Source organism: Rossellomorea aquimaris (assembly GCF_000935355.1).
Taxonomy (GTDB): Bacteria; Bacillota; Bacilli; order Bacillales; family Bacillaceae_B; genus Rossellomorea; species Rossellomorea aquimaris_B.
Window position 1 is genome coordinate 1 of the sequence record NZ_JXZC01000015.1, and the last position, 56347, is coordinate 56347.

The 56347-nt window shown below is 44.6% G+C and carries 51 protein-coding genes and 1 riboswitch; of the genes, 7 read left to right on the forward strand and 44 right to left on the reverse strand.

Annotation, left to right across the window (positions count from 1 at the left end; genetic code table 11):
- Positions 1 to 252: 252 nt before the first annotated feature.
- The 20 genes from glyA to TV75_RS20110 form a co-directional block, all read right to left on the reverse strand.
- Positions 253 to 1494: a serine hydroxymethyltransferase gene (glyA, locus tag TV75_RS20015; protein ID WP_044340550.1), complete on the reverse strand. Its 1242-nt coding sequence runs from the start codon at positions 1492 to 1494 to the stop codon at positions 253 to 255.
- Positions 1495 to 1911: 417 nt separating this feature from the next.
- Positions 1912 to 2454 (reverse strand): TIGR01440 family protein, encoded by a 543-nt coding sequence (locus tag TV75_RS20020; protein WP_044340551.1) that lies wholly within the window; start codon positions 2452 to 2454, stop codon positions 1912 to 1914.
- 12 nt (positions 2455 to 2466) lie between these two features.
- Complete coding sequence (rpiB, locus tag TV75_RS20025; protein WP_044340552.1) at positions 2467 to 2910, reverse strand: ribose 5-phosphate isomerase B; 444 nt, start codon at positions 2908 to 2910, stop codon at positions 2467 to 2469.
- Positions 2911 to 3067: 157 nt separating this feature from the next.
- Entirely contained in the window at positions 3068 to 4357 is a 1290-nt protein-coding gene (locus TV75_RS20030) for a methyl-accepting chemotaxis protein (RefSeq protein ID WP_044340553.1), read from the reverse strand.
- 24 nt (positions 4358 to 4381) lie between these two features.
- Positions 4382 to 4819 (reverse strand): low molecular weight protein arginine phosphatase, encoded by a 438-nt coding sequence (locus tag TV75_RS20035; RefSeq protein ID WP_044340554.1) that lies wholly within the window; start codon positions 4817 to 4819, stop codon positions 4382 to 4384.
- Positions 4820 to 5136: 317 nt separating this feature from the next.
- On the reverse strand, positions 5137 to 5691 hold the full coding sequence (locus tag TV75_RS20040) for a manganese efflux pump MntP (protein WP_044340555.1): 555 nt from the start codon (positions 5689 to 5691) through the stop codon (positions 5137 to 5139).
- Positions 5692 to 5863: 172 nt separating this feature from the next.
- Complete coding sequence (locus TV75_RS20045) at positions 5864 to 6904, reverse strand: L-threonylcarbamoyladenylate synthase (protein WP_437176725.1); 1041 nt, start codon at positions 6902 to 6904, stop codon at positions 5864 to 5866.
- Positions 6905 to 7257: 353 nt separating this feature from the next.
- Complete coding sequence (locus TV75_RS20050) at positions 7258 to 7701, reverse strand: GNAT family N-acetyltransferase (protein ID WP_044340556.1); 444 nt, start codon at positions 7699 to 7701, stop codon at positions 7258 to 7260.
- A 132-nt stretch (positions 7702 to 7833) separates the two neighbouring features.
- Positions 7834 to 8667, reverse strand: coding sequence for a stage II sporulation protein R (spoIIR, locus tag TV75_RS20055; protein ID WP_044340557.1), 834 nt, complete (start codon positions 8665 to 8667; stop codon positions 7834 to 7836).
- A 378-nt stretch (positions 8668 to 9045) separates the two neighbouring features.
- Entirely contained in the window at positions 9046 to 9918 is an 873-nt protein-coding gene (prmC, locus tag TV75_RS20060; RefSeq protein ID WP_044340558.1) for a peptide chain release factor N(5)-glutamine methyltransferase, read from the reverse strand.
- Entirely contained in the window at positions 9918 to 10988 is a 1071-nt protein-coding gene (gene prfA, locus TV75_RS20065) for a peptide chain release factor 1 (protein ID WP_044340559.1), read from the reverse strand. The genes prmC and prfA overlap by 1 nt, the downstream gene beginning before the upstream one ends.
- A gap of 151 nt (positions 10989 to 11139) precedes the next feature.
- Positions 11140 to 11589: a hypothetical protein gene (locus TV75_RS21275; protein WP_052504631.1), complete on the reverse strand. Its 450-nt coding sequence runs from the start codon at positions 11587 to 11589 to the stop codon at positions 11140 to 11142.
- A 203-nt stretch (positions 11590 to 11792) separates the two neighbouring features.
- Positions 11793 to 12404: a thymidine kinase gene (locus tag TV75_RS20075; protein ID WP_044340560.1), complete on the reverse strand. Its 612-nt coding sequence runs from the start codon at positions 12402 to 12404 to the stop codon at positions 11793 to 11795.
- Between the two features lie 312 nt (positions 12405 to 12716).
- On the reverse strand, positions 12717 to 12929 hold the full coding sequence (gene rpmE / locus TV75_RS20080; RefSeq protein ID WP_034765123.1) for a 50S ribosomal protein L31: 213 nt from the start codon (positions 12927 to 12929) through the stop codon (positions 12717 to 12719).
- A 222-nt stretch (positions 12930 to 13151) separates the two neighbouring features.
- Positions 13152 to 14414 (reverse strand): transcription termination factor Rho, encoded by a 1263-nt coding sequence (gene rho / locus TV75_RS20085; protein ID WP_044340561.1) that lies wholly within the window; start codon positions 14412 to 14414, stop codon positions 13152 to 13154.
- A gap of 332 nt (positions 14415 to 14746) precedes the next feature.
- Positions 14747 to 15709, reverse strand: coding sequence for a class II fructose-bisphosphatase (gene glpX / locus TV75_RS20090; protein ID WP_044340562.1), 963 nt, complete (start codon positions 15707 to 15709; stop codon positions 14747 to 14749).
- 517 nt (positions 15710 to 16226) lie between these two features.
- On the reverse strand, positions 16227 to 17510 hold the full coding sequence (locus TV75_RS20095; protein WP_044340563.1) for a UDP-N-acetylglucosamine 1-carboxyvinyltransferase: 1284 nt from the start codon (positions 17508 to 17510) through the stop codon (positions 16227 to 16229).
- 191 nt (positions 17511 to 17701) lie between these two features.
- Entirely contained in the window at positions 17702 to 18343 is a 642-nt protein-coding gene (gene fsa / locus TV75_RS20100; protein WP_044340564.1) for a fructose-6-phosphate aldolase, read from the reverse strand.
- A gap of 179 nt (positions 18344 to 18522) precedes the next feature.
- Entirely contained in the window at positions 18523 to 19380 is an 858-nt protein-coding gene (fdaB, locus tag TV75_RS20105) for a class IIb fructose-bisphosphate aldolase FdaB (RefSeq protein WP_044340565.1), read from the reverse strand.
- Between the two features lie 180 nt (positions 19381 to 19560).
- Positions 19561 to 19923: a response regulator gene (locus tag TV75_RS20110; protein WP_044340566.1), complete on the reverse strand. Its 363-nt coding sequence runs from the start codon at positions 19921 to 19923 to the stop codon at positions 19561 to 19563.
- 204 nt (positions 19924 to 20127) lie between these two features.
- Between TV75_RS20110 and TV75_RS20115 the strand changes: the two genes are divergently transcribed.
- Positions 20128 to 20652 carry a DUF2529 domain-containing protein gene (locus tag TV75_RS20115; RefSeq protein WP_044340567.1) on the forward strand — a complete coding sequence of 175 codons (525 nt, stop codon included), beginning with the start codon at positions 20128 to 20130 and terminating at the stop codon, positions 20650 to 20652.
- Between the two features lie 53 nt (positions 20653 to 20705).
- On the opposite strand, the gene TV75_RS20120 is transcribed toward TV75_RS20115, so the two are convergent.
- The 13 genes from TV75_RS20120 to TV75_RS20180 form a co-directional block, all read right to left on the reverse strand.
- On the reverse strand, positions 20706 to 21692 hold the full coding sequence (locus TV75_RS20120; RefSeq protein ID WP_044340568.1) for an ABC transporter permease: 987 nt from the start codon (positions 21690 to 21692) through the stop codon (positions 20706 to 20708).
- Complete coding sequence (locus TV75_RS20125; RefSeq protein WP_044340569.1) at positions 21661 to 23196, reverse strand: sugar ABC transporter ATP-binding protein; 1536 nt, start codon at positions 23194 to 23196, stop codon at positions 21661 to 21663. The genes TV75_RS20120 and TV75_RS20125 overlap by 32 nt, the downstream gene beginning before the upstream one ends.
- A 16-nt stretch (positions 23197 to 23212) precedes the next feature.
- The gene (locus tag TV75_RS20130) at positions 23213 to 24298 is read right to left on the reverse strand and encodes a sugar ABC transporter substrate-binding protein (protein WP_044340570.1); all 1086 of its coding nucleotides are present in this window, start codon (positions 24296 to 24298) and stop codon (positions 23213 to 23215) included.
- Positions 24299 to 24393: 95 nt separating this feature from the next.
- Positions 24394 to 24500: riboswitch (SAM riboswitch) on the reverse strand.
- A 311-nt stretch (positions 24501 to 24811) separates the two neighbouring features.
- Complete coding sequence (locus TV75_RS20135; protein WP_044340571.1) at positions 24812 to 26416, reverse strand: CTP synthase; 1605 nt, start codon at positions 26414 to 26416, stop codon at positions 24812 to 24814.
- A gap of 459 nt (positions 26417 to 26875) precedes the next feature.
- Positions 26876 to 27442, reverse strand: a complete 567-nt coding sequence (gene rpoE / locus TV75_RS20140) for a DNA-directed RNA polymerase subunit delta (protein ID WP_044340572.1) — start codon at positions 27440 to 27442, stop codon at positions 26876 to 26878.
- Positions 27443 to 27602: 160 nt separating this feature from the next.
- A complete protein-coding gene (locus tag TV75_RS20145; protein WP_044340573.1) occupies positions 27603 to 27785 on the reverse strand; it encodes a hypothetical protein in 183 nt (60 codons plus the stop codon).
- Positions 27786 to 28042: 257 nt separating this feature from the next.
- Complete coding sequence (gene icmF, locus TV75_RS20150) at positions 28043 to 31309, reverse strand: fused isobutyryl-CoA mutase/GTPase IcmF (protein WP_044340574.1); 3267 nt, start codon at positions 31307 to 31309, stop codon at positions 28043 to 28045.
- Positions 31306 to 31959 (reverse strand): TetR/AcrR family transcriptional regulator, encoded by a 654-nt coding sequence (locus tag TV75_RS20155; protein ID WP_044340575.1) that lies wholly within the window; start codon positions 31957 to 31959, stop codon positions 31306 to 31308. Before TV75_RS20155 ends, icmF begins: the two co-directional genes overlap by 4 nt.
- Positions 31960 to 32212: 253 nt before the next feature.
- On the reverse strand, positions 32213 to 33352 hold the full coding sequence (locus TV75_RS20160; RefSeq protein ID WP_044340576.1) for an acyl-CoA dehydrogenase: 1140 nt from the start codon (positions 33350 to 33352) through the stop codon (positions 32213 to 32215).
- A 174-nt stretch (positions 33353 to 33526) separates the two neighbouring features.
- Entirely contained in the window at positions 33527 to 34663 is a 1137-nt protein-coding gene (locus TV75_RS20165) for an acyl-CoA dehydrogenase (RefSeq protein WP_044340577.1), read from the reverse strand.
- Between the two features lie 29 nt (positions 34664 to 34692).
- Positions 34693 to 35544: a 3-hydroxybutyryl-CoA dehydrogenase gene (locus TV75_RS20170; RefSeq protein ID WP_044340578.1), complete on the reverse strand. Its 852-nt coding sequence runs from the start codon at positions 35542 to 35544 to the stop codon at positions 34693 to 34695.
- Positions 35545 to 35748: 204 nt separating this feature from the next.
- Positions 35749 to 36936: an acetyl-CoA C-acetyltransferase gene (locus TV75_RS20175; RefSeq protein WP_044340579.1), complete on the reverse strand. Its 1188-nt coding sequence runs from the start codon at positions 36934 to 36936 to the stop codon at positions 35749 to 35751.
- Positions 36937 to 37282: 346 nt separating this feature from the next.
- Positions 37283 to 39400, reverse strand: a complete 2118-nt coding sequence (locus TV75_RS20180; protein ID WP_044340580.1) for a 4Fe-4S dicluster domain-containing protein — start codon at positions 39398 to 39400, stop codon at positions 37283 to 37285.
- A gap of 323 nt (positions 39401 to 39723) precedes the next feature.
- On the opposite strand from TV75_RS20180, the gene cls reads away from it, so the two are divergent.
- On the forward strand, positions 39724 to 40929 hold the full coding sequence (gene cls, locus TV75_RS20185) for a cardiolipin synthase (RefSeq protein ID WP_044340581.1): 1206 nt from the start codon (positions 39724 to 39726) through the stop codon (positions 40927 to 40929).
- Between the two features lie 12 nt (positions 40930 to 40941).
- The gene (uvsE, locus tag TV75_RS20190; RefSeq protein ID WP_044340582.1) at positions 40942 to 41895 is read left to right on the forward strand and encodes a UV DNA damage repair endonuclease UvsE; all 954 of its coding nucleotides are present in this window, start codon (positions 40942 to 40944) and stop codon (positions 41893 to 41895) included.
- Positions 41896 to 42007: 112 nt separating this feature from the next.
- On the opposite strand, the gene TV75_RS20195 is transcribed toward uvsE, so the two are convergent.
- From TV75_RS20195 to speE, 6 genes are all read right to left on the reverse strand, one after another.
- A complete protein-coding gene (locus TV75_RS20195) occupies positions 42008 to 42187 on the reverse strand; it encodes a XapX domain-containing protein (RefSeq protein ID WP_044340595.1) in 180 nt (59 codons plus the stop codon).
- A 104-nt stretch (positions 42188 to 42291) separates the two neighbouring features.
- Entirely contained in the window at positions 42292 to 43962 is a 1671-nt protein-coding gene (gene argS / locus TV75_RS20200; protein WP_044340583.1) for an arginine--tRNA ligase, read from the reverse strand.
- 4 nt (positions 43963 to 43966) lie between these two features.
- Positions 43967 to 44404 (reverse strand): DUF1934 domain-containing protein, encoded by a 438-nt coding sequence (locus TV75_RS20205; RefSeq protein WP_044340584.1) that lies wholly within the window; start codon positions 44402 to 44404, stop codon positions 43967 to 43969.
- 337 nt (positions 44405 to 44741) lie between these two features.
- Positions 44742 to 45782, reverse strand: coding sequence for an SDR family oxidoreductase (locus TV75_RS20210; RefSeq protein WP_044340585.1), 1041 nt, complete (start codon positions 45780 to 45782; stop codon positions 44742 to 44744).
- A 133-nt stretch (positions 45783 to 45915) separates the two neighbouring features.
- A complete protein-coding gene (gene speB, locus TV75_RS20215) occupies positions 45916 to 46788 on the reverse strand; it encodes an agmatinase (RefSeq protein WP_044340586.1) in 873 nt (290 codons plus the stop codon).
- 118 nt (positions 46789 to 46906) lie between these two features.
- Positions 46907 to 47737 (reverse strand): spermidine synthase, encoded by an 831-nt coding sequence (gene speE, locus TV75_RS20220; protein ID WP_044340587.1) that lies wholly within the window; start codon positions 47735 to 47737, stop codon positions 46907 to 46909.
- Between the two features lie 436 nt (positions 47738 to 48173).
- Here speE and TV75_RS20225 point away from each other — a divergent pair, with 436 nt between their 5' ends.
- Both TV75_RS20225 and TV75_RS22005 read left to right on the forward strand, forming a co-directional pair.
- Positions 48174 to 50240 (forward strand): transglycosylase domain-containing protein, encoded by a 2067-nt coding sequence (locus tag TV75_RS20225; RefSeq protein WP_044340588.1) that lies wholly within the window; start codon positions 48174 to 48176, stop codon positions 50238 to 50240.
- A gap of 300 nt (positions 50241 to 50540) precedes the next feature.
- Positions 50541 to 50699, forward strand: a complete 159-nt coding sequence (locus TV75_RS22005; RefSeq protein WP_156142555.1) for a hypothetical protein — start codon at positions 50541 to 50543, stop codon at positions 50697 to 50699.
- 226 nt (positions 50700 to 50925) lie between these two features.
- Here TV75_RS22005 and TV75_RS20230 read toward each other — a convergent pair whose 3' ends face one another.
- Positions 50926 to 51429, reverse strand: coding sequence for a YwhD family protein (locus TV75_RS20230; protein ID WP_044340589.1), 504 nt, complete (start codon positions 51427 to 51429; stop codon positions 50926 to 50928).
- Positions 51430 to 51458: 29 nt separating this feature from the next.
- Positions 51459 to 52064 carry a site-2 protease family protein gene (locus tag TV75_RS20235; RefSeq protein ID WP_044340596.1) on the reverse strand — a complete coding sequence of 202 codons (606 nt, stop codon included), beginning with the start codon at positions 52062 to 52064 and terminating at the stop codon, positions 51459 to 51461.
- Positions 52065 to 52356: 292 nt separating this feature from the next.
- Here TV75_RS20235 and TV75_RS20240 point away from each other — a divergent pair, with 292 nt between their 5' ends.
- A complete protein-coding gene (locus tag TV75_RS20240; protein ID WP_034765056.1) occupies positions 52357 to 52542 on the forward strand; it encodes a 2-hydroxymuconate tautomerase in 186 nt (61 codons plus the stop codon).
- Positions 52543 to 52645: 103 nt separating this feature from the next.
- On the opposite strand, the gene TV75_RS20245 is transcribed toward TV75_RS20240, so the two are convergent.
- The 3 genes from TV75_RS20245 to TV75_RS20255 form a co-directional block, all read right to left on the reverse strand.
- Complete coding sequence (locus tag TV75_RS20245) at positions 52646 to 53155, reverse strand: YwgA family protein (RefSeq protein ID WP_044340590.1); 510 nt, start codon at positions 53153 to 53155, stop codon at positions 52646 to 52648.
- 58 nt (positions 53156 to 53213) lie between these two features.
- Positions 53214 to 54515 carry an HD domain-containing protein gene (locus TV75_RS20250; RefSeq protein WP_044340591.1) on the reverse strand — a complete coding sequence of 434 codons (1302 nt, stop codon included), beginning with the start codon at positions 54513 to 54515 and terminating at the stop codon, positions 53214 to 53216.
- 269 nt (positions 54516 to 54784) lie between these two features.
- Positions 54785 to 55009, reverse strand: coding sequence for a DUF1450 domain-containing protein (locus TV75_RS20255; protein ID WP_044340592.1), 225 nt, complete (start codon positions 55007 to 55009; stop codon positions 54785 to 54787).
- A 246-nt stretch (positions 55010 to 55255) separates the two neighbouring features.
- Between TV75_RS20255 and TV75_RS20260 the strand changes: the two genes are divergently transcribed.
- Complete coding sequence (locus TV75_RS20260; RefSeq protein ID WP_044340597.1) at positions 55256 to 56065, forward strand: RsfA family transcriptional regulator; 810 nt, start codon at positions 55256 to 55258, stop codon at positions 56063 to 56065.
- Positions 56066 to 56347: the final 282 nt, after the last annotated feature.

Below are 56347 nucleotides of genomic sequence, written 5' to 3' on the forward strand. Positions count from 1 at the left end.
TACACAATTATATGGACTTAATCGATTATTGCCAAAAACGGCTGGATTTTTATGAAAAGCCGCTGGATTACCATTAAAATCGGCCGGATTTTAACGTAAAACGGCTGGATTATCGCGAATAACGGCCGGATTACCATTTAAGTCGGCCCTCAGCCCAGTATTTAGAGCCTAATACCAATAGATTTATCTACTTTTCTATTAAAAAACCTCTCCACCAGGGAGGTCCGTCCCTAATGAAGAGGTCATCATCTATTATCTTTCTGGATATAATTCAAATTTGCTTGTCAGGTCGATGACGCGTTTGCGTGCTTCTTCTAGTTTCGCTTCATCTTCATGGTTTTTAAGAGTCAATGCCATGATGGAAGCAATTTCGTCCATGTCTTCGAGCCCGAAGCCTCTTGATGTAACAGCTGCCGTACCGATACGGACACCGCTTGTTACGAATGGGCTTTCTGGATCGAATGGAATCGTGTTTTTGTTTACTGTGATACCAATTTCATCAAGCACTTTTTCTGCGATTTTTCCAGTCAGTCCTAGTGAACGCAGGTCGATAAGTAATAGATGATTATCTGATCCACCTGATACAAGATTGATTCCTTCTTTAACAAGACCTTCACCTAAACGGTTTGCATTGTCGATGATGTTCTTTGCATAGTCTTTGAAGGAATCCTGAAGCGCTTCACCGAAAGCAACAGCTTTAGCTGAGATCACGTGCATAAGTGGCCCGCCTTGAATTCCAGGGAAAATAGACTTGTCTATCTTCTTAGCAAACTCTTCTTTACATAGAATCATTCCGCCACGAGGTCCACGTAACGTTTTGTGAGTCGTTGTTGTCACGAAGTCTGCATAAGGAACCGGGTTCTGATGAAGACCAGCTGCTACAAGACCGGCGATGTGAGCCATATCCACCATTAAGTAGGCTCCCACTTCGTCTGCGATTTCACGGAATTTAGCGAAATCGATCGCTCTTGGATATGCACTTGCTCCAGCTACGATCAGCTTAGGCTTGTGCTCTAATGCTTTTTGTCTAACATCTTCATAATTGATAAGATGCTTTTCTTCATCCACACCATACTCTACGAAATTATATTGAACACCACTGAAGTTGACTGCACTTCCGTGAGTCAGATGTCCACCATGAGATAAGTTCATTCCAAGAACCGTGTCACCTTGTTCGAGGATCGTGAAGTAGACTGCCATATTGGCTTGTGCTCCTGAGTGAGGCTGAACGTTTACATGCTCAGCTCCAAAAAGTTCCTTTGCACGATCGCGAGCTAAATTCTCAGCTACATCGACATGCTCACAGCCACCATAATAGCGACGACCTGGGTACCCCTCTGCATACTTGTTTGTCAGAACGGAGCCTTGTGCTTCCATAACCGCTTCACTGACAAAGTTTTCAGATGCAATTAACTCGATTTTCGTTCGTTGACGCTCTAATTCATCTTGAATCGCTGCATAAATTTCCGGATCTTGCTTGGCAATCTTACTCATACATATCCCCCTTTAATTCATAGGCCCAACTGCTCTAGGTGCCTCATTGATTCATTCAATCTCATTCTAACACGATTCAGCAAAACGCGAAATAAAAACCTCTAGTCAAAACGTAATGTTCGTGTTTAGAGGGACGGACCTCATGTGATATGGTTCACAAGTAGACCGATCTATTACATGCCTGCTCCCCCACGAGTAGCATTATGCCTATATTTGTCGAATGATTGTGAAATTTTCATGATCGTTAGTGATATCACTGCCATGGTTGAAAATCTCCCATTTCACCCATTTATCATAATCATAATCCCCTAATTCCCTTTATAGTTCGGGATTCAAAATAGGTTTAAGGTCTAATACCAGAGACACTACAATAAAGGTCCGTCCCTCGACGATGAGAAACGGACCTTCAAGTGTGTATTATTCGTATACGGCTCTGACTCCGCCGATGAGTTTGGGTCTGGTTTTGGCGAGTGTGACGTGGGCTTCGCCGAGGCTTTTCTGTGATACCCGGATGGGGACGGCCACGTGTTTCAGGTGCATGCCGATAAAGGTATCCCCAATGTCGATGCCGGCGTCGCCTTTTATATGCTCTACCATGACGGGATCTTCAAAGGAGTGATACGCTTTGGTCGCCATCGCTCCGCCTGCTTTTCGCACAGGAATGACCGTTACCTCATCCAAGCCTCTACTTTCTGCAGCGTCTCTCTCCAAAACGAGTGCCCGATTCAGGTGCTCGCAGCATTGAAAAGCGAGTGAAACACCAATGGAATCAGCCCAACCCTTCAGCTCTTCAAAAATCATTTCCGCTACTTCTATGGTTCCTGATGTGCCGATCCTCTCCCCCATCACTTCTGATGTGGAGCAGCCTACAACAAACACTTGTCCTTTTTTCATCGGAACCTGTTCGCTGAAATCTCGGAGGATCGTTTGCAGTTCTTCTTTTAATTGAGCGATTTCCATGAAATCAACTCCCTACTGTTTGTCTTCGTATGCCGTGATTTTCCCAATACGATTGGCATGGCGGCCACCCTCGAATTCCGCACCGAGCCATGTTTTGGCGATTTCACGCGCAAGACCCGGACCAATGACGCGTTCACCCATGGCCAGCATATTGCTGTCATTGTGCTCGCGGGTCGCTTTTGCACTGAATACATCATGTACAAGAGCACAGCGGATCCCCTTGACCTTATTAGCTGAAATGCTCATACCAATTCCTGTACCACAAATCAGAATGCCGCGATCGAACTCACCACTCGCCACTTTTTCTGCAACAGGAACGGCATAGTCCGGATAGTCAACGGACGTTCCACACTCACAGCCGAAATCCTCATATTCAAGGCCCAGCTCTTCTAATAATGATTTGATTTCTTCGCGGATATTTACCCCGCCGTGATCGGATGCAATTGCAATTTTCATCGTAATCCCACTCCCCATATGACTAGACTTTGTTAGGTTTTATTTTGCCACATACTCTTCATTATATAAAGTTTTTGAGATCATTTTTAAAAGAAGGAGCCGAAAGTCACTCCTCAAAAAAAACGAACATGAGGTCCGTCCCTCATGTCCGTCTATCTTACAAATGAAACCGAGTAATCGTACTCTTCAGTGATTCCGCTTGTTCTTTGAGGTTCAATGCCAATTCCTGTACGTCACTCATTACAACCGCTTGTTCTCTAGTAGATTCCGACACTTCCTCCGCCCCCGCGGAGGTTTCTTCTGCAATGGCCGCTACCTCCTGGGATTGCTGGGAAGTCAGTTGGATGCTTTCCATCTGTTGATCTACAAGGATTGAAATGTTCTGAACGGCTTCTGCCACTTCATGGATCGTCTTCGTCATCGTTTCGATTATTTCATTTGTCTGTGTTCCTTTTTTCGCTTCAGAATTTGCAGAGTCAACTTGAGCAGTGATCTGTCCGACGACATTTCCAACCTCAGCCTGAATGTTCTTGATGAGTTCGGAAATGCCTTGGACTGCCCTGCCGCTTTCGTCTGCCAGTTTTCGGACTTCCTCGGCAACCACGGCAAATCCTTTACCGTGCTCTCCTGCCCGTGCCGCTTCAATGGAGGCATTCAAGGCGAGAAGATTGGTTTGGTTTGCAATATCCCCGACCAACTGAATGATCTTCTCCACCTTTTTCGCATTGTCTTCCAATCGGTGCACGGCGTCCAATGAATCTTCATTACCTTTTGCAAGCCGGTTGATACCTTCTACCAGGGAATGAATTACCTCCTTGCTCCCTTGAAGCTCCGTCACCATATTCTTGGACAATTGCTCAGATGATTTGGAGTGATTCTGTACTTCCTGTGCGATTCGAATCACGTCCTCAACAGATTCAGCCGTCGTTTGAATGGCCAAGGCCGAGCTCTCGGCACCCGCTGAAATTTCGCTGATCGTTTTGGAAATGGAATCCGCTTGAGTAGAAGCTGCTTTCGATGCTCTCGACAGCTCAATCACATTCGAATTTGTTTTAGTGAAATTCTCGTCAATACTCGATACCATGTCCCGGAGATTATGGAGCATGCGATTGAAGGCCAATGCGAGTGATCGGATTTCATCATCCGACTTCGGCACCACGACTTCCACTGCAATGTCCCCTTGTGCTGCTTTCAACGCCGCCTGCTCCAAACGCTGAAGTGGTTTGACGATGAATCCCGCTGCAAAAAAGGCAAGCACACCTGACCAGAAAACACCCATCCCCAGTGTCATGCTCGTAAATAAAAGCTCGTTCATATCAGGTGCAAAAATAGGTTTGATAAAATAAATAAAAAGTGCACTCGTTGAATACGTCACCACTGCAAGAAGCGTGATAAAGAAGACTAATTTCTTTCTAAGACCCGATTTATAGCTTCTCTCTTTCCCCATCCTTTTTCTCTCCCTGTCTCGACCTTAATCCAGCTTTTTGATTAACTCCCCAATCAGTGAATCCAACTCTCTGTATGTATGTCTATAGATGTCCACACTTCCCCCATACGGATCCGATACGTCCAAATCAGCAGGATTTTCAAGGACAAACTCCTTTAATGTGAAAATTTTGTCCGCCACATGTGGATACTGATCCACTATCGCCCGCTTATGATTCGATGTCATTGTAAAAATATAGGAAGCCCAGTCCAGGTTCTCCCTCGAGAGCGAACTCGATTGGTGTCTATGTATTATATCGTTCTCTTTCAGCACTTCTTTAGTCTGAAATGAAGCATCACTTCCGTCCATGGCAAAAACCCCTGCAGACTTCACATCAAACTTCTCCACACCCTTATGCTTCAAAACCGCCTCCGCCATAGGACTTCGGCATGTATTTCCCGTACAAACAAATAAAATATTCATCACGTCATCCTCCTTACAGCCTATTATAAAATATTTTCCAATCTCCCCATAGCCCATTCACAATATATACAAAAGAAATGCGCAGGGGGCTTGCCCTGGGGCGACAAGCATAAGACGAGTCGGCCGGAAAGGCGCTCTTTGCCTTTTTGGTCGGCTTGACTTATGACCTCGAGCCCCAAGCCCCCGGAGCTGGACAAATAGAAAAGCGAAGGGGGCTTGCTCAGGCACGACAAGCATAAGATAAACCACAAAAAAAGCCCACCCAAGAGGGACGGACCTTCGTCTATAAAACTCCCAATCTACCATCACCAGCTTTATTACAACGGCAGCAAAAGCTTAATCCCAAACGCAAACAAAATGCTTCCACCCAGAGCCTCACTATATGTACCGAGTACCCCCTGGAATTTCCGCCCTATCAATAAACCGGCCCATGTCAAAACCGTCGCCGCTATTCCGAAACAGAAAAGGGCGACCGCGGTTCTCGCACCGAAAATCCCCAGGGTCAGTCCAACGGAAAAGCTGTCCAAGCTTACACTCAAGGCAAAGAGCACCAATCCAAACCCCACTGGAGAAATGAGTGTCGATTCCTCTTCCTTGAAGCTTGACATGAACATTTGAATTCCCAATACAATCAAAAGCAGCCCGCCTGCGTACCCTGCAAATGCACCGAACGTTTCTGATAAAAACTTCCCCGTCATCATCCCGAAGAGGGGCATCCACACATGAAAGATCCCGACGACCAATCCTATATATAAGATTTGCTTTAGTCTCAGCTGAAACATACCCATCCCGATCCCGATCGAAAAGGCATCCATCCCAAGGGCAAATGCCATTAACATCAGCGTAATCAATTCTCCAATAATCGTTGTCATCTTTGTTTTTCCCCCTCCGGACATGCCTACAGAACAAATTTATGCACGTCCAAGGGAAAATAGAATGAGAAATGGACAGGAGTCTGGGTATTATTGTAAAACATTACTACTACAGTGAATATCGGCGCTACAAAAAACCCCTTTGGTCCCATCAAACCATAGGGTCAAAACATCATCCTTTAACCACCCGATACCCGGCGGCTTTCTGAAGTCGGTTCATAATCGCCAGTCCTACTCCTTCTTCGGGAAACATTTCGGCAAAAATGATATCTACATCGCTTTTATTAAAAGCACGGAGCGTATCGTAGAGACTCCGAGCGACTGTTGTCAGGTCCTCTCTTCGTCCAACCGAGAGAATGACATCTGCCTCGAAGTCATCCATGAATTCTTCCGTTGTCAACACACCCACTTTGAGACCTTCTGCTTTTTTGTTATCTACCAATTTCTGAAGGTCCTCCCTCGTACCATCCACTAAATACACAGGAGCATCAGGGGCGTAGTGTGTATATTTCATGCCAGGGGATTTTGGAGCCCCCTTTCCTTCTTTTAAAGAAGGGTCCACTTCCACTAAACCGACCACTTCTTCCAGCTGTTCGATCGTGACTCCTCCGGGACGTAAAACAATCGGGCTTGTTCCGGTGCAATCCACTACAGTTGATTCCACACCTATTCCCGTTTCGCCTCCGTCGACCACTCCTGCAATTAGATCCTCCAGATCATCGATGACATGCTGAGCCGTTGTCGGACTTGGTTTTCCCGAGCGGTTTGCACTTGGGGCCGCAATCGGGAGTCCCGATGCTTCAATGATGGCCAGGGCTACCGGGTGATCAGGCATCCGGATCCCCACGCTCGGTAATCCCGCTGTTACCTTTTCAGAAAGTACGTTTTCCTTATTTTTAAAAATTATCGTCAATGGACCCGGCCAAAAAGCATCGATGAGGTTCGCTGCATCACCAGAAACATCCTCCACCAGTTCTTCCAGCTGATCTATATTTGATATGTGGACAATCAGTGGATTATCCGATGGTCTTCCCTTCGCTTTGAAGATTTTCCCCACAGCGGTATCCGATTTCGCATTGGCCCCCAGACCATAAACCGTCTCTGTCGGGAACGCAATCACCTCATTTTGTTGAAGAATCTTCGCTGCATCCACAATATGTGGATAACTTTCACTGTTATCCACATCTCTTTCCACAATCCAATGTTTCATCATTTCCGTCATCCACCTTTTTATTTCAACAATCAAACTCTGTATATAAATACTGAATTAACAAGCGTTCAACTATCGTACTCTTTTGAAAGTATAAAAGAAATCCCACAAATTCTCAAGTCTTGTCCACAAAACGTGAATAAAACTCAACAGACTGTGGATAAACCTGTGGATGGTGTGAATAATTCTGAAAAAAGAGATATTTACGTTAGCGAATGGCACTTCACGTATTTTGTCGAATTATACACATAAAAAAACTGAATCATTTTTCTATAAAAATGATTCAGTCTACAAGCAGACTACTATCGAACAATAATATCTTTTAGTGGAAATTTGTCGAAACCTCTCATTTCACCCTAAAGTTCCAGCTTCATCGTAATGCAGTTATCCACTGTGGATAACTTTTTGGCGTGAACGAAATTCTTCAGTTCATCCACAAAAGGCTCTTTTTCCTGTTGAAAACCTAACAAATCAAAGAAATTCAGCGATGCTTTTCGATTAGAGATTAAGTAAAGGCTCGTAAGTTCTTTTTCTTTCGCCAATTTTAAAATCTCTTGAAAAAGAGCAAATAATTCTTCACTTTCAAAAGAAGAAGTCACAACGAGTGAGCGCAGAAGGCCTATTTTCTCCTGAACTTCAATCCCAAGCGTCCCGATTAACTGCTTCTCTGAGTCTTCCACTACTAAAAAACAATCAACACTATTTTTAATGCCTTCTGTACTTAAACCCGCTTTCATTAAGAAGGCTACAACTTCATGGATATCTTCCTGTGTTGCCTGGCGAATCACTTTTAACATCATTTCTTCCTCCCTTTTCTATCATCCCCTAGTGTAAATGTATGAGGAGAAAGAGAGAATAGAACAAGTTGTTGGGAAAAGTAATAGAAAGATAGACATAAAAAAGCTCCATCTCTGGGGGATGAAGCTCTCGTTTTACTTATTGAATAATCCTTTGAAAAGATCTACCACGAAGAAGCGCACCTTTACTTCTTCCTCTTCTCCTTCTTCAACGAAGACTGGTTCTGCTTTCACACTGTTTTCTTTTACTAGAAGCTCTTCCTTGTTTTCTTCTGCAGCCACCATTTCTGCTTCCACTGCTTCCAGCTCGACTTCTTTATAAGCTACCACATCTTCCATTTCGGTTTCAGGAGCTTTCATTCCTTCTGCATCTGAGTCCAATTCATCTGCCTGATCTTCGGGATCCACTTCGGTGATTTCATTTCCACTGGCCTCCACTGTCGTTTCAAATCCAGGACTTCTTACCGCATTTCCAGTCGAGAAATCAAGGAAGCATAGAGGTGGATAAAGGACACACCACCAGTTCGCTCCTTCCCCTGCACCGAGAGTAATCAACACTGCTTCATACTCACCTGCCGGATATAAATATTGACCGTATAATTTAGTAGGAAACTCGACTTTTCCAAAATCAACTTTCACCGATTGATCTAAGCCTTGCTCCGCGACAACCTCTTCTGCAATTTTCTGCAGCTCCGGTAATCCCGCTTGAATCACTGATTTTGCCTCGTCTTGTGATGTAAGAGTCGATACCCAATTTGTTATCTCCTTATTTACTTCATCACGTACGAGTCTTTTCACGTTCTGGTCCTGCTCCATATCACTGTTTGCGAGAATCCGGAGTCGAATCGCTTCTTCCGGAATCACCATCGTCTCCTGAGCCGCCATTTCCTGCTTTGGTATATATAAACTTAGAATCGTTCCTAATGATAGAATCAAGATATACAATAAAACCGTATGTTTTGTTTTCATTTCCTCTCCCCCTCAGTAAAACAGTCTAGTCAAAAAGGGGAAATCTTAAACTAGTAAAATAACATTTTTGTTTGGGAAATCTGCTGAATTTTATTTTTGAAAATAAAATCCTATTTTTGAAAATAAATGGGCTAGAATTGAAAATAAAATCCTACTTTTGAAAACAAATGCGCGAAAGTTGATAATAAAAGTGTCCAAGTCGATAATATCCGATTAAAAATCGATAATATAACATGAATATAAAGGATTTCACCCTTACATTTCCATTCAATCCACTCTTCGACACCCAAACGCTCACTTATTCGGATAAAAACTCACGAGTTCATCCCGCACACCACACAAAAACCCCCCGATCATACGAATCGAGGGTCAACATCCTTATTTTCTCAGACAAAACACCATTCGATCTTTCCCGTTGATGTCATGTACTACTTCTACATGGGCAGCTGGAAACGCATCTTGCAGCAGGTCTGCAACCGTCTCGCCCTGTCCGACTCCGACTTCAAAGCCGATCAGACATTTTTCCTTCATCACCAATGGCAGTTCATCCATAAATCTCTTGTACAGATCATATCCATCTTCCCCGCCAAACAAAGCGAGTTCAGGTTCATGTTCAATGACGACATCTGATAAAGTTTCACGATCCGTCAATGGAATATATGGAGGATTCGATAAAAGGATATCGAGCTTCACACCTTCTTTGATCAAAGGCTGCAATAAATCTCCTTCAAAAAAGCGAACATCCGCACCGAGTTTCTCACTATTTTCCCTTGCAACAGCCAATGCCTCCGGTGAAATATCCACAGCCATCATCTCAATAGGTGACCGGTCTGCTTCGAGCTTCAATGTAATCGCAATCGCGCCGCTGCCCGTTCCTACATCGGCAGCCCGTAGAGGAGTTTCCGCTTCAGAAAAAAGATCCTTCATTTTTGCCAATCCATAATAGATCAGTTCTTCCGTTTCAGGCCTCGGAATCAGCACATGCTCATTCACCACAAACTCCCGACCATAAAACTCTTCAATCCCGATAATATGCTGAATCGGCACCCCGCCTACATGCTGGCGAATCCCATCCTGGTATTCTTCCCACTTCTCCTCCGGGACGGACCTCCGCTGTTCTGCCAGCAGTTGCGATCGGGACATTCCCATCAGATGGCGCAAGTAGATCTCTCCCACATTTTCATCACGGCCATTCTCGACTAAAAAAGAAGAAGCCCATTTTAGGGCTTCAAATATAGTAACAGACGTCATTATTCTTCCAGTCTCTCAAGAAGCTTGGATTGATCTTCGATGATCAACGCATCGATGACTTCATCCATCTTCCCTTCAAGAATTTGATCGAGCTTTTGAATCGTCAATCCGATTCGGTGATCCGTGACGCGGTTTTGTGGGAAATTGTACGTACGGATACGTTCTGAACGATCACCTGTACCAACGGCTGATTTACGGTTTGCATCGTATTCAGCTTGAACTTCACGTTGGAATTTATCGTAAACGCGTGCACGCAATACTTTCATTGCTTTCTCTTTGTTCTTGATTTGCGACTTTTCATCCTGACATGAAACGACTACACCTGTCGGCAAGTGAGTCAGACGGACTGCAGACATGGTTGTATTAACACTTTGTCCTCCCGGGCCACTGGATGCGAAGGTATCGACACGGATATCTTTGTCGTGGATATCCACTTCGACTTCTTCCGCTTCCGGCAGGCAGGCAACCGTTGCCGTCGACGTATGGATACGTCCGCCTGATTCTGTTTCAGGTACACGTTGCACACGGTGTGCCCCGTTTTCGTATTTCATTTTGGAAAATGCGCCATTTCCGTTGATCATAAAGATGATCTCTTTATATCCGCCAACACCAGTGGAGTTCGCTTCCATCACTTCGGTCTTCCAGCCTTGGGATTCTGCATAGCGACTGTACATACGGTATAAGTCACCAGCAAACAGGGCTGCTTCATCTCCACCTGCAGCTCCGCGAACCTCCATGATTACGTTCTTATCATCGTTCGGGTCTTTAGGGATCAATAATATTTTCAGACGGGCTTCCAATGCTTCAATTTGTTCTTCAAGCTCGGAAACTTCTTCTTTCACCATTTCACGCATATCAGCATCAAGCTTATCATCCAGCATTGCCTTAGCGTCTTTATACTGCCCAGTAAGTTCTTTATATTCTCGATATGCTTCTACCGTTGCTTGGATGTCTGATTGCTCTTTTGAATAATCTCTTAGCTTCTTTGGGTCATTCACAATTTCTGGATCACTCAATAGTTCATTTAACTTATCATAGCGATCTTCCACTGCTTGTAAACGATCGAACACAGCTATTCACCTCAATTTTAGTCCATAACAGTCTAATTATATTATATGGTGTATGTAAACACAAGGAGGATCGGGATCAGTCAGAAGGCATAAAGTGGTAAATTTTATGTAGAAGGCAAGCAGATCAAGTGCCAGACCTGCTTGCCTATTTTTATCTTTCGGTGATTTTCACATTTATATTGAACCTTGGGATGGCTTTTTCCAATCTCTCTTTTAACATCGCTTCTTCTTTATCCGTCTCAGCCATACTCATTTCTTTCTGGGTATGTGCCGTCACCCACATTTGTTCGCCATTGATCCAGACTTCATCTGGTTCAAAGTTGGAATACTCCCTCACAACCTCACGGGCTTTGTCCTCATACACACCAGTTGTCGTCGAAGTTGTACCTGGTGAGTTCGTCAGGTTTGGAAAGTTCGGGTTTTCATTTGTCGTATTTCTGACGCTTCTATCTTGACGATCATTGACCTCTTTTCGATTATCAATGAATCGTGTCCCATTTTCATCTTCGTGCATACCGTATTCCGATTCCTGATTTACTCCACAAGCGGTGATTAAAATGAAGAATACAGTAAAAGATAAAGCTAACAGCAGTTTTTTCATGCTTTCACACCTCCTGTTTTTAGGATTTCCTACAGGAAAGTGCTTATGCATATAAAGATTGGAGTGCATCCGTCTTAAGCGAAACATTCCCCTAACCATCAAGCACCCGCTGATTCTTAGAGCATTCGATGAGCCTGCGCTATATACACCACCGTTACGAAAAGAGCCAAATAAAAAAAGCCCCAAACAAAGGGCTTCATTTACTATAATTCCTTCACCATATCAGGTGTGACACTGATTCCGGTCGGGACTTCATGGTGATGGCGGCATCTTGGCTCATAAGCTTCAGAGGCACCCACCAGGATGACGGGATCATCGTAGCAAGCTGGTTCGCCATTGATTAATCGTTGCGTTCGACTTGCAGGAGAGCCGCATACTGCACAAACGGCTTGGAGTTTTGTCACTTGTTCGGCGATGGACATTAAATCAGGCATTGGCCCGAATGGTTCTCCGCGGAAATCCTGATCAAGTCCTGCGAGGATGACACGATATCCACTGTTTGCTAATTTCTGAACGACCTCGACAATGCCTTCGTCAAAAAATTGAACCTCATCAATAGCAACTACATCTACCTCTGGATTCAGGTCATCGAGGATAACAGTAGATCCCTCGACTGCTTTGGCGATTACAGAGGTACCGTTATGAGATACAACCGATTCATCGCTATAGCGATTATCTAGTTTTGGCTTATACACAGCAATTTCTTGTTTAGCAAATTGAGTGCGTCGTACCCGGCGGATCAGTTCCTCGGATTTCCCTGAGAACATGCTGCCGCAAATGACTTCTACCCAACCCGTTTGTTTCATGACATACACGAAAGCGCCTCTCCTTCCTTACTCATTATTTTATATTAAAACAGTCTGACTGTTAGTAAAAACGGACTACTCTTTAGTATAAAGCATTCCTTTATGTACGGGAATAATGCTTGATTTTCAGTAATTTGGCAGAAAAAAAGAGGCACAGCTCAATTGGAACTGCCTCTATTTCTTCGACCATTTGCTTTAAAGAGAATAAAAAACAGGCAAGCATGAAGATCCTTGCCTGTTTTTCTAATAGAAGAGAAGTGACAATCTCAAAAATTCATGCTTTACGCACAAAGTAATTCGATATGACCTTCCAGCTCTTCATTATTGTTGTTGATTTTTAAGACCGTATTTTTTGTTGAAACGGTCAACACGTCCACCAGCGTCAGCGAATTTCTGACGTCCTGTGTAGAATGGATGGCATTCAGAACATACCTCAACGCGCATTTCTTCCGCTACAGAACCAGTTTCAAATTCGTTACCGCAAGCACAGCTAACTTTGATCGTGTTGTACTTAGGATGAATTCCTGATTTCATTTCTTTCATCTCCTTCCGCCCTGAATCATCTGAGACAGAGTAATTTATTACGAAGATATATGTGATATGAGCATAAGCATGAGAGTTATAGCCAGCCCCTTACCACATCCATTTTTTAAAACACATTGACACTATTATAACAAGGACAAGCGATATTTGCAACCTGTAAAATTGGAAGTTACAGACATCCCTCTCTCCTCAAAAAATCATTCGATTACTAGATTAACGCTTCTTCGACTCTTCTGTCAACACATTGAAAAACTCTTCATTCGTCTTCGATTGCTTCAGCTTGCGCATAAGCTTCTCGGCGAAATCAGGCTGATCGGACATGGCTTTACGAATCGCCCACAGCTTTTCAAGATGATCAGGTTTGATGAGAAGTTCCTCACGACGCGTTCCGGAACGACGGATGTCGATGGCAGGGAAGATACGTCTTTCAGCAAGAGAACGGTCAAGATGAAGTTCAAGGTTACCTGTTCCTTTGAATTCTTCATAGATGACATCATCCATACGGGAACCTGTATCCACTAATGCCGTTGCCAGGACCGTCAAGCTTCCGCCTTCTTCAATGTTACGTGCCGCACCAAAGAATCGTTTCGGGCGGTGGAACGCAGCAGGATCGATACCTCCGGAAAGAGTTCGTCCACTTGGCGGGATGACGAGGTTATAAGCACGTGCCAAACGAGTGATGCTATCCATCAGGATAATCACATCACGCTTATGCTCCACTAAACGCATCGCACGCTCAAGAACGAGTTCTGCCACTTTGATGTGGTTTTCCGGTACTTCATCAAATGTAGAGCTTACGACTTCTGCTTCTACAGAGCGTTCGATATCTGTTACTTCCTCCGGGCGCTCATCGATAAGAAGGATGATTAATTCCGCTTCTGGATGATTGGTTGTGATCGAGTTTGCGATCTCTTTGATCAGCATCGTCTTACCAGCTTTAGGTGGAGCTACGACTAAACCACGTTGTCCAAAGCCGACCGGCGCGATGAGATCCATGATGCGCGTGGAGATTTTATTTGGTGTTGTTTCCAGCTTCATTTGACGGTCTGGATATAAAGGCGTCAAACCTGGGAAATGTACACGTTCTTTCGCAGATTCGGGCTCTTCTCCATTGACCATTTCAACATGAAGGAGTCCGAAATAACGCTCGTTTTCCTTCGGCGGACGCACTTTCCCTGATACTTTATCCCCGTTGCGAAGGTCGAAACGGCGGATCTGTGATGCAGAAATATAAATATCCTCAGAGCTTGGAGAATAGTTGATCGGTCGTAAGAAACCGAAGCCCTCTGATTGGATGATTTCAAGAACGCCTTCCATAAAGAAGAATCCCTCTTGTTCTGCACGGACTTTAAGGATAGCGAAAATCAGTTCTTTTTTTGTTAATTTACTATAATAAGAAACTTTGTATTGTTTGGCTAGCTCATAAAGCTCTTTAAGCTTCATATTTTCTAAGCTAGAGATTGTTAACTCTTCCATTATGACACCACGCTTTATTAATTTGTCCTACCTAAAATATAAAAAAAAGAAGGGTAGATTTTTCTAAAAATGAAGAAATATGTTGAAGCATAAACTAATAGAAAAAATGCTGAAGATAAAAACCTTATCTATTGTAACCATACTTTTAATCAAGAATCAATGACTGGATAAAAAAAGGAAGGTAATTTTGTAGATAGGCAGCATTTTTTCACCTATGAAGAAAAAAAGTGAGTGATAAGAGTGGTGATGGGCAGAAATGTAAGATACTCTGCCCATCCCTGATCTCTAATAAGAAGAGTTTGTTTCTCTCTCTATGTTTCAATGTCTATTTATTATTTCATAACGAGGTTTGGCTTTTTCTGAAGACTATGACGTCCGTCAATGAAGCGGACGGTTCCAGACTTCGCACGCATGACGACGGAATGAGTCAATCCGTATGTCCCTTTAAGCTGAACACCTCTTAACAGTTCACCGTCCGTCACACCTGTTGCTGCGAAGATTGCATCATCACCGCATACGAGGTCTTCCATTCTAAGGACTTTATCCACATCTAAGCCCATGCTGATACAGCGCTGCAATTCGGCATCATTCTGTGGAAGCAGCTTCCCTTGGATTTCTCCACCCAGGCATTTCAACGCAACAGCAGCAAGCACTCCCTCTGGAGCTCCGCCTGATCCGAATAAAATATCGACACCTGTATGATCGAATGCCGTGTTCATAGCTCCTGCTACGTCACCATCATTGATCAGTTTGATACGAGCTCCCGCTTCTCTCAGCTGCTGGATGATATGCTCATGACGAGGACGATTCAAGACGGTAGCCACTACGTCTTCGATGTCCTTATTCTTTGCTTTTGCCACTGCTTTCAGATTATCGATAACAGAAGCGTTAATATCAATTTCACCAACCGCTTCCGGTCCAACTGCGATTTTATCCATATACATATCAGGTGCGTTCAGTAGGTTTCCGTGGTCTGCCACCGCGAGGACCGCCAGTGCATTCCAGCCTCCGGAAGCAACGATATTTGTTCCTTCCAACGGATCGACGGCCACATCTACACGCGGACCATAGCCTGTCCCTAGTTTCTCACCAATATATAGCATTGGAGCTTCATCCATTTCACCTTCACCGATGACAACTGTACCCTTCATGGGTACTGTATCGAATACATCGCGCATGGCTGAGGTTGCAGCATCATCTGCTTCATCCTTCTTACCGCGACCCATCCAGCGAGCCGATGCAAGAGCAGCCCCCTCTGTTACTCGAACAAGCTCCATTGATAAACTTCTTTCCATGTATATAGCCTCCCGTAATCCCTTTTGTTTTACAATATTCTTTAATTGTATAACATATTAACAGATTTATTGTAACACATTAAAGAGGAAGGAGAGACTTTTTTTCTAAAAAAGTAGGACACAATGGGTCATATAGTCGAAAAAGAACTGGTCATATTGGAAATATTTAAGGAAATTAACAAAAAGCGAGTAGTTGTTGATTTCCACTCCAGGGTGCTCGCTTTCCGCGGGGCGGGCGGTGAGCCTCCTCGGTTTCGCCTGCGGGGTCTCACCTGTCTAACTCCGGCGGCTAGCCCCTCGAGGTCATAAGCTAAATGGTCCAAGAAGGCAAAGAACGCCTTCCCGGCCCATTTAGCTTATGCTTGTCGGGGCTGTGCGAGCCGCCTACGCTTTTCGTACTGTCCCGCTTCTCCCGCAGGAGTCGAGCACCCTTCCGTTCCAATCAACTTAGTTTTAAATGTTTTATCATTACTTCTAATGGAAACAATCATCCTTACAATAGTACAGCTTTAAGAAACTACGACTTCATCTGTTCCAATTCTTCAGCTGACATTTTTTCACGCCAGATTGTCGCTCCAAGGCCTTCGAGTTTGGCAACGAGGTCGCTGTATCCGCGATCGATGTGCTCGAGACCGGTTACTTCAGTGATTCCTTCTGCCATTAAGCCGGCGATGACAAGGGCTGCTCCTGCGCGCAGGTCACTTGCTTTCACTTTGGCGCCTTGTAATTGTACAGGTCCATTGACGATGGCTGAGCGTCCTTCCACCTTTATCGTGGCATTCATTCTTCTCAGTTCATCAATATGCTTGAAGCGGGCGGAATAGATGGTATCCGTTACGACGGCAGAGCCTTCTGCACGGTTTAATAACGTGGTGAACGGCTGCTGCAGATCTGTCGGGAAACCTGGATACACCAATGTTTTCACATCAACGGATTTGAGCTTGTCCGCCCTGCCGATAAAGATTTGATCGTCATTCGTTTCAACAGGAACACCCATTTCACGGAGCTTGGCAATGACGGATTCCATATGTAATGGGATAACGTTATCAACAAGCACACCTTTACCGACTGCTGCCGCAAGAATCATGAACGTTCCTGCTTCAATGCGGTCAGGGATGATTGTGTGACGGCAGCCGTGAAGCTCGTCTACACCATCAATGCGGATGACATCGGTTCCTGCCCCTTTGATCTTCGCACCCATATTGCTTAGTAAGGTAGCTACGTCAATGATCTCAGGTTCTTTCGCCGCATTTTCAATGATCGTTCGGCCTTTTGCACGTACAGCGGCAAGCATGATGTTAATGGTCGCTCCTACACTGACGACGTCAAGGTAGATGCGGGCACCTTTTAATTCATCGGCACGTAAATAGATCGCACCCTGTTCATTCGTCACTTCTGCTCCAAGAGCCTCGAAGCCCTTAATATGTTGATCGATCGGACGTGGACCAAGATGACATCCACCCGGTAATCCGATGACCGCTTTTTTGAAACGTCCAAGCATCGCTCCCATTAAATAATAGGACGCACGAAGCTTCTTCACCTTTCCGCTTGGTAAAGGCATGGACACCATTTGACTTGGATCTACACTCATATCCCCATCTTCCAACGTGACTGAACCACCGATCTCTTCTAATAGATCCTTCAGTGTCCTTACATCAGAGATGTCTGGTAACCCTTCGATTGTGACTGGTGAATCAGCAAGAATGGTTGCCGGGATCAAGGCTACCGCACTGTTTTTGGCCCCACTGACTTTAATGGTTCCTTCAAGGGGGTAACCTCCTGCAATTTTTAGCTTTTCCATATTAAACTCCCTTCCACTGTTCATTGATGGGGAAGCCCCAATGGCTGTCGGACTCCGCACACCAAGAACAAAAAGGATTATTTTTCCAAAAGAAGACGTTCTAAGAAGTATTGTCTACTAGTTTATACATAATTCGTCAAAACATGTATAGGATAATCGAATTTTTTTCGCTTAGACCGATTGACCTAAGATCAACGGTTGTTCCAATCATTCAGGAATGCTTCAATCCCTTTATCCGTCAGTGGATGATGGAACAGTTGCTTCAACACTTTCAGAGGAACTGTCGCAATATGCGCCCCTCTTAAGGCTGCCTCTGTAATGTGCTGAGGGTGACGGGTCGAAGCCGCAATGATTTCTGTTTCCAGACCATGAATCGCAAAGATTTCTGCTATCTTGGATACAAGCTCAAGACCATCATGGCCGATATCATCTAATCTTCCTAAAAAAGGCGAAACATATGTCGCTCCAGCACGAGCCGCTAAAAGCGCCTGGTTCGCACTGAAAATCAGCGTAACATTTGTCTTAATTCCTTCTTTAGCAAAAGTAGATGTCGCTTTCAAACCATCCGGTGTCATTGGAAGCTTAACTGTAATGTTAGGTGCAATCTTCGCAAGCTCCCTGCCCTCTTTGATCATTCCTTCAGCATCTGTCGCGATGACTTCAGCGCTGACAGAACCAGGGACTAATTCTGTGATTTCTTTTAATCGATCTTCAAATGTCACGTTTTTTTCTTTCGCGACAAGCGACGGATTCGTTGTCACTCCTGAAACGATTCCCCAATCAAATGCTTCTTTGATTTCACTCATGTTTGCTGTATCTATGAAAAATTTCATTTCCTCTACCCCGTTTTCGACAAAATTTTCAATCATCTTTTAATGAACGGAAGGGACTGACCCAAAAAGGTATCAACCCTCTCCTGGTGCCAGTCCCATCCTACAGCTTCATTCTTTTACTACCACATACGGAAAGCCCGTAATCTATCACGAAAGACTTTCCAGACATTACCTATCTATTACGCTTGGTTGGAAGAACCGAATTCGCGCATTTTACCAGCAACCGTCGCTTTGATCGCTTCACGAGCCGGCCCCATGTATTTACGTGGATCATATACTTCTGTATCAGCCGCAAGCACTTCACGTACTGCTTTAGCAGAAGCAATTTGGTTTTCAGTGTTTACGTTGATTTTAGCCGTTCCGTAAGAAATCGCTTTTTGGATATCTTTTGTAGGGATTCCAGTACCACCGTGAAGTACTAGAGGTACTCCAGTCGCCGCACCGATTTCTTCCATTTCTTTGAATCCAAGGTTTGGTTCACCTTTGTAAGGACCGTGAACAGAACCAAGTGCAGGAGCAAGCGTATCAATACCAGTGCGTTCCACCAATTCTTGACACTCCTTAGGATCTGCATAGATAACGCCATCTGCCACTACGTCATCCTCTTGTCCACCGACAGTTCCAAGCTCAGCTTCAACAGAAACACCTTTAGAGTGAGCATATTCAACCACTTTAGAAGTGATTTCAATGTTCTCCTCGAAAGGACCGTGAGAAGCGTCGATCATAACGGAAGTGAATCCTGCATCGATTGCTTCTTTACATTTGTCATAGCTTGAACCGTGGTCCAAGTGAATCGCAACAGGTACTGTGATGTTTAAGTCTTCCATAAGACCTTCAACCATTTTCACAACTGTTTTGAAGCCGCTCATGTAACGTGCTGCCCCTTCAGAAACACCAAGGATGACAGGTGATTTTTCTTCTTCGGCCGCTTGCAGGATCGCTTGAGTGAACTCAAGGTTATTCAGGTTGAATTGACCTACTGCATAGCTGTTTTCTTTTGCTTTAATTAGCATGTCTTTCATTGAAACTAAAGGCATAGTAATTTCCTCCTTTTATTCAGTCAGTGAACCATTCTAGTAGAAATGGCGGTGTTATTTATAGCACCATGTGACATTGTTTACAATTTCACTTGTATCATACCAAAACAGAATTGATTTTACCAACTGAAGAGGCGAATTGTTAAAAATACTACTATTTTCACTATTCAAATAATACCACTAAGCTGGAATATATTGTTTCACCGCTTGTCGGATGTCGTCGATATCAAACGGCTTCGCAAAATGAGTAAGCGCTCCCAAGTCCTTTGCTTCCTGAATCATGTCGAGTTCCCCGTACGCTGTCATGATGATGACGCGGATATCCGCATCCTTCTGCTTCATTCTCTTTAAGATTTCGATCCCATCCATACCCGGAATCTTCATATCCAGCAAAACTAAATCAGGGGAATGCTTATCGACAATTTCAAGCGCCTGGATTCCGTTCGCTGCCTGAAATGTTTGATAGCCTTCCTTTTGTAACACTTCATTTAATAGAATCCTGATACCGAACTGATCGTCTACAATAAGAATTTTCTCGTTCATCCATCCCAATCCCCTTCGTATTAAAGTAAATTATGTACTACTTCGCTAAATATCCGGCTAATAATTGTATATTTATTACTAATTCTCTTTTTCCTGTAAAAAATCCTGCTTCTGATCAAGATTTTACTTAAGACCTTTTTCCCCTTTATAATAAGCGTTACGATGACAAATGTCGAAGCTAAATATATAAGGAGAGTTCATTCTATGATAAAAATGTTTACAACACAGTTAACTGGACTGTTCAAACGCATTTATGATAAGCAGGAATTCGAAATTGAAGACGGTGCACGCCTGCTGGCCCAAGCTGCCATCGGACAAGGGAATATTTACATAAAGGGTTACGGGGAAATGGAAGCTGTCACAGCCGAGGCTTTGTTTGGAGCCGAGCCGCTTCCTTCTGCTAAAAGGTATGAAAGTTCCACCCAACTGACGGAAGCTGATCGTGTATTGATCGTCAGCCGCTTTTCAACTGATGAGAATGCTGTAGAGCTAGGGAAAAAACTGGCTGATGAAGGTGTGCCATTCGTGGTTGTCTCTGGATTGGTAGAGGGTGAAGAGAACCTGGCGGATTTAGCCGATGTTCACTTGGATACGAAAGTGATCAAGGGCATGCTTCCCGGTGATGAAATCGGTGAGCGTGTGAGCTTCCCATCCAGCATGGCTGCCCTTTATCTTTACTTTGCCCTGGGGTTTGTGATCCGTGAGATGTTGGAGGAGTATGAGGAATAATTCCCCTGTAAAAGAAGGAGAGGCATCCAAATTGGATGCCTCTCTTACATTCTTCAAGCCCCGCGCTTCTTGGCATGCACATACGTCACCGCCAATGCCAATACCAGGACGCTTCCTTTAATAATTTCAAATGCATAGTACGGCAGATTCATCATCGTCAATCCATTCAAGAGGACCCCGATCAACGCTGCGCCAAAGAAGGTTCCAAGGATATTCGGTTTTCCCGCCCCCAGGACGGAAAATCCGACAAACACAGCGGCGACTGCTTCCATCAGGAGAGGGGCACCGGCATCCATCTGTCCTGACCCGACACGGGCCGTGAACAGGATTCCTCCAATCGATGCAAATACACCTGAGAGAACGTAGGCAATCAATTTTACCCGGGTCACCCTGACACCCGATAAGCGCGAAGCTTCCGCGTTACCACCTGTCATATACAAAATGCGCCCCCATCTCGTGAAATGCATGATAACATAGACGATTCCGACCAACACGAGCATGATCCATACCGGTACCGGCAAACCGAGCCACTTTCCCTGGCCGATCCAGAGGAACGCTTCTGAAAATTCCCCCGGGGCAGTCCCGCCAGTCGTCATCGGCATATTATTGTAAATCGAGTATCCTTCTGTATATGTCCGATGAACACCTGAAATGATATACATGGCCCCTAAAGTAGCAAGCAAATCCGGAATGCCAAACTTCACGATCAATAACGAATTGAATAACCCCACTCCGGCTCCCACCAACAAGGGAACAAGGAGCACGATCCACAGCGGCGCTTCATACCAGACCATCAAAGAAGCCGTCACAACGGTAGACAGGGAAACTGTCGATCCCACTGATAAGTCAAAGCCGTCGACGACGAGGGTAAAGGTTACCCCCAATGCCACCAATGTGACGATGGAAATCGAGCGCAGAATGTCTGATAGATTTCCGTATGTGAAGAAAAACGGATTATAAAAACTGAAGAAGATGAGAATGACAGCCATCAAACAGATAGCCCCGTATTTAAATAGTAAGTCGAGTATTTTGCCTTTCATGTGCTTCCGTCCCTCCTGAAGCATAAAACAATATGAGTTCTTGAGTTGCTTCTTCTTTCGTCAGTTCTTTGACGATCCGGCCATCGTACATGACGAGTATGCGGTCCGAGATCGCCAGGATTTCTTGTATTTCACAGGAAAAGTAGAGGATGCCCCTCTCTTTTTCTGCAAGGGATTGAATGAGGGAGAAGATCTCCTTCTTGGCTCCGATGTCCACACCCTTCGTCGGTTCATCAAACAAGAACACTGTAGCTTCATCGGATAGCCACTTTCCGATTGAAACCTTTTGCTGGTTACCTCCACTTAAAAAGTTTGCTTGGATCCCTTCATGAGCGGTTTTAATTCCAAGGGATCGGATTTTTTCACGAGCCAGCTGACGTTCTTTCCTTCCGTTGATCCATAACCAATTGGAGATATTCCCCAAGGAGGGGAAGCTTAGGTTGTGCTGAACGGATTCATGAATGAACAATCCCTCTCTTCGCCTTTCCTCAGGTACAAGCGCCAGCCCATTTTGTACCGCATCTCGTGGAGAATGAATACTGAGCTTCTTGCCTTTCAGAAAATGGTCACCCGATACTACCTGAGATGCTCCGAATAGGGCTTTGGCGAGCTCGGTTTTCCCTGCCCCCACGAGTCCGACCACTCCGACTACTTCACCTGCCTTCACGGATAAATGGATATCCTTCAGCTTTTGTCCGTCCGCAAGTCCTCTCACTTCGTAAAGCGTTTCACCAATCGGCAGCGTTCTTTTCTGAAACTCTTCTTTATATGTGCCTCCAAGCATCGCTTCAATGATCTTATGGGAGGTTGTTTCGTTTGTTCCGTACGTTCCAACCGTCTCTCCGTCCCTCATGACTGTGATGCGATCCGAAAGCTGAAAGACTTCAGGGAGCCTGTGAGAGATGAAAATGATCCCTACTCTCTCTTTCTTTAAATCTTCTATGACACGGAATAATTTCTCTGTCTCGGAAGAGCTTAAAGGGGCAGTTGGTTCATCTAAAATCAATACTCTCGCTTTTTGAAGCAGGCTCCTGGCAATGAGGACCAGCTGTTTTTCAGCGAGACTTAAGCGTGACGCAGGCTGCCCAAGGGGGATGGTTTCTGCCCCGATCCGTCTAAGCGCCTCCAACGCCTCTTTCTTTAATGACTTCTTGGTGATAAAAAAGGAGCCTTTTTGTGAAAACTGATCAAGGACGATATTTTCGGCTACAGAGAGTTCAGGGACAATGGCCGTGTCCACTTCCTGGTACACGCAGTGGATGCCATGTTCCTTCGCTTCTTTCGGAGATTGATAGTCTCTTTTTTCAGAGTGAAGGATGATGTCTCCGCTGTCTTGCAAATAGGCTCCCGATAGAATCTTCATCAGTGTACTTTTTCCTGCACCATTCGCCCCCAACAGGGCATGAACCTCCCCCTCTTTCACATCGAAGCTTGCAGCCTTAAGGGCTTTCACTCCTGAGAAGGTTTTATTGATATCAATCATTTCCAACAGTGGAGACGTCATCTCTTCTAACTCCTTTCTACTCTGTGAACGATCCTTCAAGCTTTTTCAATTCATCTGTATAGCCTTGCTCACTTGCTCCCCAGCCATCTACATGCTCGTGCAATTGATCTGTGGTGATCGTTTCTTCAGGCAATGCTTCTTTTTCAATAAAGACCGGCTCAAGCTTTACTTTCTCAGGCGTTTCTTCGCCATTTAGCTTTTGATATAAGAAGCGGACCTGCACACGGCCGATATCTTTCGGATCGACTGCTGCCGATGCCACCCACGGGCTTCCATCTTTTTGAATGATTTGGAGGTCCTCATCACTCATATCGATACCATATACTTTGATTTCATCTCTCCCTGCCGCTTCGATTGCCCGAACGGCGCCTTTTGCAAATTCATCCCAAGCAGCCCAGACAGCATCGATGTCACCTTTGTTCGGATACTGTTTCAATATGGCCTCCATTTGAGCCTGTGTATCCAGTGCTGTATTCTGAGTAGCCGCTCCAAATGCTGCCACCTCTTTGATATCAGGATTTTTTCCTAAAAATTCCTGGTAGGCAACCTGGCGTCTTTCCATCGGTGCAAATCCTGCAACCCAAATCTTCACGATCTCACCTTTGCCGCCAAGCTCATCAGAAAGCTTCGTCAAGGTTTGTTCAGCCATTTGCTGATCGCCTTGCTCGAGGACCGTCACCCCTTCTGAAGCAACATCCGCATCGAATACGACAACGGGAATGTTTTGTTCCTTCGCCTTTTCCACCCCAGATTCCAGCGCTTCTTTCGTACCATGATCGATGAGGATCCCATCAAATTTTTGATTGATGGCCGCATCCAGGTTGGACGACATTTTTGCCAGATCTCCTTCAGATGTAAACACTTGAACTTTACCGCCAAACTTCTCTACCTGCTCCTTGACACCTTCTATGTATTGAGCGGAAAATGTCCCTAAATTGATCTGCATAATAAGGGCGATCTTTTTATTGGCCAATGGATGATCGGACACTGCTTCCTTCTTTTCTCCACTGTCCGCGTCAGCCTCCTGTGAAACCTTTGGCTGACAAGCCGCCAAACTGAAAATAAGTGCGAGTAATACGAGTAATGATGCCGTTTTTTTCATCTTTCTTTTCTCCTCCCGAGGTCATATGCCTCAATTTTTCAAATAAAAAAACCCCTTTTCCCAAGAGAAAAGAGGTTTATGTATAAATAAACGTACTCTTATCACTCAGGAAATTCTTCCTGCAGGTCTTAGCACCTTTCCGTGTGTACGGTAGGTTGCCGGGCGTCATCGGGCCAGTCCCTCTGCCAACTCTTTATAAGAGATTATGAAATTTGGTTGTGTTCGCTTTTGCTATAATCGCTATATTAACGATATGTGGGAATATTGTCAATATTCTTTTTAGGAATTTTTCTATATAGGATTAAAGAGGGTTGAGCGAAATTTGTCACTATTTGTAGAACGGTTTATATCGTGAAAGTTAGGTTGATAAATTGAAAATACGGTTGATAATTTTGGATTTCGGTTGATAAATCTCAATAACGGTCGATAAATCCCGATTCCCCTTAAAAATCGGCCACCCAGCCCACAAAAAAACCGCCCTCCCAAACCAGGGAGAGCAGTTCCAAACAAATCTTATTTCTCACCATAAGCAAGTGATGCTTCCACGAAGTCTCTGAATAGAGGCTGCGGGCGTGTCGGGCGTGATGTGAATTCAGGGTGGAATTGAGATGCGACGAACCATGGGTGGTCGCTTAGCTCGATGATTTCCACAAGACGGCCATCCGGACTTGTGCCTGAGAAGATGAAGCCGGCTTTTTCCATTTGCTCACGGTAGTGATTGTTGAATTCGAAGCGGTGGCGGTGACGCTCGTAAACCACTTCTCCATCGTAGGCTGCATAGGCTTTTGAACCTTTTGTCAGCTTACACGGATATAGACCAAGACGCAGTGTCCCGCCTAGATCTTCGATATCCTTTTGTTCTGGTAAAAGGTCGATGACCGGGTATGGCGTTTCAGGATTCAGCTCAGCCGAGTGAGCTCCTTCAAGACCAAGAACATTACGTGCATATTCTACGGATGCAAGCTGCATACCAAGGCAGATTCCAAGGAAAGGAACCTTGTTTTCCCGGGCATATTGAGTCGCAGCGATTTTCCCTTCCACTCCACGGTCACCGAAACCGCCTGGTACAAGGATTCCATCTACGTCTGCAAGTTTTTCTGCTACGTTTGCGTTGTCGATGAGCTCAGAGTTCAACCATCTTACTTCGATGTCGCTATCGAAATGATAGCCGGCGTGACGAAGGGCTTCCACTACTGAGATATACGCGTCCTGTAATTCAACATATTTCCCTACCAGGGCGATTCTTGTTTTACGAGACAGGTTTTTCACGCGATCAACGAGCTCATTCCACTCGGTCATGTCTGCTTCGTGGCAATTAAGTTTCAAGTGCTGACATGTGATTTCATCAAGCTTTTGATCCTGTAGCGCAAGTGGCACAGAGTATAGTGTATCTGCATCCATTGCCTCGATTACAGCATTTTTATCAATATCACAGAATAACGCAATTTTGTCTTTCATGTCTTGAGTCATTGGCATTTCTGTACGCACGACGATGACATTTGGCTGGATACCAAGACTGCGAAGCTCTTTTACGCTATGCTGAGTCGGTTTTGTTTTCATTTCACCCGCTGCTTTAATGTAAGGTACAAGTGTACAGTGGATATACATCACATTGTCACGGCCTACGTCGCTCTTGATCTGGCGAATCGCTTCAAGGAATGGCAGAGATTCGATATCCCCTACTGTTCCACCGATTTCCGTGATCACGACATCTGAATTGGTTTCGCGTCCAGCGCGGTATACGCGTTCTTTGATTTCGTTGGTGATGTGTGGGATAACTTGTACCGTTCCACCAAGATAATCTCCGCGACGCTCTTTCTTCAGTACAGTTGAATAGATTTTACCCGTCGTCACAGAGCTGTATTTCGTCAGGTTAATGTCAACGAAACGCTCATAGTGACCTAAGTCAAGATCCGTTTCCGCACCATCATCTGTTACAAATACTTCACCGTGCTGATATGGACTCATCGTTCCCGGATCCACGTTGATGTATGGATCAAACTTCTGGATCGTGACGCTCACTCCACGGTTTTTCAATAGTCTTCCAAGGGACGCTGCTGTGATCCCTTTCCCTAGTGACGACACTACGCCGCCTGTTACGAAAATATACTTAGTCATGTATATGTCCCCCTTCAAAGTAAGTTTGTTTCAAAAAAAGTAGAGGGTGTCTCTTATGTAGTTATGTCATGAATTTATCTTGTTCAAAGAAGGACAAGTCCATTCCACAAAAATAAATTCATCTGCATAAACAGCTAAAAGACAGCCTCTCATTATCAATATACATAAAAATGTAAGGGGTCTTTAAAGAATCGATCCGCTACACAAAAAGGTTTAGGTTAAACCCCAGTATGTCAAAGCATTCTTTTTAAAAAAATAAAAAACGCCCCGCTTACAATCATGTAAGGGGAGCGTGATATACGTTATTCGTCCCTTTTTAGGGAGCCCAAATAAAATACTACCTTCCTGTGAACAATAAGTCAAGCACAGAATAAGGATAGAATTTTCAATCATTTCGGGCATATTAAAAAGCTCCCCGAAGGCAAAAAACCTTTTGGGGAGCCATTTCAATGAAAGAGATTATTTCTCTTCCTCATCTTCTTCAAGATCCTCTTCGTCTTCATCTTCATCGACTTCATCGAATTCATCGATTTCGAGTTCTTCTTCGTCTTCATCGATATCCAGATCTTCGTCTGCATCGTCAACGACATCCACATCGTCATCATCATCTGTCAGATCATCGTCATCGTCCGTGTCATCAAGATCATCGTAATCAAGGTCTTCATCGTCCAGATCATCGAAATCATCCAGATCCAGATCGTCTTCGTCTTTTTTCTTCGATTTTTTCTTCTTGCTGGATTTCATCGTTGGAACGGTTTCTTCCTCGATTTGATCAACCGGGTACCATTCTCTTAGTCCCCAACGGTTATCACCCATGGCAATAAAGCGTCCATCGATATTCAGGTCCGTGTAAAATTGAAGTAAACGGCTGCGAACCTCTTTATCAGAGATTTCAAGCAAACCTTTGATTTCGCTCACTACTTCTTCGAAAGCTATTGCTTGCTTTTTCTCTACTAAAATTTCATGTGCCAACTCAATGAATGATGTTTGACGTAATTCTTCTTTGGATAACTGCTTAAGACTCACTTTACGCACTTCCTTTCTCTATTTCACACTCTACTAAGTAGAGTAAAAAAGGGCAAAAATTCTCCATTATCAATTTTAACCATATTAATCATTATAAACAATATAAAAGACTTTATGCTATACCTATCTAGTTTTTCTCGCATTTTTTTCACAACTGGCGTCAAGATGGCCTTCCACCTTCCCATTCTTCTTCTTTATCACCATTTCTGATCATACGGAAAGCTTCATAGAAAAGATAGAAAGAGAGTAGAAAAAAAGGAATCGCCCCTAATTGCAATTGATATAGAAGTACAGCTGCGAATATGATGATGGTCAATAGTATATAACGAAAAATGGTCTTCACAGTCTCACATCCAAACGTATGTATCGTTCTTACCCATTCACTTATCTGACAATTCTCATTATATAGGAAATGATACACGACTACTATTAAGATCGTGTTAAAAATTGGTTGATTTTGTTTTAAGGATAGACGATTTGGGGACTTTTTAAACTTATTTCGTTTATTTGTCCTATAGTTATTGATTAGCCTGCAGAAGAGCCACCAGAAAAAGAGACCACTGCACCCCCACAGTAGTCTCATCTTCTTCATGATTTGTTTTACATATTACGACGGTACTGTCCGCCAACTTCGTATAGGGCGCGTGTGATTTGGCCGAGGCTGGCTACTTTCACCGTTTCCATGAGCTCTTCAAAGATGTTTCCTCCGTTGACGGCCGCTTGTTTTAAGCTGGTCAGTGCTTCTTCGGATTTGTCTTTGTGCTGTGATTGGAAGTCTCGCAGATTATGAATTTGTGTTTCCTTTTCTTCTTTCGTCGCACGTGCAAGCTCCATGCTGTCCATTTCTTCCTCTGAAGGTGGATTCGGGTTAAGGTACGTGTTCACTCCCACGATCGGAAGTTCCCCGGAATGCTTTTTCATTTCATAGAACATGGATTCCTCTTGGATTTTCCCGCGTTGATACTGGGTTTCCATGGAACCAAGTACCCCGCCGCGGTCATTCAGGCGATCAAATTCCGTCAGGACCATTTCCTCAACCAGATCGGTCAGTTCTTCGACGATGAACGATCCTTGAAGCGGATTTTCATTTTTTGATAGTCCGTGCTCTTTCGTGATGATCATCTGGATTGCCATGGCACGGCGAACGGATTCCTCCGTCGGTGTCGTGATGGCTTCATCGTAGGCATTGGTGTGCAGGGAGTTACAGTTATCCTGTAATGCCATCAAGGCCTGAAGCGTTGTACGAATATCATTGAAGTCAATTTCTTGGGCATGAAGAGAGCGGCCTGATGTTTGAATATGATATTTCAGCTTCTGACTGCGTTCATTGGCACCATATTTATCCCGCATCACCGTTGACCAAATGCGGCGGGCCACACGACCGATCACCGTATACTCAGGGTCCAGGCCGTTTGAGAAGAAGAAGGATAAGTTTGGTGCAAAGGCATTGATATCCATTCCGCGGCTCAAATAGTATTCCACATACGTAAATCCGTTCGCCAATGTGAACGCAAGCTGTGAAATCGGATTGGCTCCCGCCTCCGCGATATGATAGCCGGAAATCGATACAGAGTAATAGTTTCTTACTTTGTGATCGATGAAGTACTGCTGGATGTCACCCATCATGCGAAGGGCAAATTCAGTCGAAAAGATACACGTGTTTTGTCCCTGATCTTCTTTTAAAATATCTGCCTGCACGGTTCCCCGCACGACTTGCAGCGTTTGCTCCTTTACTTCCACATATTCTTCCACCGTCAGCACACGGCCCAGTTCTTCTTCTTTCATACGGATCTGCTGATCGATCGCTGTATTCATATACATTGCCAGGATGATCGGTGCAGGTCCATTGATCGTCATGGAAACGGACGTAGAAGGAGCACATAAATCAAAACCGGCATAGAGCTTTTTCATATCTTCAAGGGTACAAATGCTTACACCGCTCTCCCCTACTTTTCCGTAGATGTCAGGACGGTGGTCCGGATCTTCACCATATAGCGTTACTGAATCAAACGCTGTACTCAGGCGTTTTGCATCATCATCTTTTGATAGATAGTGGAAACGGCGGTTCGTCCGTTCAGGAGTCCCTTCACCGGCAAACTGACGCTTCGGATCTTCCCCTTTTCGTTTAAAAGGAAATACTCCTGCTGTATAAGGGAATGAACCTGGAACATTCTCTTTATACACCCAATCCAAAATTTGACCATAATCTTTGTATTTCGGTAGGGATACTTTCGGAATATCAAGTCCTGATAAGCTCTTTGTCTTTAATTCAGTGACAATTTCTTTATCACGGATTTTTGTGATGAACTGATCTTTGCTGTAGGTTTCCTTCAAAGAGTCCCATTTCTCTAAAATCTGTTTGGATTCTGCTGTTAATTTGTTTTCGACTTCATCTTTCAACGTCTGAAGGGAAGTCACGACCCCATCATTTGTTTCTTTTTCGCTGACGGCTTCGATTGCCCCTTCCAGCTGGAACAGTCGGCGGGCCAGGTTCACTTGCTCTTCTGCCTTTTTGTGATAGTTCCGGACGGTTTCCGCAATTTCACGCAAATAGTAACGACGATTGTTTGGAATGATGACGTTTTGCTTTTCAACGTCCACGTCCTTGGAGAAGCTTGTTTTCCAATCCAGCTCCATTTTCTTGTTCACCGTTTCGATGATCGCCGCAAATAGTGCATTCGTACCCGGATCGTTGAACTGACTGGCAATCGTCCCGTAGACCGGCATGTCATCCAAGTCTTTATCAAAAAGCAAGTGGCTGCGCTGATATTGCTTCTGAACCTGACGTCTTGCATCCTCGGATCCTTTGCGCTCAAATTTATTGATCACGATCAGGTCTGCGAAATCAATCATATCGATTTTCTCAAGCTGTGACGGAGCCCCGAATTCACTTGTCATGACGTACATGGACATGTCACAGATTTCAGCGATTTCCGCATCCCCCTGCCCGATCCCGCTCGTTTCGACCACAATCAAATCATAGCCTGCTGCTTTCACCACATTGATCGCGTCTTTGATGGCGAGTGAAAGCTCTGTTTTCGATCCTCGGGTTGCGAGACTACGCATATAGACGCGCGGATTGAAGATCGCGTTCATACGGATACGATCCCCGAGAAGGGCTCCGCCTGTTTTTTGTTTCGTAGGGTCAATGGATAAAATCGCGATTTTCTTTTCAGGAAGTTCATTGATGAAACGACGGATCAGCTCATCCGTCAAGGAACTCTTCCCTGCTCCACCTGTACCCGTGATTCCCAGTACTGGTGCTTTCTTCGCTAAACTCTTAATCTCCGAGAATACCGTTTGAGCCGTTGCGGCGACTTCTTCGTTCGCCCCCACTTGATATTCAGCAAGTGAAATCAGCTTGGAAATCGTGTTTACATTACCAGAAGAAAGCTTTTCAACCTCTTGGTTCACGCTTCCTTTAATCGTTGGAAAATCACATTCCTTGATCATGTTGTTGATCATTCCTTGAAGACCATGCTTTCGGCCGTCTTCAGGTGAGAAGATGCGGGCAATGCCGTATTCATGGAGTTCCTTGATTTCACGAGGAATGATCACGCCCCCGCCTCCGCCGTAAATGCGGATATGGGACGCCCCTCTTTCTTTCAAAAGATCGTACATGTATTTGAAATATTCAACGTGTCCACCCTGGTAGGACGAAATCGCGATTCCCTGTACATCCTCCTGTATGGCAGCATTGACGACTTCCTCAACGGAGCGGTTATGCCCCAAATGGATAACCTCCGCTCCACTTGCCTGGATAATCCGACGCATTATATTGATCGACGCATCATGTCCGTCAAATAGACTCGAAGCCGTGACAAAACGAACATGGTGCTTTGGTTTATAAATTTCAACCGTGCTCATATTACTCCCCCTGTTCTCCCTTGTTTTTCAAACCCTATGACGCCTGCAAAAAGTAATTCGATTTGAAGATTGATGTATTCATCGAGTGTAAAACGCTTTTGCAGTGCCCAGCGACGGAATCCCCACATCTGTCCCTGGACGAATACGTTTTGTGCCAGCATATGGATCTGATCTTCATCAAGCTCAAGCTTTCCGCTTTCCACGCATCCAATGATGAGGTCTTCCACCATCCCCACCATTTCAAGTTCCTTACGCAGGACATATGGAAGGGCATCCTTCGATAAAGATTTCGCCTCCTGATACATGACCAGGACTTCATCCTGCATCCGGTCCATCACTTGAAAATAGTGCGCAATCCCAAGCCTTAAGCTCTCAAGAGTGCCTTTTCCGACATCCAGCTCCTCAAGCTCCAACCGAACCTGCTCATAAATGCTGTCACACACTAAATACAAGACATCTTCCTTTGTCCGAATATATTCATATAGCGTTCCGATACTGAATCCGGCGGCCTTCGCGATCTCTCTTGTCGTGGTGCGATGAAACCCCTTTTGTTTAAATAGAGAGACGGCCCCGCGAATCATCTGATCACGCCGCTTTTCCACTAAACGCTCATCCTTAACCGAAGCATGAACTTCCCTCTTCTTATTCAAAACAACCGACCGCCTTTTCTATCCGATTCTCCCATTGACCCCATTACAACACCACCTGCCTCATCCCCCAACAAAGCAGATGGCCTTCTATCTCTCTAACCCAATATCCATACATTCCGGGCCTGGCACCCTTACGACGCCTTCAATCATACAAACCCCTTTACGCCACGAAGCATCTCAGGGCCCATCGGGTGCCTGACACGCTTCAAGACGACCAGGAGATCCTCACCAAAAATCCCCTCATATCAAACCCCTACTTCGTCACCATCCGCGAAATAACCAATCTCTGAATCTCCTGTGTCCCCTCATAAATCTGAGTGATCTTCGCATCACGCATATAACGCTCCACCGGATAATCCTTCGTATACCCATACCCACCAAAGATCTGAACCGCTTCCGTCGTCACCTTCATCGCTGTATCCCCGGCCATCAGCTTCGACATCGCCGATTCTTTTCCATATGGGAGGCCTTCTGACTCAAGCCACGCAGCTTGATAGGTTAATAGACGGGAAGCTTCGATGGACGTCGCCATATCGGCAATCTTGAATGAAATCCCTTGGTTCGCTGCAATCGGCTTCCCGAATTGCTCACGCTCTTTTGCATACTCCACAGACGCATCCAGGGCACCTTGGGCAATCCCGACTGCTTGAGCGGCGATTCCATTACGGCCGCCATCAAGTGTCATCATGGCAATCTTGAATCCATCGCCTTCGTTTCCAAGCATGTTTTCTTTAGGTACCTTGCAGTCTTCGAATACAATCTCAGTCGTTGGAGATGAACGGATTCCGAGCTTTTTCTCTTTCTTCCCTACAGAGAACCCTTCAAAGTCTGCCTCTACGATGAACGCACTCGTTCCACGCTGACGCTGGGAAGGATCTGTCAATGCAAACACGATATACGTATCGGCGATTCCACCGTTCGTGATGAAAATTTTAGAACCGTTCAATACGTAATGGTCGCCTTCTAAACGAGCCGTCGTTTTCATGCCTCCTGCGTCCGAACCTGAACCCGGCTCAGTCAGACCGTAAGCACCGATTTTCTCACCTTGGGCCATCGGGCGAAGGTATTTCTGTTTTTGTTCTTCTGTACCGAATTTGTAAACCGGCCAGCCTGCTAACGATGTATGAGCGGAAAGGGTTACCCCCGTTGACGCACACACTCTTGATAACTCTTCAACAGCGATACAGTACGCTAAATAGTCACTTCCGATTCCACCATACTCTTCAGGCCAAGGAATCCCCGTCAGCCCAAGCTCAGCCATCTTCTTGAATAAATCCATATCGAAGCGCTCTTCCTCATCACGCTCAGCAGCAGTAGGTGCCACCTCATTCCGCGCAAAATCACGCACCATCTTACGTATCATTTCATGCTCTTCCGATAATTTAAAATTCATCTCAATTCCTCCTCTTATCATCAACATACCGGGTCTGGCACCCTTACGATGCAAGCAAAGCAAACAAACAAACCCCTTTACGCCACGAACATCACTATCAAGATCGGGTGCCTGACACGCTTCAGAATGTATACCCAAAGACACTCCACCAAGACTTCAAGCTACCCGCTCCAACTAAACCAACAAATTCTTCCCGATCACCATTCTCTGAATCTCACTCGTACCCTCATAAATCTCTGTCACCTTCGCATCACGGAACAAGCGCTCCACTGGATATTCTTTCGTATATCCGTATCCGCCATAAACCTGGATTGCTTCCGTCGACACTTCAACAGCCGTTTTAGAAGCAAACAGTTTTGCCATGCTTGCTTCTTTTCCACAAGAGATATTGTTCGAACGAAGGTTGGCAGCACGGTATACAAGAAGCTTCGATCCTTCAACAGCCGTTGCCATATCCGCCAGTTTAAACCCTATACCTTGTTGTGCAGCGATCGGTTTCCCGAATTGCACACGCTCCTTTGCATAAGCGGTAGAGTATTCAAAAGCAGCTTCTGCAATTCCTAATGCCTGGGCAGCAATCCCGATCCGTCCAACATCGAGGTTCGCCATGGCGATCTTGAAGCCTTCCCCTTCCTGACCAAGAAGGTTCTCAGCCGGGACCTTCATATCCTCAAAGGTCAGCTGAACCGTTCTTGAACCGTGAAGGCCCATTTTATGTTCGTCTTTTCCAATCACGAGACCAGGCGTATCTTTTTCTACGATAAAGGCGGATACCCCGCGGCTACCTTTTGACGGGTCCGTTGCTGCAAAGACAATATACGTATCCGCTTCCCCACCATTTGTAATAAAGACTTTTGATCCATTTAAAACATAATGATCATCACGTTTTTCGGCTTTCGTTTTCAAGCTTTTCGCATCCGATCCCGCACTCGGTTCCGTTAAACAGAAAGCCCCTAAGTATTCACCTGTCGCAAGCTTTGGAAGATATTTTTGCTTCTGTTCTTCATTACCGAAATAAAGAATCGGATTCGTGCCCACCGAAGTATGCACAGACAGGATGACCCCGATGGTTGCACTAACTTTTGACAGCTCATGAATCGCGATGATATATGAAGTGAAATCCATCTCGGAACCGCCATATTTCTCTGGGATCGTGATCCCCATCAGGCCGAGTTCAGCCATTTTATTTAAAATCTCTCTCGGGAATTGTCCTTCTTCCATCTTCTCTACAAACGGCTGAATTTCCGTTTCAGCAAAATCCCGTACCATCTTTCTCATCATCTGTTGCTCTTCCGTGAATCGTAACTCCATGAATGATTCCTCCCTGATGTTCGTCGTTATTACTCGTATGAATAGAAGCCGCGGCCTGTTTTACGTCCCAACCAGCCTGCTTTCACATATTTCCGGAGAAGCGGACATGGACGATACTTGTCATCACCAAAGCCTTCGTGAAGGGTTTCCATGATGTATAGGCATGTATCAAGTCCGATGAAGTCTGCCAGAGTAAGTGGACCCATCGGGTGATTCATCCCGAGCTTCATTACTTCATCAATCGCCTCTTTACTCGCCACTCCTTCATAAAGCGTATAAATCGCTTCATTGATCATCGGCATAAGGATACGATTGGAGACGAATCCAGGGAAGTCTTCCACTTCAACCGGTACTTTTTCAAGGGATTTCGTCATGTCTTCGATTACTTGATACACTTCATCGGTTGTCGCCAGTCCGCGAATGATTTCAACTAATTTCATGACCGGTACCGGGTTCATAAAGTGCATTCCGATTACTTGCTGGGGACGCTTCGTCGCTGCAGCAATTTCTGTAATGGGAAGTGAAGATGTATTGGAAGCAAGGATCGTGTGCTGTGGTGTGATCTCATCCAATTGAGCAAAGATCTTCGTTTTGATATCCATATTTTCAACAGCCGCTTCGATGACAAGGTCCACATGCTTCGCGTCCTGAATATCGGTTGAAGCCTTTAATCGGTTGACTGTCGCTGTTTTATCTTCTTCGGACATTCTTCCTTTTTCAACGGAGCGTGTGAGATTCTTCGTAATCACGCCCATCCCTTTTTGAACAAATTCTTCTTTCAGGTCGTTCAGGTATACGTTGAATCCCGCCTGTGCGCACACTTGAGCGATTCCTGAACCCATTTGCCCTGCGCCGATGACCATTACATTTTTGATGTTCATTTTGTTCTCCCCTTTGTTAACGCTAGTAATATATTGATTTAGTTTAAAATTGAAGTTGTGTTGATCAGCTGTTGAATGGTTGGATTATTTCGGATTATTTCAGCTGCTGATTTTAATCGAAAATTCAGCAGCTGAACTTTTAACCAACTTTATACCTGATACATTTCGTTCTTTTTGTACCGGGTACAATCCTGTACAAACTCCCTACTGCTTCGCCACCTCGATCATGATGGCATCCCCTTGACCGCCGCCGCTGCAGATCGACGCAATTCCGATTCCGCCTCCGCGACGTTTCAATTCATAAGCCAGTGTCAGGATGATACGCGCTCCACTTGCCCCGATCGGATGACCAAGGGCAACTGCTCCACCGTTCACATTGACTTTTTCAGGATCTAATCCAGCGATTTTCCCGCTTGTCAGGGCAACTGCTGCGAAGGCTTCGTTAATTTCAAACAGGTCGATTTCTTCAAGTGATTTCCCTGTTTTCTTCAGCAGCTCATTGATGACGAGTCCAGGTGTTTGCGGGAAGTCCTTTGCTTCCACGGCGATTGCTGTATGTCCAAGGATGGTGGCAAGTGGCTGCTTCCCTTCTTTTAGGGCCCTCTCTTCGCTCATGAGTACCATGGCTGCCGCTCCGTCGTTGACCCCTGGTGCGTTCCCTGCTGTGATCGTTCCTTCCGATCCGAAGACAGGACCTAATTTAGCCAAAGCCTCGATGGACGTTTCTTTTCGTGGAGCTTCATCTTTATCGACAACAACCGGGTCCCCTTTTCGCTGTGGAACTTCAACCGCAACTATTTCTTCGCCAAGAACGCCTGCTTCTGTCGCTTTCACTGCACGTTCATGGCTTCTTAGTGCCCACTGATCCTGCTCTTCTCTAGATAGTTCAAACTCTTTCGCTGTTTCATTTCCGTACGTTCCCATATGGACATTGTTGAAGCTGCACGTCAATCCGTCATGAACCATTAAGTCCTTCACCTGTGAATCACCCATCTTGAAGCCCCAGCGAGCTTTTGGCAGGATGTAAGGAGCATTTGACATGGATTCCATTCCGCCTGCCACGATGACTCCACCGTCGCCTGCACGGATGATTTGATCACCCATTGTCACGCTTCGCATTCCTGAAGCACATACCTTGTTGATGGTTTCCGTCTTGACGTTCCACGGTAATCCGGCATGACGGGATGCTTGTCGGGAAGGAATTTGTCCCTGTCCTCCTTGCAAAACAGACCCGAGGATGACTTCTTCTACTTGTTCACCACTTACACCCGAACGTTTCAGGGCTTCCTTCACCGCGAAACCACCCAGCTCTGAAGCTGTAAAACCGCTTAAGCTTCCGCCAAATTTACCAAAAGGAGTTCTCGCTCCATCTAAAATAACCGTTTTTCCCATCTCAATCGCTCTCCTTTATATTTGAATGATTTGATTCGGCAAAATTGTATACGCTTTCAAATATGTTTAAAAAAATTCGGCAACAGGTGACCTGCCCTTAAACGACTGAACGCTCGCTCAACCAGTCCCTATAAGAGAAGGGACAGTTTTTGTCCCTTATATACCTTTATTGTACTTCATATCCGGTTAGAACGTAATGATTTTTTTGAAAGTTTTTATTTTTCTATTAAATTTATTATTGTGGAAAAACAATAGGAGTGAAACGCAGGTTGAGGCTTTGGTTTCACTCCTAGATGTTCAACTGCTGAGAAGCGGACTTTTCATTATCAAACGGATAATATTCTTTTTACGAAGCAGCCGGCTGATCTTTTTGATCACCGCATACCGCTTTTTCAAGGATTTCTGCCACATCCTGAGTAGAGACGGTTTCTTCTACTTCCTTCGCTTTCGTTCCATCCGAAAGCATCGTCAGGCAATATGGACAACCCGAGCTGATGACTGACGGACTCACTTCAAGTGCCTGCTCTGTACGGGAGACGTTCACGCGGTGACCTGCGTCTTCTTCCATCCACATGAGTCCTCCACCAGCTCCACAGCACATACCCTTTTCACGGTTACGTTCCATTTCAACCAATTTCACGCCGGAGATTGATTTCAGGATTTCACGTGGCGGATCGTAAACTTCATTGTAACGGCCCAGGTAACAGGAGTCGTGGAAGGTGATTGTTTCGTTCACTTCGTATTTCGGCTTCAGACGCCCTTCTTTTACTAGGTCATACAGAAGTTCCGTATGGTGATACACTTCCGCTTCCAACCCGAAGTCCGGGTACTCATTTTTAAAAATGTTATATGCATGCGGATCGATCGTAATAATTTTCTTGATTTCGTTCTTTTCAAATTCGGCGATGTTTTGGCCTGCGAGCTCCTGGAATAGGAATTCATTTCCGAGTCGACGTGGTGTATCGCCGGAATTCTTCTCTTTGTTTCCTAAGATTGCGAATTTCACGCCTGCTTCATTCAGCAGCTTTGCGAAAGATAACGCGATTTTTTGGCTTCGGTTATCGAAAGAACCCATGGATCCAACCCAGAATAAGTATTCGAAGTCCTCACCGGCTTTTTTCATTTCTTTCACCGTAGGGATGTGAACGTCTTCTCTCGCTTCACGCCAGTTTTCACGTTCTTTCCGGTTCAGACCCCAAGGATTTCCCTGACGTTCGATGTTCTGCATGGCGCGCTGTGCGTCCGCATCCATCTTTCCTTCAGTCAGGACCAGGTAACGGCGAAGGTCGATGATTTTATCTACGTGCTCGTTCATGACCGGACATTGGTCTTCACAGTTACGGCACGTTGTACATGCCCAGATTTCTTCTTCTGTGATCACATCTCCGATCAAGGAAGGACTGTAAGTAGCTCCAGCTGCTGCCTCTTCTGCTGCCTGAGTGGCGCTCGCCATGGCCAGCTGATTCCCTTTCGTACCATTGAAAGCAAATGTCGGTACCCAAGGCTTTTTCTGCGTAACGACCGCACCGTGATTGGTCAGATTATCACGCAGTTTCACAATTAAATCCATTGGGGAAAGCATTTTCCCTGTTCCTGTAGCAGGACACATATTCGTACAACGGCCACATTCCACGCACGCGTAGAAATCGATCATTTGATGTTGGGTGAACTCTTCGATTTTCCCTACCCCGAAGCTTTCGGCTGACTCATCTTCAAAGTCGATGGGCTTAAGCTTTCCAGGGTTGTCTAAACGATTGAAGTAAACATTCGCAGGACCTGCGATTAAGTGAGCATGCTTGGATTGTGGAACATATACCAGGAATGCCAGTAAGAATAGTAAGTGAATCCACCATGCTACATAAAAAATGACGATGGAAGCTGTTTCCCCGATGGCTCCAAGTGCCCCTGCAATGAGTGACGCTACAGGCTCTGTCCAGGCAAGCTCTTCACCGTGCCAGATCAGGCCCATTCCGTTCCCTACAAGTACCGATAGCATTAATCCCCCGATGAATAAGAGAACCAATCCTGATTTAAATCCTCTTTTTAGACGAACCAGCTTCTCCACATAGCGGCGATGGAAGGCCCAGACAACCGCTACCAGGATCATTAGTGTGACAAGCTCCTGGAAGAACGTGAATCCAGGATATAATGGCCCCAGTGGTAAGTGACTCCCTGGCGCCAGTCCTTTCCAGATGAAATCGATGGCTCCGAATTGGACTAATATGAAACCGTAGAAGAACATGACGTGGATTGCTCCACTCTTCTTATCCTTCAAGAGCTTCTTCTGTCCGAAGACGTTGACCACGATCTTCTGGAATCGTTCCTTGAATCGCTGGTCGAACTCCACTTTCTTTCCGAGCTTAATATATTCAATTCTCGTCTTTACTACATACACAAACAGACTTAGTGCGTAAACGGTTACAAGAATAAATGCAACCCAATTGAGAATGAGTAACCCATTCATTTAAAAACACTCCCCCTTCATTGGTCTGACTCGAACTTCCCCTTTGTTCAAACTTTTACAAACCAAATTAATATTCTGAATAGTTTATATATCCATTATATTATGAATGAGCATTCAGTCAATGGTTTTTACCAAGAAAAGTGAAAACCTTTTCATTGGCTCGTGAGAACTATTCACCAGTAGCAGCCCTGCACCCGTTAATTTCAGGACTTTTTGTACCCGTACAGGTTTCGAATGGAATCCATTTAGGGAAAAGAAGAAAGAGTGCAAAGTACGGAAAATTAAGGACATACTAAAGCTAATGCAAATGAGAGAGTGATTATATGTGGTGGTTCATCCTACTGTTATTGATAGTTGCCGTATTCGTGTGGGTGGTGATCGACTTTAAGCTGGGAAGAAGTCATTTCATCCGGACACGGACACGAAGAGATTATGAAAAAAGGAATAGCGATATTAAATTGTTTTCCAGGGGTCCCGAGCTTTTTGATCAAATGTTTAAAGAACTGAAGGAAGCCAAGTCCTCTATTCATGTTTTATTTTACATTGTACAAGATGACCATTTCGCTTTACGGTTTATGGATTTACTGAAGGATAAAGCAAAAGAAGGCGTAGAGGTCCGCCTGTTAATGGATCAGATCGGGAGTCATAACGTACCTAAATCAAAGGTGAGGATGCTTCGGGACGCAGGTGTGGAAGTGGCCTTCTGTCAAAAGGTCCGGCTCCCCTTCTTATTCTTCTCCTCCCAACAGCGTAACCACCGGAAGATCACAGTCATTGACGGGGTGATCGGGTATTTGGGAGGGTATAATGTCGGGAAAGAATATATTGATGAAAATGACATACCGGAGCTGTCTCCCTGGAGGGATTATCATCTCCGTTTGGAGGGTGAAGGCGTTCACGATTTACAAACAGAATTTTGTATCGATTGGTTCAGGGGAACGAAAGATGACCTTAAAGACGAAGCGAAATACTTTCCTCCAGCCGAAAAAGGAAGCATCCCACACCAGATCTTCCCTACAGAAGGTGTGAATATCGAAGATTTCTTCAAGAAATTCATTGATGAAGCCGAAGAGGAAATCATTATTGGAACTCCTTACTTCATCCCTACTCCCATCTTGATGGACGCCCTTTGTGATGCATTGGAACGGGGCGTTATAGTAAGGATCATCATTCCAAATAATGCTGATCATATGTTGGTGAAGGAAGCTGCCTTCCCTTATTTCAGGACCTTGCTCTCTAAGGGAGCAAAGGTGTATCAATTCATGAACGGCTTTTACCATGCCAAAGTGATGGTTGTAGACGACCACTTCTGTGATATAGGTACGGCGAATTTTGATAAAAGAAGTTTCTTTATCAACCTTGAAATCAATAATCTTATTTTCGACAAAGATTTCATTCACATATTGAAAAAAGAAATGGTAAAGGATATGGACGCATCCGACATGCTGAGTGAAAGCGATCTTGCAAATGTTTCCTTACTCACCCGTATCAAGGAACGTATCGCTTCATCCATTTCTATTTTACTTTAAGGGGGATACCACATGAAAGTGCGATTGGGGTTTGTTGCTAATTCCCTCTCCTTATGGGACGCAAGCCCTGCCAAAACCATGACCTACAAACGATATTCCGAGCTTCCGAAAGAGGAACGAATGGATCGTTTGAAGGAAGTGACTAAATTAAATTTGGAACATACGAAACGCATACTGTATTTGTGTGCAGCTCATGAAATTGAAGTGTACCGACTATCAAGCTCCCTTGTTCCTTTAGCCACCCACCCGGAAGTAGAATGGGATTTCCATTCCCCTTTTAAAAATGAATGGACGGAGCTCGGGGGACTGATTAAAAAATTCGGTATCAGAGCAAGCTTTCACCCCAATCAGTTCACCCTGTTCACAAGTCCGAGACAGCATGTGACGGACAATGCCGTGAAGGATATGGTGTACCATTACCGGATGCTTGAGTATATGGGGATCGAGAAGGATTCTGTCATCAACATTCACATCGGCGGAAGCTATGGTGATAAGGATGAAACACTGGTCCGTTTTCATGAGAATCTGAAAGACCTCCCTGCTGATGTCAAAGAGATCATGACCCTGGAAAATGACGACAAAACCTACACGGTTGAAGAAACATTAGCCGTATGTCAAAAGGAAAGCATCCCCATGGTTCTCGACATCCATCATCATGAGGCTAATCTTAGTGAGAAGCCTCTGGAGGATTATCTTGAAGCCATTTTTACCACATGGGAAAAGAGAGATCTCGTTCCCAAAATACATATTTCCTCCCCAAAATCGGAAAAAGCCTTTCGCTCTCACGCTGATTTGGTCGATGCGGGGTTCGTAGAGGGGTTTTTCAAAACACTCAAGACGTTTGATCGGGACGTTGACTTTATGATTGAAGCAAAGCATAAGGATTTGGCCATGCTGAAGTTGATAGAGGACCTTTCGACCATCAGGGGAGTGAAACGAATTAGTGGCGGGGCTTTGGAATGGTAGTGTGAAAGATGGACACTTTGTTGTTCGTCTTTTTTTTTGCCCACTCCGGGAACCGGTAACTTTCAAGGCAGTTGGAAGCTACCGGTTCCTGGAGTGGGTTCTTATGTAACTTTCATTTGAAGACAGATTCAATCCAGGGCTGAATCGCTGTAAACGCTTTAAATCCAAGGTAAATGCCTATAATCCCTGCAATCCCGGCCAAGGCAGGCGGTGCCGGAATGGGAAGCTTGAATAGAGCAAAAATAAATCCAACCAGGAAACCGGTCACAATCGCTAAAATAACGGTTTTCATAATATCCTCCTGAACAATATGTCTTCCTATATTATACGTTAAAGCTGGAGAAATATAAGAAAAAAGGTCCATCCAGGGGGACGGACCTTCTTCATCTATCGTCATTACATTTTTTCCGGAGCGGCAACTCCGATTAATGCAAGAGCGTTTTGTAATGTTACTCGGACCACTTTCACAAGGGCCAGACGAGCTGTAGTGAGTTCACGGTTTTCTTCATCAAGAACCTTATTGGCATTGTAGAAGCTGTGGAAAGCGGATGCCAGGTCGTTAATGTAATTCGCCACACGATGTGGTGTACGTTTCTCCGCAGCATCGGCAACCATTTGTGGGAATTCACCTAATTTTTTAAGTAAATCCACTTCTTTTTCCGTACCGATCAGCTTTAAGTCGATCTTATCTTCTGAAGCGAGTCCCTGCTCTTCTGCTTGACGCAAAATACTGCAAATACGCGCGTGGGCATATTGAGCGTAATACACTGGATTTTCATTGGACTGGGATACCGCTAAGTCCAAATCAAAGTCCATATGCGTATCGGCACTTCTCATGGCAAAGAAATAACGGACTGCATCAAGGCCGACTTCTTCTACAAGCTCACGTAAAGTGACTGCTTTACCAGTACGCTTACTCATCTTCATCTTCTCACCATTTTTATACAGGTGAACCAGTTGAATCACTTCTACTTCTAATTTCTCACGGTCAAAACCAAGTGCTTCAATCGCCGCTTTCATACGTGGGATGTATCCGTGGTGGTCAGCACCCCAAATATTGATCAGCACATCATGTCCGCGTTCGAATTTATCCTGGTGGTAGGAAATATCCGGAGTCAAGTACGTGTACGTTCCATCATTCTTGATGAGAACACGGTCTTTATCATCGCCAAGTTCAGTCGAACGGAACCAGGTTGCGCCATCTTCTTCATACACGTGACCATTGTCTTTAAGTGTTTTTAATGCAGCATCAATTTTGCCGTTTTCATATAGGGATGTTTCAGAGTACCACACGTTGAATGGCACACGGAACATTTCCAGGTCCTTTTGAAGTTTGGCCATTTCGATCTTCAGTCCGTACTCACGGAAGAACTTGTAGCGCTCTTCGTCGCTTACTTCCGCATATTTCGAGCCGAATTCTTCAGCCAGTTTCTTTCCGATTTCGATGATGTCCGCCCCATGATATCCATCTTCCGGCATCGCCTTATCTTGTCCAAGGGCTTGGAAATAACGGGCCTCGACGGAAATCGCCAGGTTATGGATTTGGTTTCCTGCATCATTGATGTAGTACTCACGGGTTACCTTATATCCGGCTTTTTCAAGGACGTTACATAAGGAATCACCCACAGCCGCTCCACGGGCATGTCCAAGGTGAAGATCACCTGTAGGGTTGGCGGATACAAACTCCACGTTCACTCTCTCGCCATTTCCCGCGTTTGATTGACCATATTCCTGGTCTTGATCAAGGATCAATGGAATCAAATCGGTCAGGTATTCATTGTTCATGTAGAAATTAATGAATCCAGGTCCTGCAATCTCCATTTTTTCAATGGATCCTTTTGACTGGTCAAAGTTCGCCATAATGTCATCTGCAATCATGCGCGGCGCTTTTTTGGCTACGCGTGCAAGCTGCATCGCCATATTGGTAGAGTAATCACCATGGGATTTTTCTTTCGGTATTTCTAAGATCACATCAGGAATCTGATCCTCTGTTGCGAGACCCGCCTTCAGAACTGCTGCTTTGATTTCGGATTTCAGGTTTTCTTGTACTTTTTCGACAATATTCATATCCCTATGCTTCCTCCTTATAGTGAATGGACATAACATAATCCCCTACTGGACTGTCTTGCATCTTTAACTCGTAAGAAAGGTTGAAATTCCCTTCCAATTTGGAGTCACTTTGTGTATGTGAAAGTTTCTTTGTGTTGGTTGTAAGTAAGAGAGTACCCATCTGGCTTTCGTAAGAACCATTTTGTTCCTCCCGTTCGTTAAAGGCCATTCTCATTTTCACTGCACCGCTTCTGAGAATGAGAGCTTGCTGATCTGAAACTTTAACAATCGTATGAGTGGTCCCTTCCTCTTGCACCTCATCGTACTTCAGGAAAATAGCATCCCCTTTTTCATAGTATCGACCAAATGACACCAGTTCAAAAGAGTCACTTTCCTTACCTATTGTGATTTTGGTTTTCAAGTGAACTTTGACAGGGGTGTAATCTGTTTTTGCCGTCAAACCACTCACATCCTTTTCTATTTTAGGGTCCGATCAAGTGATAGGTCCGTCCCTCTTTTAGACGTCCCTTCCTTCTAACTAATTAAGTATAAGAAGTATTGTGGGAAATTGCAATGGAACAGGGTGAGTTTTCATTTTTTGGGGTGGATGTAACCGGAGATCCTCCGCTTATTTTACTTATGCTGGTTCTTCTATAAAGGGCAAGACATCTTATTTAAAAGATCACAATGTTCCTAATAAAGAAACACGCCAAATATGCTACGGGGAGTTCTACTTTTTTATATCATGTCGGCAAAAAGCCCCTCACTTCATGGAAGCAGGGGTTCTTTCTGATGGTCTATTTTTTGATAAGACCGTCCCGTTTCATCTGGTTCACCTGATCTGTGAAGGTAGTTTCGAGACTTCTATAGGTCATGCCGAGCTCTTTGATGCTTTTTTCCGTATTAAATTTCACAGGAATCCCGACGTTTTTGCTCACGTATGGTCTTGTAAGCCCCACTGTTGGTGCGATCAGCCAGATGAGAGGCTTCGGAACGACCCTGGTCGGGAGGGGATACTCATTGGGAAAGTTCTTTTCAATCAGCTTTGCGATTTGGGTGAACGTGATTTCCCCGCCTGAAAGGATGTAGCGCCCTTTGGCTTCAGGTTTGAACGCTGCGAGCATATGTGCCTTCGCGATGTCCCTTACGTCCACGACTCCAGTTGCGAGATCCGGTACCCCTGTTTTAAATCCGCCGGTCAGAAACGATAGAATCGTAGACGTGCTTGTCGAGTCAGTCCGTTTCGTCAGGGCAGGCCCCATGACAAATGAAGGGTTGATGGTGACAAGATCCCACCGGTCCTGTGCTTTCATCATCTTCCATGCTTCTTTTTCTGCTAGGGTCTTGGAATAATTGTAAGGCTGATGTTCAGTGGAACTCGTCGTATTCCAATCGTCTTCTGTGAAGTAAGGCTTGCCCTTCATATCGATGTGGTCCCCGAAGATGGCGACGACACTGCTGGTCAACACCACACGCTTGACGGACTTTGATTTATTTACGGATGTTAACACATTTTGCGTCCCTTTTTTCGCCGGTTCCACGAGTTCTTTTTCAGGGTCTTTGATTCCGTTGATCAGAAAGGGCGAGGCCGTATGGAAGACGTACTCCGAGCCATCGACGGCTTGATCGAAGCTTCCTTCCTTCAAAAGGTCGGCTTCGTAGAGTGTCAACGTACCGGGAGTCGAGCTTTCGATGTCTTTCAGATGCTGGTATTTTTCTTCTTTTTGCAGGCTGCGGACGGTCGTCCTGACGTTGTGACCTTGTTCCAGCAGCTCTTTCACGAGCCATGAAGCTACAAAACCTGTTCCGCCGGTTACGAGTACGGTTGATTGATTCATAAAATCAGCCTTCTTTCTTTTTTGTATTTATACGAGAGGTCCGTCCCTCTATTGGTTTATATGTTTAAAACTTTAAACATATAGTATTAAATTGAAGCCCCTTCTGTCAACAGAAGGGGCTTCAAGCTGTTTATTATTTTACCCAACCAAGAAGCATTTCACGAATCAGCTTACTTGCGGTATTGGCTGTTTGCTCGGATGGATCGTAGATCGGGGCAACTTCTACAAGGTCTGCACCTACCACATTCACGTCCGAGTGAGCGATGGCATGGATCGATGCCAGTAATTCTTTAGACGTAATTCCTCCGCAATCTACGGTTCCTGTACCAGGAGCATGTGCAGGATCCAATACGTCGATATCGATCGTTACGTAGACCGGACGTCCTGCAAGCTGAGGAAGAATCTCTTTCAACGGTTCAAGCACTTCAAATTTCGAGATGTGCATGCCGTTTTCTTTCGCCCATTGGAATTCTTCTTTCATCCCGGAACGGATTCCGAACGAATAGACATTCTTCGGTCCGATATGCTCAGCAATTTTGCGGATTGGAGTGGAGTGGGATAATGGCTCTCCTTCATACTCTTCACGAAGATCTGTGTGAGCGTCCATATGAATAATGGCTAGATCCGGGTATTTCTTAGCGACTGCTTTCATGACCGGCCATGATACCAAGTGCTCCCCACCCATTCCGAATGGGATTTTTCCGTCTCCAAGAAGACCGTCGATATAATCTTCAATCATATCGATGCTTCGCTGCGGGTTACCGAACGGCAAAGGAATATCTCCGGCATCAAAGAACTTCACTTCTTCAAGCTCGCGGTCAAGATACGCACTATACTCTTCCAGACCGATCGACACCTCGCGGATACGGGCCGGACCAAAACGGGATCCCGGACGATAGCTGACCGTCCAATCCATCGGCATACCATAAAGAACCACCTGGCTATCCTCATACGAAGGGTGACTCTTGATAAACACATTACCTGAATAAGCCTCATCAAAACGCATACTCTTCAACCTCTCTTTTTAGAGGGACGGACCTCTAGAAAGTGCTAAGCACCTCCTGAGGCCCGTCCCTACCCAATTTAAATTATTTTTATTAAATTTTTAGGTCCGTCCCTCAAATTTATTTTGTTAAGTCTTTAACGAATTTAGGCAGAGCGAATGCTGCTTTGTGAAGTTCCGGTGTGTAGTACTTAGATTCGATGTCATGGAAACGATCTTCCGGTACTTCGATTGGATCGTGCTTTTTCGAACCGATGGTGAATGCCCATAGTCCGCTTGGGTATGTCGGGATATTTGCCGTGTAAAGACGTGTAATCGGGAATATCTCTTTAACATCGCTTTGAACTTGGCGGATAAGATCCGCTTTGAACCAAGGATTATCACACTGAGCGACAAAGATTCCGTCTTCTTTCAGTGCTTTCGAGATCCCTGCATAGAAACCTTTTGTGAATAGGTTTACAGCTGGTCCGACCGGCTCAGTGGAGTCAACCATGATCACGTCATATTCATTTTCACTTTTCGCGATATGCATGAAGCCATCGTCCACCTGTACGTCAACGCGCTCATTCTCAAGTTCTCCAGCAATCTCCGGAAGATATTTCTTAGAGTACTCGATCACTTTTCCGTCGATTTCAACAAGAACCGCTTTCTTCACGCTTGGGTGCTTTAACACTTCACGGATTACGCCGCCGTCTCCGCCACCGACAACCAATACCTTCTCAGGGTTCGGATGTGTGAATAAAGGAACGTGGGCTACCATTTCGTGATAGACGAACTCGTCTTTTTGACTTGTCATCACCATTCCATCAAGGAATAGCATGTTCCCCCACTCTTCTGTCTCAGCCATTTCAAGATATTGAAAATCCGTTTGCTCTGTATGTAAAGTCTTCTTGATTTTCATCGTGATTCCGAAGTTTTCTGTTTGTTTCTCTGTGTACCAAAGTCCACTCATTGTTTCAACTTCCCTTCTTGTTTTCAATTATTATTGATTTTTTTCGCTGTTTCCGTCCTGCGCTGGAAAAATCATATACCACTAGTTTGAGTTTTCACACGTTCATCTTAAGGACAAAATAGATCACTCAGTCAAGCTAAAGCCTGAAATAACGGGCTTTACTCCTATATTGTAAAAACGTCCAAAGGAGACGTCATTTTTATCCTTCCCTATCATGATAAATACAAACATGAGAAAAAGTATAGTGGAATCTAGCAAAATTTCAAGTGAAATTTTTTCTAAAACTTTGACGTTTAAAAACTCGTAAAACTTTTCATACTGATACTACACACTAAACATAATATAGGATGTTTATTCAAGTCCAACATATAAATATAAAATCCGAGGTCCGTCCCTCATAAGTGACGGACCCCGGGTAGAGAAAGCAGGGAGAGGTATGGAACTTATTGCTGGAATGGAGAAAACTAAAAAGTATGCGAGAGTGGCAGTCGTTGGGGCTTTATTGATTATGATCCTCTTTCTGGCAGGGCTGATCGGGATATTAACGTACGCTAAAATCCAGGGACCCCCTCCTCTTGCCGTGCCCCAATCTACTTTGCTCTACAGTGAAGATGGATCGGTTATAGGGGAAACCAATACAGGTGAAAAACGCTATTGGGTGGGACTGAAGGAAATTTCCCCGGCACTCATCGAAGCTACCATTTCAATCGAGGACAAAAGCTTCTATCAGCACTATGGCTTTGACATCAAACGTATGGCGGGAGCAGCACTTGCGGACCTAAAAGCCATGGCAAAGGTGCAAGGAGCCAGTACCATTTCTCAGCAGTATGCTCGTAATCTATTTTTATCCCATGATAAGACATGGAAAAGAAAGATTTCAGAAGCCCTCTATACGATTCGAATCGAGATGAACTATTCGAAGAAAGAAATTCTAGAAGGCTATTTAAATACAATCTATTATGGACATGGCGCTTATGGAGTAAAGGCAGCAAGTCTTTACTATTTCGGTAAGGATCCCAATCAATTGACTGTTGCCGAAGCTGCAATGCTTGCCGGAATCCCTAAAGCACCGACTTACTATTCACCCGTCGCCAATATGGAGAATGCCAAGAAGCGGCAGGAGCTGATCCTTCAGTCGATGACCGGGGACGGCTTCATTACAAAAGAGCAGCAGGCAGTCTCCAAAGCCGCACCGATTACCATTATAGGCGAGCACGCACATCAAAAGGCAGAAACGGCGCCATACTTTCAAGATGTTGTAAAAAGTATTCTGCGCTCTGACTTAGGCATCGAAGAGCGAACCATCGAAATGGGCGGATTAAAGGTTTACACAACCCTCAAATCCGACCATCAAAAAGTAGCAGAAAAAGTAGTGAAGGAACAAATCCCTGATGAGTCTGATATTCAACTTGGATTTGTGTCCATGGATCCCAAGAATGGATTTGTTACAGCGCTTGTTGGTGGAAGAAGCTACGAGGAAAGCCCGTTTAATCGTGCAGTGCAGGCCATCCGTCAGCCGGGGTCAACGATCAAGCCTCTCCTTTACTATTCTGCCCTGGAGCAAGGCTTCACTCCTTCAACGACCATGAAAAGTGAGTTAACGTCATTCACATTTGATGACGGCAAAGCGAAATACACACCTCATAATTACAACAACAAATATGCAGGTGATGACATCACCCTCGCTCAGGCCATCGCTCTTTCAGATAATGTTTATGCAGTGAAAACCCATCTTTTCATCGGTCAAGATACCTTAACGAAAACAGCCCAAGAGAAGTTCGGATTAACGACTAAGGTAAAGAAGTACCCTTCCTCGGCACTCGGTACATCAGGGGCAAGAGTCATCGATATGGTCAACGCCTACAATATCTTCGCCAATGGAGGCAATAAGGTGAAACCAGTATTCATCACACGTGTGGAAGACTGGTCAGGAAACGTCATTTATGAACATAAATCAGAAAAAGAACAAGTTTTGAATCCTGATACCGCATATGTCATGACCCATATGCTGAGTGGCATATTCGATCCAAAGCTCAATGATTACTCAACGGTTACGGGAATCCAGATCCGGAAAGACGCCACCCGTCCCTATGCCGGAAAATCGGGTACAACCAACACAGACAACTGGATGATCGGCTACTCACCTCAGCTTACAGCAGGAGTATGGACAGGATATGATAAAGAAAAAGAAATCTCCCTTGTGGACGATAAATATTTGGCCAAGAAAATCTGGGTGAACTTCATGGAGGAAGCCCTAAAGGATGAACCCGTCAAAAACTTCAAACCAACGAAGGGTGTCGTCGGCGTAGCCGTGAATCCCCATAACGGATTACTTGCCACAGAGGACTGTCCCGTGCAGCGCTTCACGTACTTTGTAAAAGGAACCGAACCTACCGAGTACTGCCATGTACATCTGGGTGAAAAAGAAGCTCCAAAAGAAAAGTCCCCTGGCAAAAAAGAAGATAAGCCATGGTATGAAAAGGTGAAGGATTGGATTTTTTGATAGAAAAGCGGAAGGGGCTTGCTCTGGGGCGACAAGCATAAGACGAGTAACCCGGAAAGGCGTTTTTTGCCTTTTGGGGTTACTTGGCTTATGACCTCGAGCCCCAAGCCCCTGGAGCTGGACATGTAGAAAAGCGGAGGCGGCTTGCTCAGGCCCGACAAGCATAAGGCGAGAACGCCGGAAAGGCGCTCTTTGCCTTTTTGGCGTTCTTGACTTATGACCTCGAGGGACTAGCCGCCGGAGCTGGATAATAGAAAAGCGGAGGCGGCTTGGGCAGGCAGAAAAGTCGGTGTTCACAATTTGGCGCAACAAAGTTCGAATGTGGCACAACAAAACCGGAAAGTGGCACAAGTTTGCCGGAAAGTGGCACAACAAATCCAAAAAGTGGCACAAGTTCATTCGATTGTGCCCCATCAAACCCTAAAAGTGCCCAAGTTCGTCCGAATGCGCCGCAACTAACCAAAAAAGTGCCGCAACAAATCCAATTCACGCCTACAAATCACGCCAAATCTCTATAAAAAAAACGAAAAACCACGGGCTTGTGCGAACCCGTGGTTTTTCATGTCCTAGTTTATGTGCAAACTGTGATTTAAGTGTACTTTTTTTCTAGCGTAAGGGCAAGATGTGAACGACATATTCAAAAAAATGTCATAGTTTGTTCACAAAAGAAATTTTTTCTATATGTTTAAACTTTTAACGCTTCCTTTAATTCATCTTTTGAGCGTTCCCACATACCCTCATCATGTTTTTTCAAGAAGTCAGAAAGAATCCCTTTCGATTTGTCATCCAGTTGATCGAGGACAATTTTCCTTTTAATCGATTTATCCATATTATTCACATGCTCCGGCATGGACTTGTAGCCTCTCCTCTTTTCACGGTTCACGACCAGCTCACAAGCCGTTACGCCAGCATAGTACGGGCCGTCTTCCATACGGTCAATGGTCACCCAGATTAACCAATACGGCTTTCCGCCTGCTGAGTCCTCACGGTTATTCGTGAACTTTATCCCTTTTTCGATCGGGCTCCTCGCATGCATCGCTCCGATTTCAATCGTCGCTTCCCCTTCTTCGACGTCAATCATCACAGGGGAGACATTATCAAGACTTAATGATCCTACTCCATAGCCACCGTGGCCATCCGTCGGGTCACTTTTGATGATATTAAATCCAATGTTCTTTTTCTTTTCCATGTATCTTCACTCCTTCAAAGTCGACATAACTAGCTAAAGACTGAAAAAACAGTCGTAAAAATCGCACTGAAAGCCTGGTTTGTTGCTGTCATCCCACCTTGTAACAACGGCCAGATCGTATACTCGTCAAGAGGTGTAATCACAATGATCAGAAATAAAACGACTCCATACTGTTCATACTGAGTCAATTTTGCCCTGATATGATTCGGTGATAAATCCTCTATGATCCGGTACCCATCCAACGGTGGAAAGGGCAGCAGATTAAATACAAATAACAACACGTTCAGGTACACAATCATCTGCAGGAGATCGATGACAAAGGGTGGAACTCCCACTCCACCTGTTACTCCTACAAAAAAATAAAAAAATCCAAATGCGATGAATGCTAGCAAGAAATTACTCAGGGGACCTGCCACTGAAACTAATGCTCCTGCCAAACGGGGATTTTTAAACCGGGATCTCATGACCGGTACAGGACGCGCCCAGCCAAACCCCGCAATTAATATTAAAATGGTCCCAAGAGGATCCAGATGTTGAATCGGATTTAATGTGAGTCGTCCTTGATCCTTCGCTGTCGTATCCCCAAATTTGTATGCCACAAACGCATGGGCAAACTCATGAACCGTAAAGGCCATGACCAGGGCAATCACCACAAAAGGAAGCTCTTCCAACCGAAAGACGGAAAAAGACTCAAAAAGCTGGCTAAATGTATCCAAAGTATGTACTCCTTTAAAAAATGGTTTACTTTCTTATTCAATAGTATACAGAAAAATTCCTGCATTCATGACCACACGAAGAAAATTCCTATTTCCCATCATAACAAACTTGCTCTCACATCCCCTACCCATTACATTTAATAGGGAGGGAGGGAGAATGAACAAGCCTACCACAGATTGTACCAAAACAAAAAGCAAGGAGCGAATCATAATGCCTTATATCACAGTAAAAATGCTAGAAGGCCGTTCAGAAGAACAAAAACGCGCCCTAGTTGAAAAAGTAACCGAAGCCGTAAGCGAAACAACCGGAGCACCTGAAGAAAAAATCGTTGTCTTCATTGAAGAAATGACGAAAGGTCACTATGCAGTTGGTGGAAAGCGTTTAAGTGACCAATAGAAAAGCGGAGGCGGCTTGATACCCGATCCTGCTTTTATTTTTCTCCTGCCAAAAGGGGATCACCCCAAAAGAGTGATCCCCACCATTCATATTAAAACGTCCACTATTGAACGATTTTTTTCATTTTTAATCCTTCGATGTATGCGAAGGCCTCATCAATCTCTTCTGTTGTATATTTCTGCTTGCTCTTAAGTGTGAATACTTTCTCCACGACTTCTTCTTTTGGAAGGTTATCAAAATATAAGACTGTCGAAACAAGTTCAAGGAAGCGTGCTGATTGAACGTTCATATCCGTCAGGCAATCTTCTAAGCAAGGCATTTCTTTTTCATATATTTGCAGGAAGTCTTCTCCTTCTTTGGTGACGGTGTACCGGTATTGATAATAGCCGCCCTTTTTTTCCTTCACCTCGGAGATGAATCCCATATTGCAGAGCTCTTCAACCCGAAGCGTAAGCTCTTCTGAATACGGTCCATAAAAATGGAACTGAAATTTTTCCTGAAACGGGAATTCAAGCTTCTTCGCGATGAAGATCATCTTCTGAAGCTTTTTTCTTCCCACCACTTCACCTGAGGCTAAGAAGGCACTCATTAATTTTGCATGATCTTTCAACAATGTACGTCATCTCCTACTCCTAGTATTGCGTTTGTAGATCCTCATTGTGTCGCGTCGTTTATGTTAGTTCCAGGATCGTACGTATTTGTCTCTTAATATTTTTCTTCGTTGATTCGTCATATAGTAAATCCACTGGATAATATAATTTATGGTCGGTCCGGCGTTTTCCGGAAATAGAATCGACGATATCCGACTGCCTGGATAATTCACGCAGCTCATCATTCCTCATCAACAGATGAATCGGAAGCCGTTCTTCTTCCTCGCCAGGTCTGTAGAAATCGTATGGAAGGTCTGAAGATGAGTCCACCACTAAGTAATAATCAGGGTCGATCCCCGCTTTTTTAAACAGGACTTCAAGCTCACTATGCTTCTTATATTCCTTAGCCGGATCGAATTCCACGTACTTAAATAAATTACGGTTCATGAACCGCTCGCATAAGTCCCGTAAAATCGGATCCTCTTCTTCCTGCCAAATTTGGAAATAATACATGATGACCGCTTCATCCAGCTTTAAATAATCCTGGAGGGAAACCTCTTCTTCAAACAGGGAGTAAAAATGGACCGGGTCTAGCTTAAAGGAATAAAACTCTTCATGAAGCTCCTTCGCTCTATGTAGAATCTTCGTTAAAATCACTTCAGCACTCCGGGTGACCGGATGGAAATAAACCTGCCAGTACATCTGATAACGGCTCATAATATAGTCTTCCACTGCATGCATTCCGCTTTGTTTGATCACCACTTGGTCTTCACGGGGTCTCATGACGCGAAGAATCCTCTCCATATCGAAATGTCCGTAGCTGACTCCGGTAAAATAAGCGTCACGCTGCAAATAATCCATGCGGTCTGCATCAATCTGACTTGAAATCAGGCTGACAACCAGTTTGTTCTCATACGTCTTCGCAATCACTTCCGCTACATGCTTCGGAAAATCCGGTCCCACTTTTCTGAGAACCGCATTCACCTCTGTATCTCCTAAAATGATGGCTTGAGTGAAATGCTCGTGATCCAGGTGAAACACTTTTTCAAAGGAATGAGAAAACGGCCCATGCCCTAGATCATGTAATAACGCAGCGCAAAGGGACAATAATCGCTCATCCTGATTCCACTCGGGCCTGCCGGCGAATACATCATCGACGATCCGGCGGATAATTTCATACACACCCAGAGAATGATTGAACCTGCTGTGTTCCGCACCATGAAAGGTTAAGTAGGTGGTCCCCAGCTGCCTGATCCTGCGAAGTCGTTGAAACTCTTTCGTTCCAATCAAATCCCAAATCACACGATCCCTTACATGAACATACCGATGAACAGGGTCTTTAAATACTTTTTCTTCATGTAATTTCTGCTTGGCATACTCCATCTTCTACCCTCTTCCTAAACTAGCATATTTCTATTATAGCGACTCTTTTCCTCGTATTCATCTCGAATTTTGTCGAAAAAAATAGGTATTTGGCCTTTGATTGACCAACTACAAGCGTTCCAAATCCTTCAAAAAAAGTTGGCCGCTTGACAAAAACCTCTACATAATAATTCTCTACCCCTTAACTAGTTTCCTTTTCTAAAGAGGCGCAAACCTTTATTTATTTTTATCCATAGAAAAGAAAAAACTCCCTCACTGGAAGTTTTCCTTTATTTCTTTATTTTCTTGATCACTTTTTCCATTAGCTCTTCTTCAGTCAACGCCGCTACAGGACGATTATTCACAAAGGCGAATGTCTTCTTGCGTCCTGGACCACAATAGGATTGACACGCAATATCGATCGGTGCCTCCGGGTCAATTTCTTTTAATTTGGGAATTAATGTTTTTAGGTTAACGGCCTGACAATCATCGCAAACACGGAATTCGTTTGCCATCTGTCAACAACCCTTTCTATCTATTGAAATGGATTTCATTCGTCGTAAACATCGATTTATAGAATACAGTTTTCTGCAATATTTTGCAAGGGAACATCGTTTCCAGCTTGTGGGAATCGTCACTTATACAACGAAACTAGCAGACAAAAAATAAATTTAACATATTCGTATAAAAACCTATAAAACTGTCCATCCTTTAACCAACGAATCATTTAAGTAAACTTTGGGAGTTGAGATGAAATGATGATGAAAACAAGACAGGACGCTTGGACGGAAGAGAATGATCTATTATTAGCAGAAACGGTCTTACGTCATGTGCGGGAAGGCAGCACACAATTAAACGCCTTTGAAGAAGTGGGAGACAAACTGAACCGCACTTCTGCCGCATGCGGATTCCGCTGGAACGCAGTGGTGCGTCACCAATACGAGAAAGCTCTTCAACTAGCAAAAAAACAACGCAAGCAGCGCCACCGAATCCTTGGTAAAGACCAGGGCGGCAAGAAGAAGCTTTTATATCAACCACCTACCCCTTCATTCGAAGATTTAGACGCTATGTCTCTATCAATGTCTGAAGCTGAGGAAGAAATGGAATTCGCTGAGTACGAGAATTATGTACCGGAAACGGAACAACTGGGGAAACCTGAAGAAGCTCCGAACTTTGAAGTGGAAGCAAGTGAAGAACAAGCCTACGTTCCACAGCAGGCGCCTGCCGCTAACCATGTGGTAAAGCCTTCAGGACTAAAAGGTGAAGTGACACTCGAAAAAGTCATTGCCTTCCTTCAAAACCTGGCTCAGACCAACATGAACTCCGACTATGTGAAAATAGAGAATCAGAGATTAAAGCATGAAATCGCCGAACTCAGAAAAGAAAACAGCGAGCTCGAAAAGAAAGTCAAAGCCCTTGAAAACAATTCCGTCACCATGCAGGAAGACTACGAAACATTGATGCAGATCATGAACCGGGCCAGAAAGCTTGTCGTATTCGATGAAGACGAGTCAAAGGCACCCCGTTTTAAGATGGATCGCAACGGTAACTTAGAGAAAGTAGCTGAATAATATAGTTCTCAACCAGTACGCCTTTTGGTGTGCTGGTTTTTTGGTTGATGTGGTGGGTCCTTGATGGGGGTGAGATGAGTTTGCATTGGGTTTTTGATTGAGGAAAGGCGATTGGATTGTAAAATTATGAATAATGCCTTTCTGCCAAACTGAAAGAATGAAAAACCGATCATTCTATGTCTAATTTGGTTAAAAACAGTGACCATAAGCCCTTTTTCAGCTGTCAGGACCCGCTAGTGGGCATCGAATAGGTAGAGTAGAGTCAAGTCCTTAATATTGTGT

Excerpts from the sequence above, each read along its gene's own strand:
- glyA (WP_044340550.1), bottom strand. The coding sequence starts at position 1,494 with ATGAGTAAGATTGCCAAGCAAGATCCGGAAATTTATGCAGCGATTCAA.
- TV75_RS20020 (WP_044340551.1), bottom strand. The coding sequence starts at position 2,454 with ATGGAAATCGCTCAATTAAAAGAAGAACTGCAAACGATCCTCCGAGAT.
- rpiB (WP_044340552.1), bottom strand. The coding sequence starts at position 2,910 with ATGAAAATTGCAATTGCATCCGATCACGGCGGGGTAAATATCCGCGAA.
- TV75_RS20030 (WP_044340553.1), bottom strand. The coding sequence starts at position 4,357 with ATGGGGAAAGAGAGAAGCTATAAATCGGGTCTTAGAAAGAAATTAGTC.
- TV75_RS20035 (WP_044340554.1), bottom strand. The coding sequence starts at position 4,819 with ATGAATATTTTATTTGTTTGTACGGGAAATACATGCCGAAGTCCTATG.
- TV75_RS20040 (WP_044340555.1), bottom strand. The coding sequence starts at position 5,691 with ATGACAACGATTATTGGAGAATTGATTACGCTGATGTTAATGGCATTT.
- TV75_RS20045 (WP_437176725.1), bottom strand. The coding sequence starts at position 6,904 with ATGATGAAACATTGGATTGTGGAAAGAGATGTGGATAACAGTGAAAGT.
- TV75_RS20050 (WP_044340556.1), bottom strand. The coding sequence starts at position 7,701 with ATGATGTTAAAAGTGATTCGCCAGGCAACACAGGAAGATATCCATGAA.
- spoIIR (WP_044340557.1), bottom strand. The coding sequence starts at position 8,667 with ATGAAAACAAAACATACGGTTTTATTGTATATCTTGATTCTATCATTA.
- prmC (WP_044340558.1), bottom strand. The coding sequence starts at position 9,918 with ATGACGTCTGTTACTATATTTGAAGCCCTAAAATGGGCTTCTTCTTTT.
- TV75_RS21275 (WP_052504631.1), bottom strand. The coding sequence starts at position 11,589 with ATGAAAAAACTGCTGTTAGCTTTATCTTTTACTGTATTCTTCATTTTA.
- rpmE (WP_034765123.1), bottom strand. The coding sequence starts at position 12,929 with ATGAAATCAGGAATTCATCCTAAGTACAACACGATCAAAGTTAGCTGT.
- rho (WP_044340561.1), bottom strand. The coding sequence starts at position 14,414 with ATGGAAGAGTTAACAATCTCTAGCTTAGAAAATATGAAGCTTAAAGAG.
- glpX (WP_044340562.1), bottom strand. The coding sequence starts at position 15,709 with ATGGAAAGAAGTTTATCAATGGAGCTTGTTCGAGTAACAGAGGGGGCT.
- TV75_RS20095 (WP_044340563.1), bottom strand. The coding sequence starts at position 17,510 with ATGGAAAAGCTAAAAATTGCAGGAGGTTACCCCCTTGAAGGAACCATT.
- fsa (WP_044340564.1), bottom strand. The coding sequence starts at position 18,343 with ATGAAATTTTTCATAGATACAGCAAACATGAGTGAAATCAAAGAAGCA.
- fdaB (WP_044340565.1), bottom strand. The coding sequence starts at position 19,380 with ATGCCTTTAGTTTCAATGAAAGACATGCTAATTAAAGCAAAAGAAAAC.
- TV75_RS20110 (WP_044340566.1), bottom strand. The coding sequence starts at position 19,923 with ATGAACGAGAAAATTCTTATTGTAGACGATCAGTTCGGTATCAGGATT.
- TV75_RS20115 (WP_044340567.1), top strand. The coding sequence starts at position 20,128 with ATGATAAAAATGTTTACAACACAGTTAACTGGACTGTTCAAACGCATT.
- TV75_RS20120 (WP_044340568.1), bottom strand. The coding sequence starts at position 21,692 with ATGAAAGGCAAAATACTCGACTTACTATTTAAATACGGGGCTATCTGT.
- TV75_RS20125 (WP_044340569.1), bottom strand. The coding sequence starts at position 23,196 with ATGACGTCTCCACTGTTGGAAATGATTGATATCAATAAAACCTTCTCA.
- TV75_RS20130 (WP_044340570.1), bottom strand. The coding sequence starts at position 24,298 with ATGAAAAAAACGGCATCATTACTCGTATTACTCGCACTTATTTTCAGT.
- TV75_RS20135 (WP_044340571.1), bottom strand. The coding sequence starts at position 26,416 with ATGACTAAGTATATTTTCGTAACAGGCGGCGTAGTGTCGTCACTAGGG.
- icmF (WP_044340574.1), bottom strand. The coding sequence starts at position 31,309 with ATGAGCACGGTTGAAATTTATAAACCAAAGCACCATGTTCGTTTTGTC.
- TV75_RS20160 (WP_044340576.1), bottom strand. The coding sequence starts at position 33,352 with ATGAATTTTAAATTATCGGAAGAGCATGAAATGATACGTAAGATGGTG.
- TV75_RS20165 (WP_044340577.1), bottom strand. The coding sequence starts at position 34,663 with ATGGAGTTACGATTCACGGAAGAGCAACAGATGATGAGAAAGATGGTA.
- TV75_RS20170 (WP_044340578.1), bottom strand. The coding sequence starts at position 35,544 with ATGAACATCAAAAATGTAATGGTCATCGGCGCAGGGCAAATGGGTTCA.
- TV75_RS20175 (WP_044340579.1), bottom strand. The coding sequence starts at position 36,936 with ATGGGAAAAACGGTTATTTTAGATGGAGCGAGAACTCCTTTTGGTAAA.
- TV75_RS20180 (WP_044340580.1), bottom strand. The coding sequence starts at position 39,400 with ATGAATGGGTTACTCATTCTCAATTGGGTTGCATTTATTCTTGTAACC.
- cls (WP_044340581.1), top strand. The coding sequence starts at position 39,724 with ATGTGGTGGTTCATCCTACTGTTATTGATAGTTGCCGTATTCGTGTGG.
- uvsE (WP_044340582.1), top strand. The coding sequence starts at position 40,942 with ATGAAAGTGCGATTGGGGTTTGTTGCTAATTCCCTCTCCTTATGGGAC.
- TV75_RS20195 (WP_044340595.1), bottom strand. The coding sequence starts at position 42,187 with ATGAAAACCGTTATTTTAGCGATTGTGACCGGTTTCCTGGTTGGATTT.
- argS (WP_044340583.1), bottom strand. The coding sequence starts at position 43,962 with ATGAATATTGTCGAAAAAGTACAAGAAAACCTGAAATCCGAAATCAAA.
- TV75_RS20210 (WP_044340585.1), bottom strand. The coding sequence starts at position 45,782 with ATGAATCAATCAACCGTACTCGTAACCGGCGGAACAGGTTTTGTAGCT.
- speB (WP_044340586.1), bottom strand. The coding sequence starts at position 46,788 with ATGCGTTTTGATGAGGCTTATTCAGGTAATGTGTTTATCAAGAGTCAC.
- speE (WP_044340587.1), bottom strand. The coding sequence starts at position 47,737 with ATGAGTGGACTTTGGTACACAGAGAAACAAACAGAAAACTTCGGAATC.
- TV75_RS20225 (WP_044340588.1), top strand. The coding sequence starts at position 48,174 with ATGGAACTTATTGCTGGAATGGAGAAAACTAAAAAGTATGCGAGAGTG.
- TV75_RS20230 (WP_044340589.1), bottom strand. The coding sequence starts at position 51,429 with ATGGAAAAGAAAAAGAACATTGGATTTAATATCATCAAAAGTGACCCG.
- TV75_RS20235 (WP_044340596.1), bottom strand. The coding sequence starts at position 52,064 with ATGGCCTTTACGGTTCATGAGTTTGCCCATGCGTTTGTGGCATACAAA.
- TV75_RS20240 (WP_034765056.1), top strand. The coding sequence starts at position 52,357 with ATGCCTTATATCACAGTAAAAATGCTAGAAGGCCGTTCAGAAGAACAA.
- TV75_RS20250 (WP_044340591.1), bottom strand. The coding sequence starts at position 54,515 with ATGGAGTATGCCAAGCAGAAATTACATGAAGAAAAAGTATTTAAAGAC.
- TV75_RS20255 (WP_044340592.1), bottom strand. The coding sequence starts at position 55,009 with ATGGCAAACGAATTCCGTGTTTGCGATGATTGTCAGGCCGTTAACCTA.
- TV75_RS20260 (WP_044340597.1), top strand. The coding sequence starts at position 55,256 with ATGAAAACAAGACAGGACGCTTGGACGGAAGAGAATGATCTATTATTA.